This window comes from Nocardia sp. NPDC056564 (assembly GCF_042793755.1).
In the GTDB taxonomy this organism is placed as follows: domain Bacteria; phylum Actinomycetota; class Actinomycetes; order Mycobacteriales; family Mycobacteriaceae; genus Nocardia.
Genome location: NZ_JBHTUR010000022.1, coordinates 68,911 through 126,581, shown reverse-complemented (window position 1 = coordinate 126,581; position 57,671 = coordinate 68,911). Strand labels below are relative to the sequence as shown.

Here is a 57,671-nt window from a genome sequence, read left to right as displayed (position 1 = left end):
GTGCGCAGCGGCAGCCCGGTCTCGGTGTCGCAGATCAACACCCCGCCGTCGTCGCTGCCGATGGCCAGGGTGCCGCCGTCCGGGCTGTAGGCCAGCGGTTGCGGCAGCCTGCCGTGCCTGGCATGGAACCCGTGCCTGACGCCGATCGAGGCGGGGGCGAATTCGGTTCGCGCCACCGAGCCGGGCACGCACGCCGCACCACGCAGATCGGTGCCCGCCGGGGTACCGGTGACGTCGAGCAGAGCCGCGCGATCCCAGCGGCTACCGGTCGCGCGCGTCCCGGTCAGATCCGCGCGGGCCAGCCGCGCCCTGGTGAAATCGGCGTCGGTCAGGTCCGCGCCGACCAGGCTCGCCTCGTCCAGCCGCGCACCGACCAGCCGCGCGCCGCGCAGCACCGCACGGTCCAGGTTCACCCCCACCAGCCGCGCGCCGCTCAGATCCGCGCCGGTCAGATCGACCTGCTGCATATCGCGATAGGACAGGTCCTCGCCGACCAGAATCACCCCGCGCAGATCGGCGGTCGGCGCGGTCCGCAGCCGGGTGGTCAGCCGGATCGCGTTGGTGCGCGAGACCTCGTCGGCGGCCGGGTCGTCCAGCACACCCGCCGCCCAGGCGCGCGCGAGCCGGATATCGGCGAGATCGCACAGGAAGTCGATGGACAGCTGAGACAGCGGCGCGTGCGCGAGTTGCGGCGGCGCGGTGACGCCCGCGGCGAACTGTTCGGCGATGTGGTTCGCCACCAGCCATTCCGGCACCGACGAGTGGATGAACCCGAACAGATTGTCCTCGGTCCGCACCAGCAGGCTGCCGGAGCCGATGGCGTGCGCGGACTGCTGCACCGACATCCGGTTGGCCCCGGTCATCTCCACCAGACTCTGTGCCACCTCGGTCAATTCGGCCAACCGCAGGTACGGCTCGCCGGTCTCCCAGATGCGCAACGCGAATTCGGTGACCGCGAGCCACAATTCGTGCAGCCCGAGTCCGGGCAGCGACCCGGCGGTCGCCGCGGTGCGATCCGTCTCGTAGGACAGCCAGGATTCAAGGATCTCCCGATACAGTCCGGCCGCGCCGACGGCCTGCTGCGCGCCCGCCGCGGCGCGCAACCGCCGCTCGTCCAGGTCGGCGATGAAGCTGAGCATGCGCGGATTCTGGGCCAGCCCGAGCAGATCCTCGATGCCGGTGATCAGCCGCATCCTGGCGTCGGCGCGGTGCGTGTCGCCGCCGTATCGGTTGGTCAGGAAGGCATGCACCTGCGCGGGCGCGAAGTCCTCGATGGTGAGGATCTGCCGGTCCTGCAGCAGCCCGACCCGCTCCCCCAGCGCGGTCAGGACCTGCGCCCGTGACTCGAAATGCTGGGTGCGGCTGGCCACGACGATCTTCGCCTTGCCGACCGATGCCTGCAGCAGCGTTTCCAGATGGTCGGCGGCGAACTCGTAGCTGATCCGGGTGACGAGTTCGTCGAAGCCGTCGAACAGCAGCACCACCCGGCCCTCCCGGAGCATGTAGCGCAACGCCTTCAGGTCGATCCGGTCCTCACCGTGATTGGCCAGGTGCGCGGCGACCAGGGCGTCCACCGAATGGGTCTTGTCCAGCGTGCGCAGGTCGATCAGGATCGGGATCAGCACGGGCATGGTCTCGGTGATGCGCCGGGCCAGCTCGTGCAGCGCGAAGGTCTTGCCGCGCCCGAAATCACCGAGCACCAGGACGAATCGGCCGTGATCGGTGGCGACCAGGCGCAGCAGTTCGGCGACCAGATCGTCGTGCACCGCTTGGTCGCCGTGCTCGATCGCCCGGAACCGCTGCGGCACATATAGATCCGGCGGATAGCGGCGGTCCGTGCGCAACCGCTCGACCTGCTTGGCGAGATAGTCCGCCAGGTCGAGCAGGCCCTGGAATTCGGTGAAGCTGCGCACCCGCAGGCCATGGCTCGCGGCCTCGTCGCGCAGCGAACGCGGCGGCGGCGCACCGCGATAGACGAGCTCGGAGCCGTATTCCGGGTCGAGGCCGAGGAATTCCTCGACCACCCGCCTGGTCATGTCGCCGACGTGCACGCCGATCCGCCACTGCGCGGTCACGTCGTCGCGCTGATGGGTGATGAACAGGTGCGGCGGATCGGACTCGACGCGGCGAATCCTGGCCTCCGGGTACCGGGTCTCGCACACCTCGGCCACCCGTTCCAGCAGGCGGCCGTGCGGGTCGACGATGGCCGGGGTCTCGGTCACCGGATCATCGGGCTCGTCGGGGCCGGTCAGCTCGGGCACCGCGGTAGCCGCCAGTGCCGCAACCGCATTCGCCCACGGCGCGGTCAGCCGCGCGGTGGGTTCGGCGGATTGTGCCGCGGTGGCGGAGTATCGGGACAGTCCCTCGGTGGTCAGGTGGATGATCTCGTCGCGACCCGCGGCGCCCGCGGGAACGACCGGCAGCCTGCCGTCGAGCCGATCCAGGTGCGGCCCACCGGGACCCGGCCCGTGCAGCAGCAGATTCAGCCGGCCGCCGAGCAGCCGCGACAGCGTGTCCGCGTCCCGCAACAGGGCCGGATCCCGCGGCGAAGCGGCCGGGCCGGGCAGCGGATCGTGCCGGACCACACCGAGCCGCAGCCACCCGTTCTCCTCGAACGGACGCAGCCGCTCGGCGAACCAGGCGGCCTGCGGCTCGCCGAGCTGCCCGTAATCGTCGTCCGGCAGGTGGGTCGCGGCCATGGTCGAGTTCAAACCCGCGACCACCACCCGCAATTCGGGAATCGGGAACAGCGTCCACGGCTGGCCGACATCGAACACCAGATGGTCGAGGCCCTGATACAGCTCGGCGAACAGCCGCGCGTACTGCTCGAGCTTCGGGAAGTACGGTGGCTGCGGTTTCCGTTCGCGCGCTTCACAATTCAGGAAGTAGGCATGGCAGGCGACCTTGGACACGTCGTGGTTGCCCGGCACCACGATCAGCCGGTCGGGTTCGAGTCCGAGCAGCACCCGCAACCCGGTCAGGAAGGTCAGCGCCTCGTCCACCTCCCGCGGGCGACCGGATTCGGTCAGATCGCCGGTCACCACGATCAGGTCGGGTTTCGGCACGCCCTGCCCGACCAGCTGGGTGACGTTCGCGTAGATCCGCGCCTGCAACTCGCGCGCGGTGCTCGGCTCGTCGGCGGCGAACAGGCCGCGGCCGAACCGCGGCCCGGCCACGTGCAGCACGCTGACCCCCGACCGCCGCTCGTCCCGCTGCGTGCCGCCCGGAAAGGCCGGAGCCGCAACCGGAGTGCGGCGGTTCAGCGGAGACGCGACGGGCCCCGCCGCCTCCTCGTCGCCGTAGCGGTCCGGTAGCGCACCGGTCCCGAGTTCGTTCGGGAATCGCGGTTCCTGCTGCGGTTTCCCGCGGCCCGCGAGGAGGTGCCGCACCCGTTCCATGAGGATGCGCCGCGCCTGCTCATCGGTCGGCACGTCCACCAGATCGATATAGGTGAGGGTGGCGAGCAGCCCCTCCAGCGCGCAGTCGGCGATCCGGATCGGCAGCAGCTTGCCGGGATCGGTGCGGAACGCGGCCTGCCATTCCATTGTCCCGTAACGCGATTGGAGGTAGTTGTCGGAGAGCACCGCGAGCACCACGGCCGAATCGCGCACGCCGCGATCCATGAAGTCGATGAAGTTGGTGCCCGGCACGAAGTCCCAGGCCTGGATCAGGGTGCGGTAGCCCGCGCTCTCCAGCTGCCAGGCCAGCCAGGTCGCCCACCGCTCGTCCGCCGGGGAATAGCTGATGAAGAAGTCCCGTGCCTGCCCGCCCTGCTGTGTCACGCCCCCAGTATGGCCTAGGCCAATAGCATGGCAGGCGTGCCCGAACAGGTCGACTCCGCCGAACGACACTCCCCGCCGAGTGCCACCGCACCCCGCTGGGGGTTGAGTGTGCTGGACTGGGTCCGCATCGGGCTGCTGCTCGCCGGACTGCTGTGCGTGCTCACGGGGCTGCTGCCGCGCGAAGAGGCGGCCGATAACATGCGCCGGATCGGCCCGCTGCTGCTGTTCCTCGGCAGCGTGATCGTGCTGGCCGAGCTGACCCGGCAGGCCAAGGTGTTCGACGTGATCGCGCACCGGCTGGCGATTCTCGGACGGGGTTATTATCCGGCGCTGTTCGTGCTGTGCGTGGCGTTCGCCTCGGCGACCACGATCCTGTTGAACCTCGACACAACGGCCGTGCTGATCACCCCGGTCATGCTCGCGCTGGCGGTGCCGGCCCGGATTCCGCCGCTGCCGTTGGCCATGACCACCGTCTGGCTCGCCAATACAGCCAGCCTGCTGCTGCCGGTGTCGAACCTGACCAACCTGCTCGCCGCCGACCGGGTCGCACTGACCGCGACCGGGTTCGCGGCGAAAATGTGGGCGCCTCAGCTGGTTTCACTCGTGGCGACGATGCTGTGCCTCTGGGTCTGGTATTGGCGGCGCGGACGGCGCGACACCGATCGCTACCTGCCGCCTGCGCCGGTCCGGCCGGAGAACGCGAAGGAGCGGGTCCTGCTGTACACCACCGCGGCCGCCTGCCTGCTGTTCATCGTGGCTATTCCGTTCGTCGGCAACCGCATCGGCATCGCCGCGACGGTCGCCGCCGTCATCGCGGTGCTCGCGTTCGCCGTGTTCGACCGGTCGTCGCTGCGGTTCTCGCTGATCCCCTGGCGGCTGCTGGTTTTCGTCGTCGGCCTGTTCCTGGTGGTGCCCACGCTCGGCCGGCTCGGCCTCTCCGATCTGATGCACACGCTGATCGGCTCCGATTCCGATGCGGCAGGCGCGTTCCGGGCGGCGGGCGCGGGCGCCACGCTCTCGAACATCGCCAACAATCTGCCCGCCTACACCGCGGGCGAGACGGTGGTGCCGCCGGAGAACCACAACCAACTCCTGGCCTTGCTCATCGGTACCAACATCGCCCCGATCGTCACCCCGTGGGCCTCCCTCGCGACCCTGCTCTGCCTGGAGTTCTGCCGCACGCACGGCGTGCGCGTGCCGATGCTCCGCTTCGTGTCGACCGGTCTCGGACTCGCCGTGATCGGCACTACCGGCGCGGTCGCGGCGCTGCTTATCATCGGATAAGGCCGTGCGGGAGGGGAACAACAAATGAACAAGGTCGAATTCACCGTCACGAATGTGTTCGATATCAGCGGGCGGGGCGTCGTGATGGTGGCGGGCACGCTGACCTCCGGTGTCATCGAGGCAGGCGATGTCCTCTACGACTCGGTCACCGGCGAGCGAGTGACCGTGGCGGGGTTGGAATTCCACGGCGGCCGCAAACTCGATGAACACGTGCTCGTCGTGCCCGCGAACGAAGCCGGCCGGGTCCGCATCGATCAATGCCTGACCAGCGAACGACCCGATGACGGCCTGACCAGAACCCCGCGCCTGCGGCGCATTCTGGACGACGCACCCGACATAGCCAAAGCCCAGGGCCACGACTATGTCGGCGCCGAACACCTGATGCTCGCCATCCTGGCCGACCCGCACGCCGTTCCGACCCAGCATCTGCGCAAGCTGGGTCTCGACCCGGATAACATCGCCGAGACGTTGAAGGAATACGTGAACGGAATGGCCGGGCGCACCGAGCCGCCCGCGTCAGCCGGGTAGACCGGTAACGGTGACGCCGGCCGCGGATTTCACCAATAGCGTCAGGTCGGACATCATTTCGGCGCTACCGGCGATGAAATCGACTTCGCCGACGGGCAATTCGAGCCGTTCAGTCAGTGCGGTGCCGTCGAAATCCGTGATGTGCATGCCCGATTCGCGGGCGAGCAACGCGCCGGCGGGGAGGTCGACGAGACCGGCGCGGTAGCCGATGAAGCCGTCGATGTCACCGTTGCTCAGCATGACCCAGCACAGCAGGGGCGACCAGAGCTGGATCAGGCGGCGGGAGGCCGATTCCAGGGTGAGGCGCAGGGCGCGGGCGGTGGGGTCGGCGCGGGTGACCGGGTAGCCCTGGAGCCACGCGAGGACCGGTGCGGAAGCGGCGGGACGGTGCCCCGGGTGCCACAGCGGGCCGTCCGGACCGCGCGCGCCGCGGCCGCGGACGGCGGTCCAGGTGCGGTCGGCGATCGGCTCGTGTACCACCCCGATGACGGGGGTTCCGTTGTGGCACAGCGCGATACCGACCGTGCACACCGGCAGGCCGATGGCGACGTTGTTGGTGCCGTCGAGCGGATCGATGACCCAGCACCAGGTGTCGTCGGTGCTGTCCAGGACACCGGATTCCTCTGCCAGAATCCGATGGCCGGGGAAGGCTGCGCGGATGTGCCGCAGGATGATGCCCTCGGCCAGGAAGTCCAGGTCGGTGACCACGTCCCCGCTCGCGTCCTTGGCGCGCACGCTCAGCGCCCCGAGTAGCCCCGCGCGGATCGCGCGGCCCGCCTCGACCGCCGCCGCGACCGCCACCCCGGCCGCGCGGTCGAGCAGTGTGTCCGGCAATACCTGGTGCATTACGTCGCCCGCTCGCATCGGTTCTCCAGTTGCTTCGGCAGGGATAGATTCCGCAGCTGCGCGAGCACGGTGTGCGCCGCGCGCCGGGTTTCGTCGGGGGTGCAGCGGGTTCGGTGCACCCAGTGGTCGGTGGTGGCCGGCGTGCCGAGGGACAGGTCGGGGCGGCCGAGGTGGTCCTCGCCGAGGACCACGGTGGCCGCCTCGCCGCGCACGTCGGACACGTGAAAAGCGCCGTGCGGCAGGGTGTATACCTCGCCGGTGTGGAAGTTCTCGCGCGAGCGGGTCCGGTAGGTCACCAGTCGTTGCGTCGCGCGCACCAGATCGCCGTTCGCCGCACTCTGGACCTCGAATACGCGATGCGTGGGAGTCGCAGGGGCGCCGAGGATTTCGACGATCTCGTTGCCGACCGTGCCGTACAGCACGGTGCTGAGCAGGTCCCAGCTGTGCGCGTGCACCTTCGAGGTGGTCGGGTCGGCGCGCACACCGTCGGTCCACACATGCACGCAGATGCCGAGGCCGCTACCGCGCCAAGCGGGAAAACACAAGAAGCCCAGCGGATGTCGCACCGCGAGCAGGTCGGAACCACCGTCGACGACGTCGGCGAGGACGCCGCGGGCCCAGCCACGCACCGCGGCTCCGGTGTGGTCGGAGCCGATCAGCGTGCGCAGGCGGGCGTATTCGTTCACTAATACGGGTTCCTCGGTTGTAGCGCGCGCCGCACGATGTCGGCGACGTCGCGGTCGGTGAACGCGGCCGGTAGGTCCAGCGACAGGGCCTGGAACAGGCCGCGCACCTGATCGACGCTCGGTTCGTCGGACAGCGGCAGTTCTTCGCTGCGGCTCAACGGAACCTGCCGGGTCTGCTTGAAACTGGCGACGAGTTCGCGATTGAAATCGCGGTAGTAGGGCTTGTCCCGCTCGAACATCAGCGCCGGGGTGTTCGGATTGTCCTGGGTGACAATGACGCAACTCGACGACAGGTCCCAGCGGAACGTGGTCATCACCGTCGACAGGCCCACGTCGATGGTCAGGAAGGTGAACCGCTGCCGATACCAGCAGGCGGCCAGCACCGTCGCGAACGCCTCCTTGCGGGTGCGCTCGGTGGTCCACATCTCACCGGTGCGATCGGCCTCGGGCGAGAGCGAGGACCGGAACTGGGCGTAGGTCTTGCACAGCGTCTCGTTGGTCGGGTCGAGGATCTCCAATTGGATACGCAGCGGGCGTTGTTCGCGCCGCGCGTTCTCCACGCACTCGCGCAGCGTCACCGCGCGGATGTAGGTTCCGGTGCCGCCCTTGAAGATCCACTGCTCGGTGCCGCGCCGGGCGAGGGTGTGCGCGTGCCCGATCTCCGGGCCGTAGAGCAGCTGCACCGAATTCGCGTCGCGCATGGCCTTGGACGACAGGTGCCGATCGCGCAGCAGCGTCGTGGCGAGCAACGCGAGGACCAGCAGCACCGCCGCGTTCACGTTGTCGACGCTGATCACGTCCAGGACCGCGAGCAAGCCGACCACCACGGCGAGTACCAACGCGACCACACCATCGACGTTGTTACGCAACCAGATCAGCAACCGCGCCATGCGGCCCTCCCCTCTGTTCCCCCCAGGATAGAGGCAGCCGGACGGCCGAAGCGAAGGAAAACCGAACTCCTGCGCACCGGGCACAGTTCAGGACGGTGGCCCAGCCCACACCCGCGCGCCTTGACCTCGAGCGCGGTTGAGGAACCACGATGGAAACCGGCCGTCGACCAACCCACTCGACGGCAGCAACCCTTGCGCTCCCGCCGGTTCCCGTACACCCCCGGCGGGAGCGCAAGGACTCCCGCCGCACGAAGGTGTGCGGCTATGGTGCGGTCAGTTGGGGGTGGTGGGTTCCCACTCGTAGACCGTGACGTCCGAGGAGCCGGTGGTGTGCACCGGGTCGGCGAAGGCGAGTTCTTTTGCGGCGTCGAGGTTTTCGGCGGCGATGAAGTACGCGCCACCGGTGCCGTCGGCGAAGCGCGCGCTTTCGACCAGTTGGCCGCGCTGGTTCAGCTGCTGCAAGAAGTCCTTGTGCGGCTGGAGTACGGCGGTGTCGAAGTTCGGCGTGCGCATCGCCAGCACCAGGAACTTCTTCACGCGTCGGCCTCCGGGCGCGCCGCCCTGGTCGCGGCCGCGGCGGCCCTGACCTGCGGGGCGACCAGCACGACCTGGCCGAGGACGCCGTTCACGAACGACGGCGAGTCGTCGGTGGACAGCTCCTTGGCCAGTTCGACCGCCTCGTCCACCGCGACGACCGGCGGAACGTCGTTGGCGTGGAACAACTCCCACACCGCGATCCGCAGGATGGCGCGGTCGACCGCGGGCAGCCGGGACAGCTCCCAGTCCTTGAGGTAGGACTCGATGGTGCCGTCCACCCGGTCCAGGTCGTCGGCGACGCCCTCGACCAGCGTGTGCGTGTAGGCGTGCACCGGCGCGACCGCCTGATCGCGGGCGGCCAGTTCGACCCGCTCGTCGAGCAGGTCGGCCGGGTCCACGTCGCGGGCCTCTGCCTCGAAGAGCAGGTCGACCGCCCGGCGGCGGGCTTTGTGCCGCGTGCCGAGCTTCTTGAAGGACTTCTTGTCTAACGGCTGTTCAGCCACAGTCACCATTATCCCAGTCGCTGTCTCTGTTTGCGGCAGGGGCAGGCCCTGACGTGGTCACGCTGCACTACCGCCCTCCGACCCCTCATACAGTGCCCATCGGCGGCATGAGCCGGCCCTGCCTGGCCCACCTCCGGGCGGCAGGAGCCGGCCCTACGCGGTCACGCCACGGGGCAACGATCAGGCGTTGACGCGGCCGAGGTAGCTGCCGTCACGCGAATCGATGCGCAGCTTGTCGCCGGTGTTGATGAACAGCGGGACCTGCACCTCGGCGCCGGTCTCCAGGGTGGCCGGCTTGGTGCCGCCGGTGGAGCGGTCGCCCTGCAGGCCGATGTCGGTGTGCTGGACCTCCAGCTCGACGGTGACCGGGAGCTCGACGTAGAGCGGCGCGCCCTCGTGCGTGGCGACCTGCACGGTCATGTTCTCCAGCAGGAAGCGCGCGCCCGGGCCGATGGTCGACTCGGAGATGGAGATCTGGTCGAAGGTGTCGCCGTCCATGAAGACGAAGTCCGAACCGTCGTGGTACAGGTAGGTCATGTCGCGGCGGTCGACCGTCGCGGTCTCCACCTTGACGCCCGCGTTGAACGTCTTGTCGACGACCTTGCCGGACAGCACGTTCTTCAGCTTGGTCCGCACGAACGCGGGACCCTTGCCCGGCTTGACGTGCTGGAATTCGACGATCTGCTGGAGCTGACCGTCGATCTTCAGCACAAGGCCGTTCTTGAAGTCGCTGGTGTCCGCCACTGTCCTCGGATCTCCTAGTTCGTAAACAACATGTTGGTCAACCGACGTCATTCGACGACGGTCAGGTCTTTGCTGGTGTTGGTGAGCAACTCCGGGCCCCCTTCGCGCACCACGAGCGTGTCCTCGATCCGGACCCCGCCGCGGCCGGGAAAGTACACACCGGGTTCGACGGTCACCGCCACGCCAGCAAGAAGTGTACCGGTTCCGTTTTTGGCGATGCCCGGCGCTTCGTGGATCTGCAATCCGACCCCGTGGCCGAGGCCGTGCACGAAGAGTTTGCCGTGGCCGGCCGCCTCGATGACCGAGCGCGCGGCGGCGTCCACCTCGTCGACCTTGACGCCCGGCCGCAGGGCTTCCCGCCCGGCCCGCTGCGCGGCTTCGACCAGCGCGTACACCTCTCGCTGCCAGTCGCTCGGCCGCCCGAGGACGAAGGTGCGGGTCATGTCCGAGTGGTAGCCGCCGATCGTCGCGCCGAAGTCGAGTTTGACGAAGTCGCCGGCGGCGAGCACCGCGTCGGTCGGCCGGTGATGCGGGACAGCCGAATTCACGCCCGCGGCGACGATGGTCTCGAACGACACCGCGTCGGCGCCGTGTTCGAACATGGCCCATTCCAGGTCGCGGGCGACCTGCTTCTCGGTGCGGCCCGGGCGCAGCAGGCCGCGTTCGAGCAGGGTGGCGAGGCCGTCGTCGCCCGCTGTGCAGGCCGCCCGGAGCTGAGCCACCTCGTAGGCGTCCTTGACCATGCGCAGCTGTTCGACCAGGCCCGGGGTGGCGACGAACTCCAGGCCGGTCCGTTGGTCGAGGAAGCCGCGGTGCTGGTCGACGGTGACGATGTGGCTCTCGTAGCCGACCCGGCCGAGCTGCCATTCGCCGGCCAGCTCGATGATCCGGCGGGCGGTGGCCTTGGCGATCTCGGCGCGCAGGTCAGGGACCTGCTCGGCGACCTGGGTCAGGTATCGGCCGTCGGTGCCGATCACCGTGCGCTCCTCGGCATTGCGCATGTCCCAGGAGTGCACCAGTAGCGCCGCGTTGGATCCGGTGAACCCGGTGAGGTATCGGAGATTCACCAGGTCGGTGACCAGCAGGGCGTCCACCCCGTTTTCCACCAGCAGGCTCCGCAGCGCGCCACGCCGCGCGGCGTAGTCGGGGGCTTGGCCCGCGTGATCAGCACACATGGTTCAAAGCTACCGCCGACACGCCGTATAGCCGCATACAACACGTGCATCCGCGGCCGCGGGCGCGCCGAGGCGCTGCGCGCGATCTCGGCGTGGATCGCGGAATGCCGTTGGCGCTCATCGATTTCCGTACCGGACGGCATGCGGAGATCGGTTGTTCACATGTCGGAAAGCTGTCCACATTCCGGCGGAGCGGGGTTGTGCCTCGTCCCGATCGGACGAGAGTGGACGGCATGCCGATCATCGCCTTCGCCGCCCTCCTCGCGTGGTGTGTTGTGTTGAGCGTCATCGATTTTCGACAGCGGCGGTTGCCCAATCCGCTGACCGGGTGGGGTGCGGTCGCGGTGTTCGGCTATGCGCTGTCCACAGGTCGATGCACAGCCGCCGTGCTCGGTGCGGTGCTGCTCGCGGCGCCGTATCTGCTGGTACATCTGGCGCTACCCGCGGCGTTCGGTGCCGGCGACGTGAAGCTCGCGGTCGGGTTGGGCGCGGCCGCCGCGCTCGGCGGCGCACCGGTCTGGGTGTGGTCCGCGCTGGCCGCACCTTTGCTCACCGCCTGCGCCGGAGTCGCGGTGATCTGGCTACATCGAACCCGGGCCGCTCCCGAAACGCCCCGCGGAATCTCGATACCGCACGGCCCGGCCATGTGCCTGGCGACGGTGTGTGCGCTTGTCGCAGGAGGTGCCGGAGGATGATCGCCCACCCGACCCGGCGAATCTGCGTACCGCATGGTCCGCATCCCGCCGTGACGGCCGGCACGCCGGCCGTCACGGCAGCTGGATGGCCGGACCGCATCGAACCCCGGCAGCGGTCAACGCGCCCGTCGAATCTCGTGCACCGGCGAGCGGCTGCGACGGTATGCGCGCTGGTCATCGTTTGCCTGATGAGGTGCGGGTTCCGCCCTCGACACCGGCCCGGCCGCGGTTCACGGGCGGCGGCGTGCACCGCGCGCGCGAGCGGCGGTGGGCCGAACGTGCTGGCCATCACTGCGGGCCGCGTGCCTGAGCAGCCGTGCCGACATGGGAAGATGGACGACGTGTTGCGCTGGATAACTGCCGGAGAATCCCACGGTCCCGCTCTCGTCACCATCCTCGAGGGGATGGTGGCCGGTGTCGAGGTCACGTCCGACGAGATCTCCGCGCAGTTGGCGCGCCGCAGGCTCGGGTATGGCCGCGGTGCCAGGATGAAGTTCGAGGCCGACAAGGTGACCGTCGTCGGTGGTGTCCGGCACGGCCGCACCATGGGCGGCCCGGTCGCCATCGAGATCGCCAACTCCGAGTGGCCGAAGTGGACGACGGTCATGGCCGCCGACCCGGTCGACCCGAACGAGCTCGCCGAGCTGGCCCGCAACGCCCCGCTCACCCGGCCGCGCCCCGGGCACGCCGACTACTCCGGCATGCTCAAGTACGACTTCGACGACGCCCGCAACGTGCTCGAGCGGGCCAGCGCCAGGGAGACCGCGGCGCGCGTCGCCGCGGGCACCGTGGCACGCAACTTCCTGCGGCAGGCGTTCGGCGTCGAGGTGATCTCGCACGTCGTCTCGATCGGCACCGCGCAGAACACCACCGGTGTCGTGCCGTCCGCCGGCGACCTCGCCGCCATCGACGAGAGCCCGGTGCGCTCGTTCGACAAGGACGCCGAGGCGGCGATGATCGCCGAGATCGAGGCGGCCAAGAAGGACGGCGACACGCTAGGCGGCGTCGTCGAGGTGGTCATCGAGGGACTTCCGGTCGGGCTCGGCTCGTTCACCAGCGGCGAGAACCGCCTCGACTCGCGGCTCGCGGGCGCGCTCATGGGCATTCAGGCGATCAAGGGCGTCGAGGTCGGCGACGGGTTCGAGACCGCGCGCCGGCGCGGCAGCCAGGCGCACGACGAGATGCGGCCCGGCGCCGACGGCGTGCTGCGCTCCACCAACCGGGCCGGCGGCCTGGAGGGTGGCATGACCAACGGCGAGGCGCTGCGCGTGCGCGCCGCGATGAAGCCGATCTCGACGGTGCCGCGCGCGCTCGCGACCGTCGACATGACCACCGGCGAAGAGGCCGTCGCCATCCACCAGCGTTCCGACGTGTGTGCCGTGCCCGCCGCGGGCGTGGTCGCCGAATCGATGGTGGCCCTGGTGGTCGCGCAGGCCGCGCTGGAGAAGTTCGGTGGCGACTCGCTCGGCGAGACCCTGGAGAACATCACCAGCTACGTCAAGCGGATCAGCGCCCGCCCGCACAACGCGCCCGCTGACCCAAGCACGCCATGATCGTGCAGACCGATCCGCGCGCGCCGCGCGTGGTGCTGGTCGGCCCGCCGGGCGCGGGGAAGACGACGATCGGCCGCAAGCTCGCCAAGGAACTCGGTGTCGAGCTGTACGACACCGACGCGGGCATCGAGCGCGAGACCGGTCGCACCATCCCGGAGATCTTCGCCGCCGACGGCGAACCCGAATTCCGCAAGATCGAGGAGCGGGTGGTGCGCCGCGCGATCCTGGCCGAGCGCGGCGTCGTCTCGCTCGGCGGCGGGGCGGTGCTGTCCAAGGACACCAGGGCGCTGTTGCGCGGCCGTACCGTCGTCTATCTGGAAATCAGTGTGGGCGAGGGGCTTCGGCGGACCGGGGCGAGTACCAATCGGCCGTTGCTCAACGGGGCCGACCCGGCGACCAAGTATCGCGAGCTGATGCGCAAGCGGCGGCCGCTGTATCGCGAGGTCGCCACGGTACGGGTGCGCACCGACGGGCGCAGCCCGGGCCGGGTGGTGAAGATGGTGCTCGCCAAACTCGGGGTCGAGCCGGCCAATCCGGACACCGGGAAAGATGCCGGCTGCCCGGATCTGCCCGCGACCCCGAACACGCCGACCACGCCGTCCGGTGAGAACACCGGAACTCCGCAGGGCAGCAGCCGATCTCGGGCCCGCCGCCGGGCGCGAGCGCGGGCCGCCGCGCGCCGGCGAGAAGCGGCCGAAGCGGCCGGGCAGCAGACCCCGTCGGCTCCGATGGGGAAGTCCGCCGCGAACGCGGGTGGCCGAAGCTGGCGTATGCGCCGGGCCGAGGCGCACGCCGAGGAGAACCATGCGGCGAAGGACACGGCGGGTGACGCGGCCGTGACCGGCGATGCCGCGGCGACGCCGCCCGCCGATAGCGGCACTCACACCGGCCGCTGGCGCACTCGTCGGGCGGCCGCCCACGACGAGACCGACCCGCCGCCACCATCGGACAGCCCCGAAGAGGCCGGTCAGGGGCCGCGATCCAGCGGACGGGCCCGGCGCGCCCGTGCACGGCGGGCCCGCGTGCGCGCCCGCAAAAACCAAGAAGCACAAACAGAATCGGAGCAGCAGTCGTGACAGAGCCCTATCGTCTCGAAGTTCGTACCGCCGATCCGTACCCGGTGATCATCGGCCGCGGACTGCTCGGTGAGCTCGTCGAGGCGGTCAGCGGCGCGACGAGCGGCGTGCGGACGGTGGCGATCTTCCATCAGCCGCCGCTCGCCGAGACCGCCGAGGTGGTGCGGAAGGCGCTGGCCGACACCGGCATCGACGCGCACCGCATCGAGATCCCGGACGCCGAGGCGGGCAAGGAACTCGCGGTCGCCGGCTTCTGCTGGGAGGTGCTCGGTCGAATCGGCCTGACCCGCAACGATGTCGTGGTGAGCCTCGGTGGCGGCGCCGCCACCGACCTGGCCGGTTTCGTGGCCGCCACCTGGATGCGCGGCGTGCGGATCGTGCACGTGCCCACCACGCTGCTGGCCATGGTCGACGCGGCGGTCGGCGGCAAGACCGGCATCAACACCGAGGCGGGCAAGAACCTGGTCGGCTGCTTCCACGAGCCGGCCGCCGTGCTGGTCGACCTGGCCACGCTGGAAACCGTGCCGCGCAACGAGATCGTGGCCGGCATGGCCGAGATCATCAAGGCCGGTTTCATCGCCGACCCGGTCATCCTCGACCTGGTGGAACGCGACCCGCAGGCCGCCGTCGACCCCACCGGCGACGTGCTGCCCGAGCTGATCCGGCGCGCGATCCAGGTGAAGGCCGACGTCGTCGCCGCCGACCTCAAAGAGGCCAGCCTGCGCGAGATCCTCAACTACGGCCACACCCTCGGCCACGCCATCGAGCGCCGGGAGCGCTACCGCTGGCGGCACGGCGCCGCCGTCTCCGTCGGCCTGGTCTTCGCCGCCGAACTGGGCCGTCTGGCCGGCCGCCTGGACGACGCCACCGCCGACCGGCACCGTTCGATCCTGGAGAGCGTCGGCCTGCCGACGACCTACGACGCCGACGCCCTCCCCCAGCTCCTCGACACCATGCAGACGGACAAGAAGACCCGCTCCGGCGTCCTGCGCTTCGTCATCCTCGACGGCCTGGCCAAGCCCGGCCGCCTCGAAGGCCCCGACCCCACCCTCCTCGCCGCCGCCTACTCCGCCATCCTCCGCGAAGGCACCCCCAGCACCGGCATCCTGCTCTAGGACGCGAACAACGGAAGCGGCGCGCCCTGGGCTGGGCGCGCCGCTTCTTGTGCGCAGGGTTCGGCCAGTACACCGCCCTGGCCGACTTGCGCACTGTCGGTTGGTCAGCGGGTTCAGGCACGGACAAAGTCCGGAGGCTTCTCGTGCCGCGCCGAACTATCGCCGCGAGGTCAGGGCTGCGGAATCCAGTAGTCGTACCGGTCGTTGTCCCAACGCGCGACGCACACCCCGTCCCTGTTCCAGTTCGGCCCTTCCTTCTGGCAGTATCCGAGCGAAACGTTCGACACCGAGGGCAGGCAGACGTAGTTCCAGTGCGGCTGGTTCGACGCGCAGCCGTTGTCCTGCGCGACCGCCTGTCCGCCGAACACGACCGCGGACGCGGCAACCGCCATCGCGGCGGCCACACCGATTCGAATCATCATCACAATGCCCCCTCCCGTTGAAATACATTGGACAGCAACAGAATATCGATGAGACGGCGTGCAACCGAGCGAGCAGGCGCAGGTTGGCAGGGCGGATCACGAGTTGGCAGAAAGTCATCAACAATGGCAGCCCGAGTTCGCCGCGTAATCTAGTTCTCCGCCGGGCAATAGGGGCGCGGACAGCAGAAACGACGCACCCCAACGATCGGAGTGCGCCGTTTCGCGAATATCAGGCGGGCGTGTGCACCGGCGTCGACTGCTTGTCGTTCGAGCGATCGGCCAGGATCCGCCCGAGCCCCACCCCGATCAGCGCCGGAACGAAGATCAGCAGCACGATGAACGCCGCACCCGCGGTGAGTTCGAAGAGAATCCCGTTGTCGCCGAGGTCGAACTTGGGCAACCAGTCGATGATCCAGGCGGCGAGCCCGCTGCCGAGCCCGCCGGCCGCCGCGGCCCTGAGCCACAGCAGGGTCAGGTCGGTGCCGCGCTCCGGGTCGGGCTGGGCCGAGCGGTCCCTGCGTCCGTCCAGCACACCCCAGTACAGGACGGCGGCCACGATCAGGACGAGGCAGAACGCCCGCATCCAGACCCCGTGGGTCGGCCAGTTCACCATCGCGAACCCGAGCACGGCACGCAGCAGGACGACCAGCGCACCGAGCACGACGGCCCGCAACACCCAAGCATTCATGCGGACCACCATAACCCTGCGCATCGCCGAACAAAACTAGAACCGGTATCAGTTTCCGGCCGACAAGGTTCCCCCACCGCCCCTGACCGAACCGCACGCCACCCAGGAGGTCGAATCCGCCGACCCGGTCGCGCAGTCCACCGGACCGGCGCGGGCAGCACGCTCAGTCCGAATCCGCCAGCGCCGCCGCCATTTCCGCACGCGGAGCCGGACGGCCGGTGAACTGCTCCACTTGCCCGTACGCCTGATTGAGCAACATCTGCAACCCACTGACCACCGTGTGCCCGGCCCGCGACACCGCCTCGGCCAGCGGCGTCGGCCACGGGTTATAGATGGCATCGAGCACCACGGGCGCCGTCGCGACCGCGTCGGCGACGACCGCGGCCGCCTCCGCCGGAATCGTGCTGACCACGGCACCGGCCCGTTCGCACAGTCCGGCGATCGCGGCCGGATCGAAACTGGTCACCGCCGCGTTCATGCCGAGCCGCTCCGCGAGATCCAGCGCGCTACTCGCCCGCCCGGCATCGCGCGCGATCACGGTCACCGTCTTGGCCCCGAGCTCGGACAACGCGAGCAGCGCGGGGCGCGCGGTCCCACCGGCACCCAGCACCACCGCTTCGGCCACATCGGTCACCCCGCCACCGCGCAACGCACCGAGCACACCGTCCACATCGGTGCAGTCGGCCCGCCACCCACCGTCGCGCCGGACGAGCGTGTTGGCCGAACCGACCAGCACCGCCCGCTCGGTCCGTTCGTCGGCGTACGCCAGCGCGGCCTCCTTGCCCGGCATGGTCACCGACAGCCCGACCCATTCCGGCCCGAGGCCGTCGACCAGCCCGGGCAGCTGCTCCGCCGTGCATTCGATCCGCTCGTAGCTCCACTCCAGCCCGAGCGCGCGATACGCGGCCAGATGCAACTGCGGCGAGCGGGAGTGCGCGATGGGCTTACCCAGCACCGCTGCCTTGCGTTCAGCGGCCACTGTCCAGGATTCCGCTCGCCTGGGCCTGCTGGATGTAGCGCTGGTGCTGCTTGTAGTCGTCGGTGAACAGGGTGGTGCCCTGCTTGTCGACGGTCACGAAGTACAGCCACGACCCGGGTTCCGGATTCTCCATGGCGCGCAACGCGTTCAGCGACGGCGCGGAGATCGGCGTGGCGGGCAGGCCGGTCTTCGCGTAGGTGTTCCACGGGGTCTCCGCGGCGCGGTCGGCGTCGGTGGTCTGCACCTCGGTGCGGTCCAGCGCGTAGTTCACCGTCGAGTCGAATTGCAGCATCTGCGGGACCCGGAGCCGGTTCACGATCACCCGCGCGACCTTGCCCATGTCCTGCGGCTTGGCCTCGCGCTCGACCAGCGACGCGGCGATCAGCGTCTGGTACGGGGTCAGCTTGGTCTCGCCGCCGGACTGCAACAACCCGGTGGATTCATAGCTCTTGGCGCTGGCCGTCACGACCTGGCGCAGCATCTGCTCCGGCGTGCCGCTCGGGTCGAAATCCAACGTGCCCGCGGCGATCAGGCCCTCGAGCTGCCTGGTCCGGTCCGGGCAGTCCTTGACGCCCTGCGCGGCCCAGGCGGGCACGCCGAGCGCGGCCAGGTCGACGTTCGCGCCCGCGGCGTCGAGTTGTTCGTAGGTGACGCACTTCTGGGTCGGGCCGGTGCCGATGCAGCTGGCCGCGGCCATCATGCGGTAGATGCCGTCGGTGCGCCGACCGGAACCGCCGACCTCGTACTGGTCGTGCAGCAGCCGTCCCTCGGGGATGACCAGGTTGCCGACGCGCGCCTGCTTACCGAGCAACTGGGTGACCGCTTGCGCGGCGGGGATCTTGCTGGGGATCGCGTAGAAGCCCGGCTGCACCGAGTTCATGTTCGAATTCCGCACGGCCGCTTCGAAGAACGCGCCCGTGCTGGCGACCACGCCACGGTCCTTCATGGTCGCGGCGATCTGCTGCGAGGTGTCCCCGTCGTGCACCTGGACCACGACCAGCGGTCCGGGCTGGCCGGCCGCGTAGTCCTCGGGGCTGCCGAGCGACTTGATCAGCTTCATGCCCGCGAACACCGCGGCGCCCGCGAACAGCAGCACGAAGACACCGGCGACGAGCCACAGGGTGCGCCGGCGACGCTTGCGCTCCTTGGCCTTGCGCGAGGCGGCCCTGGAGCGCCTGCTGCGCTGCGGGCTCTTCGACCGGCGCCGCCGCTCGGGCTCGTCGTCGTCGACCGGCTCCCGGCGGCCGACCCGCGGGCGCGGTACGTCGCGCCGCTCCCTGGACCGCGGCGCCGGAGCGGGCGGCGGCTGGTCGTCCATGTCGTCGGTGTAGCGCGGGATGACCGTGGTGTCGTCCTCGTAGTCGTCCCAGTCGTCCTGCTCCCGGCCGACCACGCGGTTCGTCTTGCCCCGGTTGTCTCTGCTGTTCTGCCCACCCCAGGCTCGGTCGTCACGCCGGTAACGCCGATCAGCTTCCCGCTGTCGGAACCGCTCCTCGGCCCGCGCCCATCGATCCGTCATGCGTCGTCCTCGGACGACGCATGACGCACCGCTTCAACCGACCTCAACACCGCACTCCGTTCGTCCAACCATCCTTGCAGGATCGAGACGGCCGCCGCCTGATCGATCACTTGCCGCTGGCCACGCGCGCGAACTCCACTGTCCCGCAATGCACGTGCAGCTGACACCGTAGTCAAACGTTCGTCGGAAAGTCGTATAGGTACCGGCGACACGGCGGCCCGCAACTCGTCGGCGAATGCGGTGGCAATGGTAGCGGCAGTGCCCTTCTCCCCGCGCAATGTTCGGGGTAGGCCCACGATCACCTCGACTGCCTCGTACTCCCGCACAATTTCAGCAATTCTGGCGATATCGGGTGCCGGACCGACCGAGCGCTTGTTCGGCTTCGCGCGCGGCACGGTCTCTACGGGCGTGGCGAGGACACCGTCGGGGTCGCTGGAGGCAACGCCGATACGGACGCTGCCGACATCGACGGCGATTCGCCTGCCGCGGCCGGGATCTGTGTCAGGGTGGGGCCGGTCGGCGCCCTGCGACGCCGACCTCTCGGAACTATCGGAATCGCTTCGCGATGCCATCACTTCGCCAGTTCGGCCACCCGAGCACGGACTGCGGCAAGGCCGGTAGGAATGCCCGACGGATCGGATCCCGCGCCCTGCGCCATCTCCGGCTTACCGCCACCGCGACCCGCGATGCTCGGACCGAACGCGCCGACCAGATCGCCGGCCTTGAAACCGAGTTCCTGCGCACCCTTGTTCACAGTCACCACGAACGGCACCTTGCCGTCGGCATTGCCGAGCAGCACCACCACGGCGGGCAGCGTGCCGAACCGGCCGCGGATATCGGTGGCCAGCGTGCGCAGATCACCGGCGGGCACGCCCTCGGGCGCGGCCACGGCGACCAGCAGCACGCTGCCGATCCGCTCCGCCTCCTCGACGAACTTGCCCGCCGAGGACAGCACCGCGGCCATCTTGGTGCGCTCGAGTTCCTTCTCCGCCACCTTCAACCGGTCGACCAGCTGCTCGACCCGCGCGGGCACCTCGTCCGAGGGCACCTTCAGCGAGGACGCCAGGCCGGCCAGCAGCGCACGCTCCTTGGCCAGGTACTTGTACGAGTCGAGGCCGACGAACGCCTCCACGCGCCGGATGCCGGACCCGACCGACGACTCGCCGAGCACGGTGATCGGGCCGATCTGCGAGGAATGCTGCACGTGCGTACCACCGCACAGCTCCATCGAGAACGGTCCGCCGATCTCCACCACGCGCACCTCGTCGCCGTAGTTCTCGCCGAACAGCGCCATCGCGCCCATTTCCTTGGCCTTGGTCAGGTCGGTGACGAAGGTGTTCACCGGGAAGTCCGCGCCGACCGCGTCGTTGGACACGGCCTCGATCTCGGACTTCTGCTGCTCGGAGAGCTGGCCCTGCCAGTTGAAGTCGAAGCGCAGGTAGCCCGGCTTGTTCATCGAACCCGCCTGCACCGCGTTCGGGCCGAGGATCTGGCGCAGCGCGGCGTGCACCATGTGCGTGCCGGAGTGCCCCTGGGTGGCGCCCCGGCGCCAGGCCGGATCCGCTTGCGCGAGAACGACATCGCCCTCGGTGACCTGGCCCTGCTCGACCGTGGACTTGTGCACCCACACCTTCTTGGCGATCTTCTGCACGTCGTTGACCCGCAGCTTCAGCCCGTTCGCGGTGATCGAACCGCGGTCGGCGATCTGACCGCCGGACTCGGCGTAGAGCGGGCTGCGATCCAGGATCACCTCGACGTCCTGACCGACCGTGGCGACCGGCACCCGGACGCCGTCGGCGATCAGGGCGAGCACGTGCGCCTCGGAGGTCAGCTCGTCGAAACCGGTGAACTCGGTGGCGCCGCGGTCGACCAGCTCCTTGTAGACGGTCAGGTCGGCGTGCGCGTGCTTGCGCGCCTGCGCGTCGTCCTTGGCCCGCTTGCGCTGCTCGGCCATGAGCGCGCGGAAGCCGTCCTCGTCCACCGAGAGGCCCGCCTCGGCGGCCATCTCCAGGGTGAGGTCGATCGGGAAGCCGTAGGTGTCGTGCAGGGTGAACGCGTCGGTGCCGGCAATCGTGTTGCTGCCCTTGGCCTTCACCGCGGCGGCGGTGTTGTCGAACAGGGTGGATCCGGTGTTCAGCGTCTTCAGGAACGCCGTCTCCTCGCCCACCGCGACCGTCTCGATGCGCCGGAAGTCGGTGGCGAGTTCCGGATAGGACGGCGACATGAGATCGCTGACCACCTTCATGAACTCGCCCATCACCGGCTTCTCCGCGCCGAGCAGGCGGGCCGAACGCACGATCCGGCGCAGCAGGCGGCGCAGCACATAGCCCCGGCCGTCGTTGCCCGGGTTGACGCCGTCGGCGATCAGCATGGCGCCGGTGCGCGCGTGGTCGGCGATCACCCGGAACCGCACGTCGTCCTCGTGCGTGACGCCGTAGGACCGGCCGGTCAGCTCCTCGGCCTTGTCGATGATCGGGCGCAGCAGGTCGGTCTCGTAGACGTTGTCGACGCCCTGCAACAGGAACGCGACGCGCTCGACGCCCATGCCGGTGTCGATGTTCTTCTTCGGCAGCGGGCCGAGGATCTCGAAGTCGTCCTTGCTGGTGCCCGCGCCACGCTCGTTCTGCATGAACACGAGATTCCAGATCTCGATGTAGCGATCCTCGTCGGCCTCCGGGCCGCCCTCGACGCCGTATTCGGGTCCGCGGTCGTAGTAGATCTCCGAGCACGGGCCGCACGGGCCGGGGATGCCCATCGACCAGTAGTTGTCGGCCATGCCGCGGCGCTGGATCCGCTCGGCGGGCACGCCCATCGACAGCCAGATCTGCTCGGCCTCGTCGTCGTCGAGGTAGACGGTGGCCCACAGCCTTTCCGGGTCGAAGCCGTAGCCGCCGTCCTCGACGCTGCTGGTCAGCAGCGACCAGGCGAAGGTGATCGCCTCGCGCTTGAAGTAGTCGCCGAAGCTGAAGTTGCCTGCCATCTGGAAGAAGGTGTTGTGCCGGGTGGTGATGCCGACATTCTCGATGTCACCCGTGCGCACACACTTCTGCACACTCGTCGCGGTCGCATACGGAGGCGTCTGCTGACCGAGGAAGAACGGGACGAACTGGACCATGCCTGCGTTGACGAACAGCAGGTTCGGGTCGGCCAGGATCAACGAGGCACTCGGTACCTCGGTATGGCCGGCACGGACGAAATGGTCCAGGAAGCGCCGTCGAATCTCGTGGGTCTGCACAGATATCCAGCCTACCGGTGCGGTGCACATGGTTTTTCATCGAGTCGGGTGGTGTGGGACACGGGGGGATGCCGCGCCGAGTCGATCGATTGTCCAGCAGGCGGTGGTGCGGGGGTGAGCTACTTGCCGCGGATGATCCGGCGCAGTTTGTCGACTCGCGGGCCGACTTCGCGTTCGTTGCCGTGGTCGGTCGGCTGGTAGTAGTTCACGCCGACCAGTTCGTCCGGCGGGTACTGCTGGGCCAGGACCCCGTCCCGGTTGTCGTGCGGGTACTTGTAGCCCTGGGCGTTGCCGAGTTTGGCCGCGCCCGCGTAGTGGCCGTCGCGCAGATGGGGCGGGACGGCCCCGGCCTTGCCTGCCGCGACGTCGGCCATGGCGGCACCGAGCGCGGCGATCACGGCACCCGACTTCGGGGCGCTCGCGAGATGAATCGTGGCCTGGGCCAGGGCGAGCCTGGCTTCCGGGAGGCCGACCAGTTGGACCACCTGCGCGGCGGCGGTGGCGGTTTGCAGCGCCGTGGGGTCGGCCATGCCGATGTCTTCGCTCGCGTGGATCATCAGCCTGCGGGCGATGAACCGCGGGTCCTCTCCCGCGGTGAGCATCCTGGCCAGGTAGTGCAGCGCGGCGTCGACGTCGGAGCCGCGGATGGATTTGATGAACGCGCTGATCACGTCGTAGTGCTGGTCCCCGGCCCGGTCGTAGCGGACCGCGGCCTTGTCCACGCTGGCCTCGACCAGTTCGACGCCGACCGTCCCGTCCAGCGACGATTCGGCCGAGGCCTCCAACGCGGTGAGCGCGCGCCGGGCGTCGCCACCCGCGATCCGGATGATGTGATCCAGCGCCTCGTCCGAGACCGTGTACTGGTCGTCCAATCCACGTTTGTCGTGGATCGCGCGCAACAGCACCTGCCGGATGTCGTCCTCGGTCAGCGATTGCAGTTGCAGCACCAGCGACCGCGACAGCAGCGGCGACACCACGGAAAACGACGGATTCTCGGTGGTCGCCCCGACCAGCAGCACGATCCGGTTCTCCACCGCGGCGAGCAACGCGTCCTGTTGCGTCTTGGAAAACCGATGCACCTCATCGATGAACAGCACCGTCTGCTCACCGGCCGACAACCTGCGCCGCGCCACATCGATGACCGCGCGCACCTCTTTGACCCCCGCCGACAACGCCGACAGCGCCTCGAACCGCCGTCCCGTCGAGTGCGAGATCAACGAGGCGAGCGTCGTCTTCCCCGTCCCCGGCGGCCCGTACAGCAGGACCGAAGCCGCCCCCGCCCCCTCGACCAAGCGTCGCAACGGCGCCCCCGCCCCCAGCAAATGCTGCTGCCCCACCACCTCATCCAACGAAGCGGGCCGCATCCGGACCGCCAACGGCGCCCCCGCGTCCCTGCGCACCACCGTATCGATGCTGTGCTCCGCAGGCACGGAGTCTCCGGGCACATCGAACAAGCCATCGCTCACACCCGCCAACGTTACCCAGCCCCACCGACAACCCCCGCTCCCCTACACCCCGCACCCCATACCCGCCCGGTCCTCGGAGTTGGCCGGTTGGTAGTTGTGGGGCCGGTTGGGCGGAGTTCGGCGAGCCGATTTGCGCGTGGCGGGTGGATCGGATGGGATCAGTAGTCGTGACTGAAAACGTGGTCGTTTCAGATTCTTCGTTCGGGTCCTTTGCGCGGCGGACGCTGCTGAAGGGCGGGGCGGTTGCGACGGCGACGGCATTGCTGACGGCGGGTCCTGCGCGGGCGGCGGGCGGGGTGTTCCGGCATGGGGTTGCGTCGGGGGACCCGCTGCCGGACGGGTGATTCTGTGGACTCGGGTCACGGTGTCCGAGGAGGCTGCGCCGGGGTCGGGTGCTGGCGAATCAGCAAGTGTGCGGTGGGAAGTCGCCGAAGACGAGAGCTTCGGTTCGGTGGTGGCTGCCGGAAACGTCGCGGCGACAGCGGCTTCCGATCACACCGTGAAGGTGGACGTGACCGGGCTCGCACCGGCGACCGTCTACTTCTATCGGTTCACCGCGCTCGGCGAGACGTCCGCGACTGCGCGGACCCGGACCGCGCCGGCGATCTCCGACTCACCGGAGCGGCTCCGGTTCGGCATCGTGTCCTGCGCGAACTGGGAAGCGGGCTACTTCGGCGCGTACCGCCATCTGGCCGCGCGCACCGACCTCGATGCCATCGTGCACCTGGGCGACTACATCTACGAGTACGGCCGCGGCAAGTACGGCGGGCGCAACGGAACGGTCCGGCCGCACGAGCCGGCGAACGAGACGGTCACCCTGGCCGATTACCGAATTCGCCACGCGCAGTACAAGACCGACCCGGATCTGCTGGATCTGCATGCCCGCCAGCCGTTCATCTGCACCTGGGACGACCACGAATCCGCCGACAACTCCTGGTCCGGCGGCGCGAACAATCACGACCCGGCCACCGAGGGCGACTGGCAGGATCGCCGGGCCGCCTCCGCGCAGGCGTACCTGGAGTGGATGCCGGTGCGCGCGAAAGGATCCGGCGCGGAGGTGCAGATCTATCGCCGGCTTCGCTTCGGCACCCTCGCCGAACTGTCCATGCTGGATCTGCGCAGCTACCGCGATCAGGAGGCGAAGCCAGGCACCGGCTGGCGCGACGCGGACAATCCGGCGCGCACCATCACCGGCAAGGCTCAAATGGATTGGCTCACCGCCGGATTGGCGTCGGCGCCGGTGCGCTGGAAACTGGTCGGCAACTCGGTGATGATCGCGCCGCTGGTCTTCCCGCCGCTCGAACCGGCCACCACCGCGGCGATCACCACCGCCCTCGGCGTCCCGCAATCCGGCCTGACCGTCAATGGCGACCAGTGGGACGGCTACACCGCCGACCGGCAGCGCCTGTTCCGCGCGATCACCGAGCAGGAGGTCTCCGACGTGGTGTTCCTCACCGGCGACATCCACTCCTCGTGGGCCGCCGACCTGCCCGTCGACGCCGCCGACTATCCGGCCGGCGTCACCGCGGGCGCCGAGTTCGTCGTCCCGTCGATCACCTCGACCAGCATCGGCGACCTGCTGAAGCTGAACTCCGCACCGATCGCGGAGTCGATCAAGGGCGTCAACCGCCACTTCCGCTACGTCGAACTCGATTCACACGGCTACGGCGTACTCGAGGTCACCCCGGAACAAACCCAGATGGACTGGTTCTACCTGATCGACGTGACCGACCCGAATTCCGGTGTCCGCCACGCCACTTCACTCGCCGTCCGATCCGGCGGCCGCCTCGAACCGCGCCCGGCGCCGGTGAGCTGACGGGCGGGGTCGGCGGGTGCCGGCACTCTCGACGCACGCTCAGCATCCACAAACTGACGCAGCGTCCGGGGTGCCCCGCAAGCGCCAGTCGATGGACGCGGCGTTCTCGGGAGCCGGGCACGTCGAGCCTCGCCCAGCTCCCGTCAACCGACGAGCAGTTCGCTACGACCCGCCCCCGCAGCCGCCACCCCCACCACCGCAGCCCCCGCCACCGCTACAGCCGCCACCTCCGCAGCCGTGACCATGACCTCCGTGGCCGTGGCCGCCATCTCCGCCGCCGCCGAATATCCCGATGCTGCCCAAGGCCCAGCCGCCGCTTCCGCTCGAGCTGCGCTTCTTGCGGTTTCGCGGACTGCTGATCTGCGCGGTCAGCACGCCGCCGGACTGCCGAGCACGAGTCATCCGATCGACGTCCTTACGCAGCGTCCGCCGATGCAGGACGAACGCCGCCAGCACCGCAGCGACGACAACGACCCCGATGATTACCGATAGCACAACGCTCATCGTGACCACCCCTCTCCAGCCCCGTGGTCTGAACCCTCCAGCGTACTGGCGACCAACGCCGACCACTGCCCCCGATTACAGGGTCCCGTTGATTTTCCGGCGCACCCGCACATCTCCTGACATACGCACGCGGGTCAGCGCGGCCAGCCCCTGTGCGGGGAATCAAAAGATGTGCGGCAGCAACCTAGTTGAACGCAAAACCATCACCGCCGACTGTCAGCCGAACTGAAATACCTTCGGCCCACCTGAAAACCCGCCGCCGCATTTCCACCCACCGCGAACACCGCGACAGACAAAAACTTTCAGGAAACTTCAAGAGAACGAATTCGACCCACCGGCGAATTCTATTCCGACCAGCGCTCTTCCAGCATGGCGGACACATCCTCGGCGAAGTCCCCGACGATGTCGTCCCCGGTGCACCGAGCATCCTCGGCCAACGCCGCCCACCGATTGATCAGCGCCTCCGACCGAGGCACCGACAACCCGTGCTCCCGCGCCGCGGCGATGCGCGCGTGATCCGCGGGCAGGAACCAGTACGTCGACAACCAGACCCAGATCAGCCGGGCCTCGAGGATCCGCTCGGACAGCACCTCGTCATCGGCCAGCGCCGGCCACACGCCCACGACCTCGGAGCGCCACGCCTCGACCATCTGCCTGGCCCGTTCCCTGGACAGCTCGAAGTCGCACAGGCATCCGGGGAACGACACCAGCGCGTACGCGATGTCCAGGGTGGCGTCGCGGAACCCACCCCACTCGTAGTCGAGGAACCGCGCGCCCTCCTCGTTGAGAATGACGTTGTCGGGGCACAGATCCGACGGGCTGAACGCCCGGAACCGTCCGGCGGAGAACAGCCGGTTACCCCGGACGATCCGTTCGGCGATCTCGCCGGGCACCTCGATGCCGAGCTCCCGCTGCAACAGTCCGGGCACCTCGGCGATCGCCGATTCGGCCTGCTGAGCGATGCCGTCCACCCGATGCACCACATCGACGCGCCGCAGCAGCGCAACGAAATCCGCCTCGCGGCCGACGGTCGCGGCATGCATCCGGCCCAGCGCCTGGGCGAACGCCATCATGCCGTTGCGGGTGGCCGGCTCGGCGCCGGACTGCAACATCTGGGTGAGCAGCGAGTTCTCGCCGAGGTCGCTGAGGATGAGCAGGCGCTCAGGCAGACTGTGCGCGATCAGATACGCACCGGGCCGCTGTTCGCGGCTCAACGCGGTGGTGAACTGATACGACACCGCTTCACGAAGGAACGCGGAGTCGATGCTGGCGACTCCGGGTGCGAGACCGCCCGTGGTGCGGTCATGCGAGTGTCCGCGAACTTGTTTCACGATCAGGGTCCGCGGCAACGAGAAGGCGTTTTCCGCAACACGCACACGGAGAACCGTCGTTCTACCACTACCGCTGAGTTCGATCGGATCGCTCAGCTTTACCGGAGCACCCATTCGCTTTGTGAGCAACTGTTGCGCTGCGGACACGACTTCGGCGGCGCGTTCGGCCAATAGTGCGGTCATCGCCCTTCAAGTTACTCGCATCAGGTCACTTCTAGCGAGCGGATACACAACCTTTCCGCGTCGTTCGGCGTGTCTCCCTCGAGGTTACGGGACGGACGGCCGTTGCTTGACACGATTGCACCCGTCAGGTTTTCTCATCGTCAACTGCTCTGCGCCACACCGCAAACCAGTTGAGTGGAAAGGTCTATGGCATGACCGGCACACCGCCTCCCCCGCCCCACGAATCAGCTGGCGACGCTCCCGACCGCGGAGCCGACGAACGCCACCCGGCGCGGCCGGGCCAGCACGAGAGTCACCCTCCACAAGCACCGGACACAAGCACCGGACAGGGTCGCCGCGAGCCGGCCGCCTCGGCCGGATCCGCGCAGTCCGAGGGCACGGGCGCGGCGCGGTACGGCGACGAACCGATCGAGCCTCCGCCGCCGGTAGCACCCGCGCAGCAATCGGCGCAGCCGGGTTACGCGGCACAGCCCGGCAATTCGCCGCAGCCGGGTTCGCCGGCCCAGCCCGGCTCTTCACCGCAGCCGGGTTACGCGGCACAGCCCGGTACCGCGGCACAGCCGGGATACGCGCCGCAGCCGGGCACCGCGCCCCAGCCTGAATACCAGCCTCAGGCAGGAACGGCACAGCCTGGATACTCGCCTCCACCAGGTTCCACGCCGCAGCCCGGCCCCTCCGCGCAGCCTGGTTACCCAGCCCAGCCAGGTACCGCCCCGCAGCCCGGATACACCGATCAGCCCGACGCTGCCGGCCAGCCCGGATACTCGGCTCCCCCCAGCTACGGTCCGCCGGGCACCGGCCCGGGAACACCGGGATCGCTGCCCCCACAAGGAAACATGCCGTACGGTTCGGTTCCCCCACCGGGCACGATGCCCCCACCGCAGTACCCCGACCCCGGTCAACCGACCTACGGCTACCAGCAGGCCGCCACCGCCCCCGGCACCCTCGATGTCGGTCAAGCGCTCAGCTACGGCTGGGAGAAGTTCCGCCGCAACCCCGGACCGTGGATGGGCGTGATCGCCGCCGGTCTGGTCATCTATCTCGGCTTCGTCCTCGTCGTGCAACTCACCGACCCGACGACCATGCTCCCGCTGCTGCTGATCTTCCTCGCCGTACTGGCCGCCGTCTGGTTGCTACAGGCCGCGATGGTCCGCGGCGCGCTGTACGAAACCGACGGCAACAAACCGCATTTCGGCTCGTACTTCCGTTTCGTGAACGCGGGCAACGTGCTGATCACCGCCCTGCTGGCGTTCGTCCTGACCTTCCTCGGGTCGGCGGTCTGCATCGTGCCCGGACTGGTCATCGGCGTGCTGTGCATGTTCTCGCTGCACTTCGTGGTCGATCAGAACGAGGGTCCGTTCGAAGCGCTCAAATCCAGCGCCACCCTGGTGGTCACCAATGTGTGGCCGGTCCTGCTGCTCGCGCTCTCCGTCCTTTTCGTCACTGTGGTCGGAGCGCTGCTGTGCGGACTCGGACTGCTGGTCGCCGGGCCGGTCGCGGTCATGGCAGTCACCTACGCGTACCGCACGCTGACCGGAGGCCCCGTCTCGCCGATCTGACGGTCCTATTCGCCCGCGAGCGAACGCATTCCGACCCACCGCTTGAACCGCGCCACCGGCCCGGCCTCGCTGCCCGCGCGAGGCCGGAGTTCGAGCACGATCACCCCGGCCACGATGATCCCGGCCAGGTTCACCGCGAGCTGACCCACGGACATGAACGCGATATGCCACTGCCCCAAGGTGGCCGCGACAACGGCGAACCCGGCCGCGGGCACGGTCGTCACCGAGATGAACACCCCGATCAACGCCGCCGACTTCGCCGTGACCAGCGAGAGCATGCCCGCCGCGCCCGCCAGCAGCGCGACGACCAGCGAGAACGGCCCGACCTCGTAAATGAAGTCGACATTCTTGACGCTCTCCACGCCGTTCAGCGTGATCCAGCCCAACTGCTCCCACACCAACGTCGCGGCCAGCGTGACCAGCATGGCCACCGGGAACCCCACCGCCAGCGCGATCGCCGACCGCCGCGCGAGCCGAAAGTCGCGGCGCACCAACCCAACCGCGAACGCCGCCAGCGGACCGAACTCCGGGCCGACCACCATCGCGCCGACGATGGTCACCGGCGAATCGGTGGCAACCCCGATCGCGGCCAGCAGACAGGCGATCGCGAGGAACGCCAGGAACGTCGAATTGAGCGTCGACTCCTCGTGCACCTGCGCGAGCAGTTCGTCCCACACCACCGCGTCGGTCGGATCGCCGGGCGCCGCCTCGACCGCCCGGTCCCCCGCCTCGGACAGCACGGTCTCGACCGGACCGAGCGTGATGCCGCCGGTCTTGCAGATGCCGAGCGCGGTCAGCTGCTCGAGCACCTCGTTGGCCGCCTCGCGCGCGACGTCGGCCTGGATCAGATCGCCGGCGGGCGCCAGCGCGACGCCGCGAGCCAGGGTCACATGCGTGGCCCCCGGGTTCGCGGCGAGCACGGCCAGCACCGCGCCGGTCGTGTCCGGCGGGCTGATCAGGCGTAGATGCAGCAACGGATCCCCTCGTGGTCAGTGCCGCCCGGCGCGGGTCGACGGATCGGAACTGTCCGAAAGGTACCGTTCGTCCGGCTATTCGGCCGGCTTCGCCTCGCCCTTGTCGTCCTTGGCCGCCGGCTTCGGGTACAGGCCTGCTTCCTTGCGCTGCTGCTCGGTGATCGGCGCGGGCGCGTCGGTCAGCGGGTCGACGCCGCCGCCGGTCTTGGGGAACGCGATCACCTCGCGGATCGAGTCCAGCCCGGCCAGCAGCGCGACGATCCGGTCCCAGCCGAACGCGATGCCGCCGTGCGGCGGAGCGCCGAAAGCGAAGGCGTCCAACAGGAATCCGAACTTCTCCTGCGCCTCCTCCTGGCTGATCCCCATCACCTTGAACACGCGTTCCTGCACGTCGCGGCGGTGGATACGGATGCTGCCGCCGCCGATCTCGTTGCCGTTGCAGACGATGTCGTAGGCGTAGGCGAGCGCGGAACCCGGGTCGGTGTCGAACGTGTCGACCGACTCCGGCTTCGGCGAGGTGAACGCGTGATGCACCGCCGTCCACGCCGAATGACCAAGCGCCACATCGCCGCTCGCGGTCGCCTCGGCGGCGGGCTCGAACATCGGTGCGTCCACGATCCACACGAACGACCACGCGTTCTCGTCGATCAGGCCGACCTTGCGGGCGATCTCGGCGCGTGCGGCCCCGAGCAACCCGCGCTGCGCCTTCGCCGGACCGGCCGCGAAGAACACGCAGTCGCCCGGCACCGCGCCGACGTGCTTGGCCAGCCCGTCGCGCTCGGCGTCGCTCAGGTTCTTGGCGACCGGACCGCCCAGCGTGCCGTCCTCGTTGATCAGCACGTAGGCCAGCCCCTTGGCGCCGCGCTGCTTGGCCCACTCCTGCCAGGCGTCGAGCTGCCGCCGCGGCTGGCTCGCGCCACCCGGCATGACGACCGCGCCGACGTACTCGGCCTGGAACACCCGGAACGGGGTGTCCTTGAAGTACTCCGCGCACTCGGTGATCTCGACGCCGAAGCGCAGGTCCGGCTTGTCGGAACCGAAGCGGCGCATGGCTTCCGCGTAGGTCATGTGCGGGATCGGGGTCGGGATGTCGTAGCCGATCAGCTTCCACAGCCCGGTGAGGATCTGCTCCGCGAGCAGGATCACATCGTCCTGGCGGACGAAGCTCATCTCGATGTCGAGCTGAGTGAACTCGGGCTGACGGTCGGCGCGGAAGTCCTCGTCGCGGTAGCAGCGCGCGATCTGGTAGTAGCGCTCGATGCCGCCGACCATCAGCAGCTGCTTGAACAGCTGCGGGCTCTGCGGCAGCGCGTAGAAGCTGCCGGGCTGCAAGCGGGCGGGCACCAGGAAGTCGCGGGCGCCCTCCGGGGTCGAGCGGGTCAGCGTCGGCGTCTCCACCTCGACGAACTCGTGATTCGCCAGCACCGCGCGGGCCGCGGCGTTCGCCTTCGACCGCAGCCGGATCGCGTGCGCCGGGCCTTCGCGGCGCAGGTCCAGGTAGCGATACTTCAGCCGGGCTTCTTCGCCGGGCTGCTCGTCCAGCTGGAACGGCAGCGGCGCGCTCTCGTTCAGCACCTCGAGCTCGGTGACGTTCACCTCGATGGTGCCGGTCGGCAGGTCCGGGTTCTCGTTGCCGTCCGGTCGCAGCTCCACCACGCCGGTCACCCGCACGCAGTACTCCGCGCGCAGCCGGTGCGCCTGCTCGGCCGGCTCGCCCTCACGGAACACCGCCTGCGACACCCCCGACGCGTCGCGCAGATCGATGAAGATCACGCCACCGTGGTCACGCCGCCTGGCCACCCATCCGGTGAGGGTCACGGTCTGACCGGCATGCTCGCTTCGCAGCGAACCAGCCAAGTGGGTGCGCAGCACAAGGTTCCTTTCGACGACTCCGGCACCGGCGCGATATGACCAGGTGCGGTCCCATCGTAGTGAGACACATCCGTCGAGTGGAAACCGATGTCGCCACACCCGTGCGAAGCTGTAGCGGCGGGGTATGTCCGAGCCGTAGCGACAATCAGAAAGCGACGACGATGACCTTCAACGAGGGCATGCAGATCGACCCGGATGCGGTCAGTTCCGGTGGCGGTCCCGGCAGGGGTGGAAAGATCGCGTTGGGCGGCGGAGCGGGCGGACTCATCGTGCTGGTGCTGGCCTTACTGCTCGGCGGCGACCCCGGTTCCCTGATCGGTGATCTCACCGGCTCCGACAATCAGCAGTCCCAGCCCGCGGAGGGCACGCCCGCCCACTGCAAGACCGGCGCGGACGCCAACAAGTACGCCGACTGCCGTGTGGCGCTCACCACGCAAAGCCTCAACTCGGTCTGGGGAACCGAGTTCAACAAGCAGACCGGTCGCCAGTACGCCAAGCCCAAGGTGAATTTGTTCTCCGGCGCCATCGCCACCGGGTGTGGTAACGCGACCAGTGACGTCGGGCCGTTCTACTGCCCTCCCGATCGAACGGCCTACTTCGACGTCACGTTCTTCCAGGAGCTGGTGGACCGATTCGGTTCCAGCGGTGGCCCGCTGGCACAGGAATACGTGGTCGCCCATGAGATCGGCCACCACGTCCAGAACCTGCTCGGCGATATCGGTCGCGCGCAACGTGATCCGCGCGGACCCGAGTCGGGCGCCGTGCGCACCGAACTGCAGGCAGACTGCTACGCCGGCATCTGGGCCCACTTCGCGGACAAAACGCCTTCTCCCGGCGGCGGCCCGCCGTTTCTGAAGCCGCTGTCCGAGAACGACATCCGCGACGCCCTGTCCGCCGCGTCCGCGGTCGGCGACGACCGCATCCAAAAGGCGTCGCAAGGCCGGGTCAACCGGGAAGCCTGGACCCACGGCTCCTCCGAACAGCGACAGAAGTGGTTCCTCACGGGCTACCAGACCGGCCAGGTCAAGGCCTGCGACACCTACTCCGCCTCGAATCTGGACGCCCCACCCGCCCTGCGGCGCTGAACCCACCCGCGACGAATCCCGGGCTGCTACGGGACGCTTCGCCACCAAGGGCGTCTACGACGCACCGGTCGCTCGTCGATCCAGTTGGCGCACAAGGCGAACGAACTGACCCCGACTCGGTCGGCATTCGCCACGCGCGGACTTGACGCTCCGCTGACATCACTGTGCGATGTCAGCGGAGCGTTTCATTCGACAGGGAGGTTGCGATTCATGCGGCGAACGAAAACGGCACTGCTGGTTGCCATTCTGGCGGTGATGGTCGGCGGAGGGATCGCGGGTGCCGATCCGGCCGACCAGCCGGCCGCGCACGGGCCGGTCTCCTCGCCCATGGCGTTGCTGACGCTGACCACGATTCCGAACGGCTGGCAGACTCGGGTGGATCTGCGCCCGCAGCTGGAGGTGTCCGGTGACGGGCACGCGGTGAAGCTTCCCGATGCGGTTGCCGCGGAACGGAATCCGGAGAATCTGCCGAAACGGATCAACGGCCACATCCCACCCGAGGTGCTGGCCGCCGCGCTGACCGAAACCAGGGCCCTCACCACCGTCGACTTCGGCATGCCCGCCATCACCGACCAGGGCAGCCAGATCATCGACCTCATGCCCCAATCCGCCGAAGAGGACGCCCACCTGATCGTCTACGCCCCCGAGTCCACCGAGGGCCTCGCCCCCGAACAACTAGCCGCCCGCAAACGCTTCACCGACCTCTACCGCAAACTCCTCGACGCCTTCATCCAGGACATCTGACCCCGCCCCGTACCCGGCTGCGAATAGCAGACGGCCCGGCCCGAGCGAACGTTGTTGCTCAGGCCGGGCCGGACGATCCCTAGAACTGGTCCTGTTCGTAGTCGGAGGTGAGGATTTCGTCGGAGTGGGTTGCGCCGATGACGTCGGGGGTGGATTCACCGAGGGGGCCGGTGAGGTCGTCGTTACCGGTGGCGCTTTGGTAGGGCTGCACGGTGCGGGAGTGTTCGTCTTCGTTGCGGCCTTGGCCGGCCGCGGCACCCGCGCCGCCGCCCATGAAGCTGTTGCCCGCGCCGGCGGTGGTGGTGCCGGGTGCACCGGTGGTGCCGGGACCGAAACCGGTGGTGCCCGGGACGCCGCTGATCGGGCGGACCGGCATGCTGGTGCCGGGCAGGGCGGTCGTCTTGGGCACCGAGGGAATGCTCGGGGTGCCCGTGCCGGTGCGGCTCGGGGTGCCGCTGCCGGTCCGGCTCGGGCTGCCGGGCACGCCGACGGGACTGCCATGATTGGTCGTGCTCGGGCTGCCGGTGTTGTGCGCCGACGCCGTGGTGGTCGAGTTCGGCGAGGCGGTGGTCGACGAGTTGAGGCCCGCGGCCTGGGTCGCGGTGTCCTGCGCGGTCGACTGGGCCTGCTCCAGGATCGGCTGACCGACGTTCTGCGCCAGCGCCTGCGCGACCTCCTGCGGCGCGGGTCCGCCACCGGGCGCCACCAACTGCTGCACCATGCCGCTCAGCTCGCCGGTCTTGCCCGCCAGATCACCGCGGGTGGCGTTGACGATGCCGACCGCCTGACCGAGGTGCTCGGTCGCCGAGGCCATCAGCGTGGCCTGGGCGGGCGGAGTCAGGATCACCGGCGCCATCGCGGTGGCCTGGGTGGCGAACGACGAAGCGACAGTGAGCAATTGCGCGTTGCCCTGCTGCACCACGGCAGCGGCCTTCTGGGTGAGTTCGGAGATGTCGATGCCGCGCTTGCTGGTTTCCTGGCCTTCGACATTGTTCTGCTGGCTGGTCGCCTGCGCGTTGCGCGCGGCCTGGCTCTGCCACAGCTGCTCGACGGTGGTCATGCTGCCCTTGCCCACCTGCATGGCCATGTCGATGACCTTGGAGGACTGACTCAGGATGGCGGTCGGGTCGAGGGCGCCGATGACGCCGGTGCCGAAGCTGCTGAGCAGATCGAGGATCGGCTTCATCAGCAGGTCGACGCCGGGCAGCGCGGGCACCGAAATGCCCTGCATGAGCGCCGCGACCGGATCGGCGGGCAGCGCGGGCAACGAGGTCGGGATGGCCGCTTGGGCCTGGCTCACCGCGGCGGCGACCGAACTCGGCGCCGAGCCGACGGCACCGTTCAGCACCCCGGTTGCCTGGTCCAGCGCCTGGTTCACCGGCGCCGCGACGTGTTGCAGCGCGGAGTGCGTATCCCCCAGCAGCGCCGAAACATCGGACGGGACTCCGGAGATGCTCTGCGCGTCCGGCGACGGATTGCCGTTCAGGCCGGGCAGGCCCCCCGGCACACCCATCGCATTGTGCTGATCCTCGCTGAGCCGCTTGGACAACACGAACTCCGGCGGCTCGATCGGCGGCAGATCATCGGGCACCTGTCCGAGCGGCACGTCGAGCACCGCCGCGTGCTGCGTCGCGTCGAGCACGGCCTGCTGGCCGATCGCCACGTTCTGATCGGCGGAGTGCGCCATGGCGAGTTCTTCGGGCGCGATCACCCCGGTATCGAGTGGCTTCATACGGCGCCGCCGATCTGGTTGCCGATGGCATTGAGCGCGCCTGCGCCGGACCAGTCGGCCGCGTCGTAGGCAGCGGCGGCGCTGAACGCCGACTCGGAGAGCTTGTTGTACTTGGCCGATAGATCGTTGATGTCCTTGGCCTGCAGCACCTGTGCCGCGGCGAACATCGCCAGGTAATCGGCACCGATCAAACCGAACACCGGCACCAGGGCCGAGACGTTCTTGACCGCGTCGAAATTGCCTGCCCCCGCAAGATCACCGGCGATGCCCGCGTTCGTGGCGGCGAACGCCCGGACCGCGTCGGTCTCTACCGAGAGATCACTCATCGAGTTGCCCCCCAAATCGTCGTGCACATCAGTGTCGTGAACTTCTTCGTCGTCACCGTCTGCCCATTGCCGAACGGCATGACCGCTACGGATGGGCTCAATATAGCGGACCGCACCGGCAACTTTCGAGCCCAGCGCAACGTTCACAGAGGGAATACCCGAGGTTGGCAGGGGGAATGGAAAGGAACTGGAACGTGTTGCAAATTAGAACAAGTTCTATATTCTCGATGCCATGAAGGTCGCAGTGACCGGCGCAGCCGGCTACCTTGGCACGAATCTGCTCCGCCTGCTCGTCGCGCGCGGCTACGAAGTCACCGCCATCGATCGGGTGGCGCCACAGACGGTCGCCGAGCCGAATGTCACCTGGGTGAGCGGAAACGTGCTCGATCCGGCGTCGATGCGCGCGGCGCTCGACGGCGCCGAGGTCGTCTATCACCTGGTCGCGCTGATCACCCTCGCCGAAAAGCACGACCTGGCCTGGAAGGTGAACACCGAAGGCGTCCGGGTGGTGGCCGAGGCCGCGCTCGCGGTCGGCGCCCGGCGCATGGTGCACGCCAGCTCGATCCACGCGTTCAACCAGTACACCTGCGGTGGGAACATCGATGAGAGCGCTCCGCGTTCGACCGATTCCGCACTTCCCGTCTACGACCGCTCCAAGTGGGCGGGCGAGATCGAGCTGCGCAAGGTGATCGACCAGGGCCTGGACGCGGTGCTGTGCAACCCCACCGGCGTGTTCGGCCCCCTCGACTACAGCAGGCCGCTGTCCCGGATCAACCGCACGCTGAAAGACGCCGCGCAGGGTCGCATCCCGGCGATGATCGGCGGCGGTTTCGACCTGGTCGACGTGCGCGACGTCGCCCAGGGCCTGATCCTGGCCGCCGAGCGCGGCCGCACCGGCGAGAACTATCTGCTCGGCGGCGAGATGATCTCGATGCTCGATCTCTGCCGACTCGCTGCCAATCACGGCGGCAAGCGCGGCCCGCGATTCTCCATCTCCCCCAAGCTCGTGGCCGGCGTCATTCCGGTCCTCGCGCCGATCGGCAAGCTGCTCAAGTCCGACATCGTCTCCAAAGCCGCACTGGGCGCGCTGATCTCGGCTCCGGTCGTGGATCACGGCAAGGCCGAAACCGAACTCGGATACCATCCGCGCCCCACCGACGAAACCGTCCGCGACCTGGTCGCCTTCTTCGCCGACCCAACCCCGTCCACCCCGGACGCCCGGCAGATCGCCTGAGCCAACATCGACCACCAAGTGCGCGCAGGCGTTGGGAACGCGCGCAAAAGGGCAAGCCGGTCAGCGGACGTTCCGGCCGATTACCGGGTACCCGGTAAGAGGACGTCGCGGCCCTGCGCCGCGGCGCTCAGGACTGCCATCGTTGCGCGGAGGAGCCGCGCAGAGTTCTTGGGCCGCTAGCGTGTAGATGTGTCGAGGTGGCCACCAGTGCCGGGTCACTGCTTGACGCCAATTGCCTTTTGCGACAAGGGAACTTGCCCCGTTGGTGTTAGCATCTCGGGCAAGGGGTCGATCAAACATCCCCTCGGCGTAGCCCACTGCCATCCTGGGCGGACAGCCAAGCGCTGTCGGGAGAATTCCGCCATGACTGTGTGGTTTGACGGCATGAGCCTGCCTGTCGCCGACTTGGACCGCTCGATCAATTTCTATGAATCACTGGGATTCACGCTCGAAGGCCGCTCGAACAAGTTCGCGCTGCTGCGGCAGGGCGGCGGCACGATCGGCCTCCTTCGAACCCGTCCGATCGAGACCGGTGAACAGCCGGTTCAGTTCAAACAGCGTGCCCTTGTGCAACTCGAGCTTTCCACCGACGATCTGGACGGGCTCTACCAGGATCTGCTCACTCGCGGGCTGCCGGTGCGTCCACCGAAGAATCTGCCCTGGGAGCGGCAGATGCAGGTACGGGATCCAGACGGCTTCACCGTCGAGTTCAGTGAGGGCCGACGCATAGATCACGTTCGCAATGAGACAGAGCCGACTATGTGATGGGTTTTCGCAGTTCACGAATTCCGGCGCGCCGGCGATTACCACGGTTTGCAGGCTGAACAAGGTTGCGTTCTCGCCCTGCTCCGGCAGGTATTTCCGAAGCAGGGCGGCCACGTTGTTCCAGCGAGGCGCGTGCAGCGCGCCGATACAGGCTCAAGCCTTCGCCGGCTCATAGGCGGATCGCTCCCGGCGTGGTTCATAACGCCGGGAGCGATCGTCCTGCCACTCATCGACGCAGAGATTGCCAACCAGGCGAACATATGTTCGACTGATTGGGTGCGGTGGCAAACCCAGACCTTGGACGCCGACGACGGCGCGCTGCCCGGGCTCACCCGGGCGGGTTTGACGCGCACCGTGCAGACGCCGGAGTTCGAAGGCATCACCTTTCACGAGGTGCTGTGCAAGAGTGCGCTGAACAAGGTCCCGGAGAGCTCCGCCCTGCCGTTCGGTTGGACGATCAATCCGATGCGCGGCTGTTCGCATGCCTGCCGCTACTGCTTCGCCCGACCGACCCACGAGTACCTGGATCTGGACGCGGGCAAGGACTTCGATTCGCAGATCGTGGTCAAGACGAACATCGCCGCGGTGCTGCGCAAGGAACTGCACCGGCGCTCCTGGCATCGGGAACCGGTCGCACTCGGCACCAACACCGACCCCTATCAGCGCGCGGAGGGGCGATACCGGTTGATGCCGGGGATCATTCGCGCGCTGGCCGATTCGGGCACCCCGTTCTCCATCCTGACCAAAGGCACCCTGCTGCGCCGGGACCTGCCGCTGCTCACCCTGGCCGCGCGCGAAGTGCGGGTGAGCATCGCCGTGTCGATCGCGATCTTCGATATAGATCTGCATCGCAGCCTCGAAACCGGCACCCCGTCCCCGCGGGCCAGGCTGGACCTGGTGCGCGCGCTCACCGACGCGGGCTTCGACGTGAATGTCATGGTGGCGCCGGTGATTCCGTATCTCACCGACAGCAAGGCCCACCTGGACGAGCTGTTCGGCGCGATCGCCGACGCCGGCGCGCGCTCGGCCGTCGCCTTCCCGATGCACCTGCGCGGCAGCACCCGCGGCTGGTTCCTCGACTGGCTGGCCGAGCAGCATCCGGCGCTGGTCCGGCGTTATCGCCAGCTCTACGGCCGTGGCGCTTATGTGACGCCGGAGTACTCGACGTGGCTACGCGGCCGCGTCGACCCGTTGCTCGAGCGACACGCGCTGAAGCGGGAAAAACCGGCCGAACCGGAATCACCACCGGAAAGTCCCCACGCGACCGACCCTCAGCTGGCATTGTTCGGCTGACGCCTAGAGCCTCGGTTGAAACTGCATGCAGTACCGGTAAACCTCGCATATCGGGCGGACGCACCCCGCGGTGCGGAGTAGGTTGGCGAATGGCACCCCTCTCATCGACGAGGAAGTGAAGCACGCAGATGGTCTCGCACCACAACGATGCCGGTCCCGCCCAAAACGGCACCGACGCAGCGAAATTGGAAAAGGTAGTCATCCGGTTCGCCGGAGACTCCGGGGACGGCATGCAGCTGACCGGTGATCGCTTCACCCACGAAGCGGCCGCGTTCGGCAACGACCTGGCCACCCAGCCCAACTTCCCCGCCGAGATCCGGGCGCCACAGGGCACGCTGCCTGGTGTTTCGTCGTTCCAGATCCAGATCGCCGACTACGACATCCTCACCGCGGGCGATCAGCCGGACGTGCTCGTCGCGATGAATCCGGCCGCCCTCAAGGCGAATCTGGAGGATCTGCCGCGCGGCGCCACGATCATCGTGAACACCGACGAGTTCACCAAGCGCAATCTGACCAAGGTGGGCTACCCGGCCGACCCGCTCGACGACGGCACGCTGTCGGACTTCGTGCTGCACCGGGTCCCGATGACCTCGCTCACCATGGGGGCGACCGAATCCACCGGCGTCGGCAAGAAGGACGGCCAGCGGGCGAAGAACATGTTCGCGCTCGGCCTGCTGTCCTGGATGTACGGGCGGCCGATCGGCGGCACCGAGAAGTTCATGCGGGAGAAGTTCGCGGCCAAGCCGGACATCGCCGAGGCCAATGTGCTCGCGTTCCGCGCGGGCTGGAACTACGGCGAGACCACCGAAAGTTTCGCCACCACTTATGAAATCGCGCCGGCGAAACTCCCGCCGGGCACCTATCGGCAGATCACCGGGAACACCGCGCTCGCCTACGGGCTGGTCGCCGCGGGTCAGCTCGCCGGCCTGCCGGTGTTCCTCGGCACCTATCCGATCACCCCGGCCTCGGACATCCTGCACGAGCTGAGCAAGCACAAGAACTTCGGCGTCACCACGTTCCAGGCCGAGGACGAGATCGCCGGAATCGGTGCGGCGCTCGGCGCTTCGCTCGGCGGCGCGCTCGGTGTCACCAGCACCTCCGGGCCCGGTCTCGCGCTGAAGAGCGAGACCATCGGGCTCGCGGTGATGACCGAACTGCCGCTGCTGGTGATCGACGTGCAGCGCGGCGGGCCGTCCACCGGGCTGCCGACCAAGACCGAGCAGGCCGATCTGTTGCAGGCGCTGTACGGGCGCAACGGCGAGTCGCCGGTCGCCGTGCTCGCGCCGCGCTCCCCCGCCGACTGCTTCGCCACCGCGGTCGAGGCGGCCAGGATCGCGCTCACCTATCGCACGCCGGTGCTGCTGCTGTCCGATGGCTCGATCGCGAATGGTTCGGAGCCGTGGTCGATTCCGCAGGTCGCCGACCTCGCGCCGATCGAGCCCGCGTTCGAACCCGGCGGCGCGGACACCGACCCGTTCCAACCGTATGCCCGCGACCCGGAAACCCTGGCCAGACCGCTGGCCGTGCCGGGCACCGAGGGGCGCGCGCACCGCATCGGCGGGCTGGAAAAGGCCGACGGCAGCGGCAACATCTCCTATGACCCGGCAAATCACGAGCTGATGGTCCGGCTGCGGCAGGCCAAGATCGACGGAATCAGCGTGCCCGACCTCGAGGTCGACGATCCGGACGGCCGGGCCGAGCTGCTGATCATCGGCTGGGGCAGCTCGTACGGGCCGATCGGGGAGGCGTGCCGGCGTGCGCGCCGCCGCGGGGTGCCGGTCGCGCAGGCGCACCTGCGGCACCTGAATCCGTTGCCCGCCAACCTCGGTGCGGTGTTGCGCCGCTACCGCACGGTGGTCGCGCCGGAGATGAACGGCGGCCAGCTCGCGCTGCTGTTGCGCGGGAAGTATCTGGTCGATGTGCGGCCGTGGACGAAGATCGCGGGCACCGCGTTCTCCGCGCAGGAACTCGTCGGGGTGATCGACGCCGCGCTGGACGGCTCGATCGAGGAGATGGAACAGGACAAGGCCTTCGCCGCCCGAGCGCGGGCCACGTACGTCACCACTGGGGGTAACGAATGACCATCGTGGAAACCTCGCTCGTCGGCGCCGATCTCGGCCTGACCGGGCTGTCCGGAGTACCGGCCGCGACCGGGCCGCAGAAGGTGAAGGACTTCACCTCCGATCAGGAGGTGCGCTGGTGCCCCGGCTGCGGTGACTACGTGATCCTGGCGACCGTGCGCGGCTTCCTCGCCGAGCTCGGATTGCGCAGGGAGAACCTGATGTTCGTCTCCGGGATCGGCTGCTCGAGCCGGTTCCCGTACTACCTCGAGGCGTACGGCATCCACTCCATTCACGGGCGCGCGCCCGCCATCGCCACCGGGCTCGCCGTGACCCGCCCCGACCTGTCCGTCTGGGTGGTGACCGGCGACGGTGACGCGCTGTCCATCGGCGGCAACCACCTGATCCACGCGCTGCGGCGCAACGTGAACATGACGATCCTGCTGTTCAACAACCGGATCTACGGGCTCACCAAGGGGCAGTACTCGCCGACCTCGGAGGAGGGCAAGGTCACCAAGTCGACCCCGATGGGCTCGGTGGACCACCCGTTCAACACGCTGTCCATCGCGCTCGGCGCCGAAGCCACCTTCGCCGCCCGCGCGTTGGACTCCGACCGGCCCGGCCTGACCGAGGTGCTGCGCGCCGCCGCCGAACACCGCGGCACCTCGTTCGTCGAAATCCTGCAGGACTGCCCGATCTTCAACGACGGTTCGTTCGACGCCCTGCGCCGCGACAACGCCGCCGCCCATCTCGTCCCGCTGCATCACGGCCAGCCCATCCGCTTCGGCGCCGACAACGAATTCGCCGTCGTCCAAAGCGGTTTCGGGCTCGAGGTGGTCGGCGCCGACACCGTCCCCGAGTCCGCCATAGTCACCCACGACGCCCACACCGACAACCCCGAATACGCCTACGCCCTCTCCCGCCTGTCCGACCAAGCCCTGGACCACGTGGTCACCGGCATCTTCCGCAGCGTCACCCGCCCGACCTACGACGACGGCGTCCGCGACCAAACCACAACGGCCCGCGAACGCAAACCGGTCACCCAGGACTCCCTCCAATCCCTGCTCACCGGCCAAGAAACCTGGACCGTCAGCTAGACCCGGTCCCTTCGATACAACCGCCCCGACCACAAGCCGGAACACCAGGGCGACAAGCGAGCAGTGCCCAGCCACGCCCCGCTCGGCGCGAAGGTCTACGTCGAACGGGACCTGATGGCGACGAAGTGCGAGAAGACCCACCACCATGTCCCACTCGGCGATCGCGTTGACGCCTAGCGGGACATGACGGTGGCGCTACTCGTACTTTGCCGCTGTTAGGTCCCGTTCGACGTAGACGTGGATGTCGAGCCGGACTTGGTGGAGTGCGTGGGAGGCGGCGTCGTCTGCCAGGCGGCGACGGGTCAGGGGCGCTTGGCGAAGCCAAGATCTACTACGGCGTCGCGTTCTTGGGTCAGTTCGGTGAAGGCGGAGTGCGTGGCGTGGCGGCGTCTGCGAGGCGGCGACGGGGCAGGGGCGCTTGGCGAAGCCAAGATCTACTACAGCGTCGCGCTCTTGGGCCAGTTCGGTGAAGGCGGAGTGCGTGGCGTGGCGGCGTCGTCTGCGGGGCGGCGACGGGTCAGGGGCGCTTGGCGAAGCCGAGATCTATTACAGCGTCGCGCTCTTGGGTCAGTTCGGTGACGGTGGCGTCGATGCGGGTGCGGGCGAAGTCGTCGATGGAGAGGTCGGGGACGATGGTGTAGGTGCCGTTCGCGCAGGTGACGGGGAAGGAGCTGATCAGGCCCTCGGGGACGCCGTAGGAGCCGTCGGACGGAACGGCCATGGAGACCCAGTCGCCGGGGGCGGTGCCGCGGACCCAGTCGTGGATGTGGTCGAGGGCGGCGCTGGCCGCGCTGGCGGCGGAGGAGGCGCCGCGGGCCTGGATGATAGCGGTGCCGCGCTGCTGGACGGTGGGGATGAAGTCGTCGGTCAGCCACGCCGGATCATCGATGCGGTCGAGAGCCGGGCGGCCGGCGATGGTCGCGTGCGCGAGGTCCGGGTACTGGGTCGCGGAGTGGTTGCCCCAGATGGCGACTCGGGCGATGTCGGCGGCGGGCGCGCCGGTCTTCTTGGCCAGCTGCGCGATCGCGCGATTGTGGTCGAGGCGGGTCATCGCGGTGAACCGTTCGGCCGGAACGTCGGGCGCGTTGCTCATCGCGATGAACGCGTTCGTGTTGGCCGGATTGCCGACCACGAGCACCTTCACGTCATCGGCGGCACTCGCGTTGATCGCGGCGCCCTGCTCGGTGAAGATGGTGCCGTTGGCGGCCAGCAGATCCGACCGTTCCATCCCCGCCGTGCGCGGCCGCGCGCCGACCAGCACCGCGACGTTCGCCCCCGAAAACCCTTCCCACGGATCAGCACTGATGTCGATGGACTCCAGCAGCGGAAACGCCCCGTCCTCCAGTTCCATCGCCACGCCCTCCAGCGAGGCCACCGCCGCCGGAATCTCCAGCAACCGCAATCGCACCGGCGTATCCGCCCCGAGCATCGCCCCGGACGCGATCCGGAACAGCAGCCCGTAGGCGATCTGCCCGGCCCCTCCGGTCACGGCAACGGTCACGGGCGCGGTCCGAGCGGTGCTCACGACTAACTCCTCAGCAGTAGACGGGCTCTCGAACTTCACCCTAACGACTCCCCCCGCCCCCGAATCCACACGGTGAGCAACACGACAGTCACCCCCCACCCGCCCGGTCGCGTACACCCCTCCACCCGTGCACGACATCACCGCACCTCCCTGTGCGGCCAGCAACCGTGCGCGACCGGGCAATGGGGCAAGTAGCGAGAGTGCGGCGACAGCCCACACCACGCGCGGACAGCGATCGCCCGAACCTTCAAGTCGCCGCGCACCAATGCGCCTCGCGCGCAAGGGAACTGCCGCCGATTACCCGTGCAGCGACTACCTGGGTAACCCGTAGGCACTCACGATCTCGAACAGGGAGCTCGCCACCATCATCCACAACCAAACACGAAACCAGCGAACCCACCTCACCCCGAGAACCACCACCGATCGCCCTCACCCCGCGACCTCCCACACAACCCTCAGCACCCGCGACCTCGAACAAGGAGCCCACCACCATCCACAACCAAACACGAAAGCCAGCGCATTCGCCTTGCACAGGGACTTCGCCCGATTGCACGCACGACCGGTGAGAGCGTGCTGCGCGCGCCCGGCGTACAGCACCCAGCTTGCGGCGCCCGGCGTGCGGCGCACGACATCCGGCACCCGGCGTGCGTCGTGCGGCACCCAGCACCCAGCACCCAGCACCCAGCTTGCGGCACCCAGCACCCAGCTTGCGGCGCGCGGCGTGCGTCGTGCGGCACCCAGCGCCCAGCTTGCGGCACCCAGCACCCAGCTTGCGGCGCGCGGCGCGCGGCACCCAGCGCCCAGCTTGCGGCGGGCGGCGTACGGCGTGCGCGAGGTCTGAAGTGAGAGCGGACGCGCCGGAGCGGGTGCGGGGCCGGATAGTGGGGTCAGGTGAGGGCGGCTACTTCTCGGTCGGTGAGGACTACCGGGGAGACGGCGTCTTTGGTGCGGGCCATTTGGACGGCGCGGTAGAGGGGTCGGTCGGGGAGGCCGGCGTCACGGGCCTCGGCGCGGAGTTGCTGGACGAGGAGGGCGGAGACCGCGACCGCGGCGGCCAGTTGGCTGGTAGCGAGGGCGTCGGCCAGGCGGCGGAGGCCGAGTAGGTGCATTTCGCGGCCGCTGCCCGCGTCGGTGTACATGGCGAGCGGGATGATCTGGGAGATCTCGCCCGCGGTGACGCGCAGGACGATTCGGCTGAGCCGCGCGGGGAAGATCAGGACTTCGACGCCGGTCGCCGCGGACACCTCCACCTGCCGTTCACCGAACAGGCGGCGCGCGTGGATCATGGTGCCCGCCATCCACATTCGCCGACGGCGCAGGGCGAACGCGTAGCCGACGGTCGGCGCGCCGACGACCACGCCGATGGCCACCGCGATCGGCCAGCTGACCACGGTGGCGGCGAGCAGCGCCGAGCCGATCCCGATCCCGGCCGCGGCCAGCGCCAGCCTGCGCAGCATCGGCGCGTACATCTCGGGCGCGACCAGATCCAGTCCGACGGGCGGATCCATGTGCTGCTCACCAGAATTCGACACAGGCCCACCTCTCCGCGACACCAGCGCCACGCCGTGCGCGCAGTCACGTTACCCCCACACCCCCACTCCGGTACCCCCTTCGGAAACGTTGCGCCGTTCCGTCTCACCACCGCGCCCCACCGACCTCGGCCGACCGACACCCGAGTAGCGCCCCAGCACTCCCCACTGACCCCAACCAACGACCATCAACGGGACCCCACCGACCAATTCACCGAGTAGCACCCCATCACACCCCGTAAATCACAACCAACGGCCGCCCACGGGACGTCACCACGCAATCCCCACCACCAAGCCGGTTGACCAACACCCAACAACCACCAACGGGACCCCACCGAGCAACGCCACCATCAAGTCCCACCGTGCACCACCAACAGGCCACCAACGGGACACCACCGAGCGGCACCCCGAATAACGCCACCATCAAGTCCCGTTGAGCACCACCAACAACCACCAACGAGACCCCACTAAGCGACACCCCGGGTAGCGCCACCACCAGACCTCACCGATCACGACCAACAACCACCAACGAAACCTCACCGAGCAACACCCCAATGCGCCACCAGCAGGTCCCATTGACCACCACCAACGACTACCAACGGGACACCACCGAGCCACACACCGAGCAACGCCACCATCAAGTCCCGTTGAGCACCACCAACGGGACACCACCGAGCGACGCCCCGGGGTAGCGCCACCATCAGACCCCACCGATCACGACCAACAACCACCAACGGGACACCACCGAGCAACACCCCAAAGCGCCACCAGCAGGTCCCATTGACCACCACCAACGACTACCAACGGGACACCACTAAGCGACACCCCGAATAACGCCACCATCAAGTCCCGTTGAGCACCACCAACAACCACCAACGGGACACCACTAAGCGACACCCCGGGTAGCGCCACCACCAGACCTCACCGATCACGACCAACAACCACCAACGGGACCTCACCGAGCAACACCCCAAAGCGCCACCAGCAGATCCCATTGACCACCACCAACGGGACCTCACCGAGCGACACCCCGAATAACGCCACCATCAAGTCCCGTTGAGCACCACCAACAACCAGCAACGGGACCCCACCGAGCCACACACCGAGCAACGCCACCATCAAGTCCCGTTGAGCACCACCAACGGGACACCACCGAGCGACGCCCCGGGGTAGCGCCACCACCAGACCCCGCCGATCACGACCAACAGCCACCAACGGGACCTCACCGAGCAACGCCCCAAAGCGCCACCAGTAGATCCCACCACCACCAACGACTACCAACGGGACACCACCGAGCGACACGCCGAGTAACGCCACCGTCAGGTCCCGTCGACCGTGACCAGGGGCCAGCCGGGCCCAATTGGCTTGCCGCTCAAAGCGATACAGCGTCGGTCACCGTCGGCAATGCAGCCCGGCGGCTGGACCGGTCGCCATCGGAGCTACCACCGGGCAGTCGCCAACGATCCAGCCCGACGCCCAACCGCTAGACCCCGAGTGCCTCGCGAATCGCATCTACCGCTTCGGCGATCGGGATCTGGCGCTGTTCCCCGGTTGCCATTTCCTTCACACCGATGGTCTCCTCGGTGAGGTCGCGATCCCCGAGCACCAGGGTGAACTTCGCGCCGGAGCGGTCGGCCGCCTTCATCGCGCCCTTCACGCCGCGCCCGCCGTAGGCCAGATCGACGCTGATACCGGCCGCGCGCAGCTGCGCGGCGAGCAGGACGAGCCGCTGCTTGGCCGCGTCGCCCAGCGGTACGCCGAACACCTCGCAGCGCGCGGCCTCGCCCGCGGTCTTGCCTTCGGCCTGCAACGCCAGCACCGTGCGGTCGACGCCGAGCCCGAATCCGATGCCGGACAACGGTTGTCCGCCGAGCTGCGCCATCAGCCCGTCGTAACGCCCACCGCCGCCGATGCCGGATTGCGCGCCGAGCCCGTCGTGCACGAACTCGAACGTGGTCTTGGTGTAGTAGTCGAGCCCGCGCACCATCCGCGGGTTCACCACGTACGGCACGCCGAGCGCGTCCAGGTAGCCGAGCACCTGCTCGAAGTGCGTCTTGGCCGATTCGGAGAGGTGATCGATCATCAGCGGCGCGTCCGCGGTCAGTTCGCGCACCTCGGCCCGCTTGTCGTCGAGCACACGCAGCGGATTGATCTGCGCGCGCCGCTTGGTCTCCTCGTCGAGCGGCAGCTTGAACAGGAACTCCTGCAACAGTTCCCGGTACTGCGGGCGGCAGGTGTCGTCGCCGAGCGAGGTCAGCTCCAGCCGGAAACCGTCCAGCCCGAGCCCGCGGAACCCGGCGTCGGCGATCGCGATCACCTCGGCGTCCAGCGCGGGGTCGTCCACGCCGATCGCCTCGATGCCGACCTGCTGTAGCTGCCGGTACCGACCGGCCTGAGGCCGCTCGTAACGGAAGAACGGCCCGTTGTAGACCAACTTCACCGGAAGCTGCCCGCGATCGAGCCCGTGCTCGATGACGGCCCGCATCACCCCCGCGGTCCCCTCGGGGCGCAGCGTGACGCTGCGGTCGCCGCGATCGGGGAAGGTGTACATCTCCTTGCTCACCACGTCGGTCGACTCGCCGACGCCGCGGGCGAACAGCCCGGTGTCCTCGAAGACCGGCAGCTCGATATGTCCGTATCCGGCCAGTCTGGCGGCGCGGATGAGTCCGTCACGCACCGCGACGAATTCGGCCGAGCCGGGCGGGACGTAGTCCGGAACCCCCTTCGGGGCGGAAAAGCTGCTGGTCTTGGTCACGGTGGTCCAGTTTTCCCCACTACGCCCCCGCAAGTCCAACCGGTTACGCCGCGCTCCCCAGACGGGGCCGTTCCTGCCCGTTATGCGCGATTCCGGCCAGCTGTGAGGCGCACCGCTCTCAGGAAGTGCAGGGCAGTCTCAGGAATAAATGGCAGACTCTCATGCCGTAACAACCGGACACGGGAGGAACGTGGTAGTGCCGAGCAACGAACAGCGGCGAGCAGCGGCGAAACGCAAGTTGGAGCGCCAGCTCGCCAACCGGGCCGAGCGCGCACGCAGGCGCAAGCAACTCACGATCGCCGGGTCGGTGCTCGGTGTTGTCGTTTTGGTCGCGGCGATATCCGGGGTCTACTTCCTGACCAAGGGCGACGACAGCGGCTCCGACACCAAGGACGCGACGAACTCGAGCAGCGCACCGTCCGCGGCGGCCCCGCCCGCGGCAGTGGCCAAGCCCGCGCTGGTCAACTGCGTCTACAAGGACGGCCAGAAGCCGGCCGACAAGCCGGCGACCAAGCCGGCCAAGGCCGACGGCATCCCGACCACCGGCAACGACGCGAAGGTCAGCGTCAGCATGGAGACCAATCAGGGCCCGATCGGCTTGACCCTGAACAACGCCGAGTCGCCGTGCACGGTGAACAGTTTCGTCAGCCTGGCGTCGCAGAAGTTCTTCGACGGCACCAGCTGCCACCGGATGACCGCCAGCGACGGCCTGAAGGTGCTGCAGTGCGGTGACCCGACCGCGAGCGGCATGGGCGGACCGGGCTACGAGTTCGACAACGAATACCCGACCGATCAGCTCGACGCCAACGATCCGATGGCGGCGCAGAAGCCGATCGCGTACAAACGCGGCACGCTGGCCATGGCGAACGCGGGACCGGGCACCAACGGCAGCCAGTTCTTCATCGTCTACGGCGATTCGCAGCTGCCGCCGAACTACACCATCTTCGGCACGGTCGACGACAACAGCATGAGCACCCTGGACAAGATCGCGAAGAACGGCCAGGACAACTCGAACGGCCCCGGCGACGGCAAGCCGAGCCAGCCGGTCGACATCCAGTCGGTCCGGATCGACTGAGACCGCGAAAACCGTTCGGGCCCCGCATCGATCGCCGGTGCGGGGCCCGACACGTGTCGCGGCGACGAAGGGCACCCTAATCGTCCGGTAAGGGTTGGCTCACACCGGATATCCTCCGGCGAGTTACCGAGCCTGTCGGAATTGTGCGATATATGCTGATAAGCGGCACAGCCGTACGGTTGCGGCGGTGCTTTCTCGGGTAACCTCGAAACACGGAGTTCGCGTAGCGTGGCAACCCCTCTGACGGGCGACCCCCGAGCAAGGGGATACGACGACACGAGTTCTCCCGGTGTCCACGTTTGCAGCCGGGGCATCGTCGGACGGACTACAGTCCCCTGGCGGTGTCCAGACGAAGCACCACAACATCCATAGTGATCACTGCAGCATCGGGGAGCAGCCATGTCCGAGGAACTGGACGACATCGGCCGCGAGACAGCGGCCATGATGAGGACAATGTTGCAGCTTGCGACCCTGGTCGCGCTGCGGACCCGCGAGCGTGGTCAAAAGGAAGCCGAGGCGCGCGTCAAGGTCACCGAGGCCAGGATGAAAGAGGCCCGCGAGATGCAGATCCGCGAGGCCCGCGACGCCAAGGCCAAGGACCCGCGCAACACCGAGCTGGCCCGGATGATCGAGAAGCCGATCCCGGAACGCGGTGTGTCGCTGGAGAAGGACCGCTTCAGCGCCCAGGCCGAGGCGACCCGCATGGCGGGCATCGCCGCCGCCGCGCACGCCAAACCGCCGGTGCTGCAATACGACTCCCCCGAACGTCGCATGGCGATCGCCGCGCACCTGGCGAAGATGGGCGTCGCGCCCGAACTCGCCGCAGTGCGCATGTTGATCGAGGTCGGCCAGGCGCAACCCCCGATCGAGGCGGTTCGTACCCGCCCCGAGGAGGCGCCGGCCGTCACCAGGGCCCGCGAACAAGAGTCTCGCGGCCTGGAACGCACCCGCTAGCCGCAGCCCGAAGAAACGCCCGCTTATCAAGCGGGCGTTTACTTTTCGCGCTGTGCGCTACATCCGGAAGTCGCCGATGGTCGGGTCGCCGAACATCCCGTGCTGCGGCGACTTCAACGGCAGCGGGCTGAGCATGTCCTTGTGCCCGTTGCGCACGCTGCAGTACTTGAACGGCCCCTTGGGATCGAACAGCTTGGCCATGTGCGGATCCGCGTGATCGAGGAACCACACGCTCAATCCCGTTGCCCCATCGAGCCGGAAGTGCTCCCAGGCCCGCCACATCGCGTCCAGCCGGGCGATCGCCTCGGCGTGCTGCCACCACTCCGGGCACCACACCGTGTCGCTGAGATCGGTGACCTGCCGCCGATACACCAGGCTCAGGTAGTTCTCGACGAACTCCACCACGCTCGCGTAGATCATCGGTTGCTGCTGCTGCTCGGTCATGAACCCACCTCACTCAGCCGCACAACGACCAAAAGCGTTGCGTCCGAAGCTCGCTCGCTGCGCCCACTCACAGTGGCCTGACCTCCTCGATCGTCCCGTACTCCGGCGGCGGGGCGCCCTTGCTCAGCGAGGGCGTGCCCGGCATCAGGTCACCGATCTCCGTCTTGCGCTGCGGATCGTGGTGCGAGATGGACTTCGTCACCTCGGCAGCGTACTCGCCCTCCCACCAGGGAACCGTGCGAACCAGCACCGGCGGCGCGCCGGACGGGAAGACGATCACCCGTCCGCGCGGCAACTGGGCCAGCGCCTGCACGCTGAACGTCTTCGACGACCCGAGCGAACGCGAATAGCTCTTTCCGCCTGAGGATTCCGACACCGAGGCGGACACCACCTCGTAGTCGCCGATCGCCTCGGAACGCTCGCGCAGGAAGTTCGTGTCGTCCACGCCGCTGCCGAGCACCTTGATGTTCGCGGCGGCCCACAGCGCGTTCATGCCGGGCTCGCCCCAGCAGCGCACGCCCTGCGCCCAGGATTGCAGCACGGTCATCACCACGATGCCGCGCGAGCCGAAGTGGCTGTACTGCTTGGGCAGATCCTTCCAGCGCACCACGTTCGCGGCCTCGTCCAGCACGGCGAGCAGCGGGATGGGCAGCCTGCCGCCCAGCGACTGCGAGGCCTTGCGCATGGCCACGTCGATCACGGCCTCGGTGAGCGCGCTGACCAGCGGCGCGGCCGACCCGCGACCCTCCAGCGACAGGCTGTACAGGGTGCCGTTGCGTTCGATGAACTCCAGCTCGTCGAACTCCCGGCGATCCCCGCCGCGGGTGATCCACGGGTGCACGTTGGACAGCTTCAGGCAGCGGATCATCTTCTTGGCGGTGCCGAAAATGCCACTGCGGGTACGCAAGTCGGCGTTGTACTGGGAGGCCAGACCGGAGGCGGTGTAGTGGTGGCGCGCCGCGCGCAGCAGCTCGATGGGCTCGGTGTCACCGGGGTTGGTCACCCATTCCCACACCTGCACGATCGGCCGGCTGCCGTTGCGATCGCCGACGGCCGCGGCCAGGAACAGCCCGGCGAGCAGATCCTCGGCTTCCGGATCGAAGAACGCGTCGGTCTTGGCATCGGAGCCGTCGTCGCCGTCGGCGAAGTGCCCGGCCAGCCGGGCGGCCCGCATCTCACAGCCCTCGACCCGCGCGTTGACCCAGGCCAGCGGATCCCAGAACCAGGTCGCCTCCTCACCCGCGACGCCCTGCGGGTCGAAGACGAAGGTGGGACTGCCCTTGGCCTCGCGCACATCTCGGGTCGCGTCGACCACGTCGCGCTTGTTGGAGGTGGCCAGCACCGGGCCGATCGCGGTGAGGATCGCCGGGATCACCCGCGAGGTCGATTTGCCCTGCCGGGGGCCCCAGATGTCCAGGTGCAGATCCTCGTAGGAGCCGTACAGCATCTCGCCGTCGGCGATGCCGATGCCGATCGGCACGCCGGGCACGTCCTCGCTGCCGAGCCGCACCCCGAGCTGCTGCGCCTTCTCCCGCACGCCCTTCGCGGTGAGGTGCGCGATGGCACCGCCCTGGCCCATGACATCGGCCTTGTCATCGACCGGCAGCCTGCCCATCGTCTTGCGCTTGGCCAGCCGCTTGCGCACGACCACCCAGGCCACCAGCGCCAGGATCACCAGCAGCACGATCACCGTGGACGCGCGCGGCCAATGCAGTTTGCCCCGGACCAGATCCGCGACGATGGCGATCGGATTGATCGGGATGGACTGCGGGGTCACCGCCAGCATGTTGCCCAGGTGCAGCGCGATCCACAGCGTCGCCACGACCGCGATTCCGGCGTACAGCAGGATCATGGTCGTGTCCGGCCCGACCGCGGCCGGATCCTTCACCGGCTTCTTCGCCATGTCTGCCTCCTACTTTCGGTACGGGAAATGTCTCGGTGTTCAGCGGAACGCGTCGAGCCGCCAGCCGTCGGGCGTGCGCACCACGGTGGCGATCACCGTGGCCGGCGGCAACGGTTCCTTGCGGCCGTTCGGATAGACCACGGTCTGCTCGATCCCGATCTTGAACTGCTGCAGGTTCGGATCGCCGCCGGCGGGCGCCTGCTCGCCGGAGGCGAAGGTGAACGCCTGGACGTTCGCCTTGGCGGTGGCCCAGTCCGACCACTGCAACGTCGCCTTCGGCGTCTCCAGCCCGGTCGGTGCGGCGTCCAGCATGCGGATCAGGCTGGGGCCCAGCCATTTCCGGGCACGTGCCAGCGACGCGCCCTGGGTTTCGGTGGCCGGCTGCCAGGTGTAGATCTCCTTCAGCGCGGCCACCGCGACGCCGTCGGGCGTGATCGGATCGGGTGCGGGCACCCCCTCCAGCAACCGGGTCGTTGACGTGGCCGGGTGCGCCCCACCGGATCCCGCGTCCGCGCGGTCTCCGCGACCGCAGGCCGCGCCCAGCATCGCGACGCTCACCACCAGCATCACCACCAGTTTCACGCGTACCTGTACCGCATTCGAGGTGCGACGCTCGCGGGGTCCCGCTTGGGCACGCAAGCTACCGCCTCCTGGCCCGTTCGCACCGCCGTTATTCCAGGCTAGCCGCACGGACCGACACATCGGGAGTCTCTGTGTCGCGTGTTCGGAACGGGTACTCACAGAACCCTCCTCGCGCGCGCGTCGCCGGGCACCTGCACCTCACCGACACCGCCGCCGCCACGCGTGCCGGGCACCGCCTGGATCATCCGCCCGTTGCCGGAGTAGATGCCGACCTGCGCGGGCCCGCGCGGACCGAAGGCGCTGAACACCAAGTCCCCCTCCTGAATCTTGCCCATCGGCACCTCGACGCCTGCCTCCCACTGCTGTTCGGCGGTGCGCGGCAACGTCACCGAGCCGGACGAGGCGGCGAAGACCGCGGCGGAGGTCAGGCCGGGACCGTCCATGCCGCCGCCGCTGGGCCCCTGCGGTCCGCCGCCACCCCACACGTACGGCTGCCCGAGCCAGTCGTGCGCGGCCTCGACGATCTGGCTTCCGCCGCCGCCCTGCTTCGGGTCGAACCGTCCGAGCGCGCCGGGCGCGCGGTACTGCGCCTCCATCGCGAGGATGTTCGCCACGTAGGGCTGGGTCTCGGACAGATGCGCGGCAACCTGATTCGGCATGCCGCCGGACGCGAGCACCGCGCCCTCGCCCGCGTTGTACGCGGCCAGGGTCAGCGCGGTGACGTCGCCCCGTACCTTGCCCTCGGCCTCCCACTGCATGATCTTGTGCGCGATGGCGCACATATAGCGGCCCTGTCCGATGATCGCGTCGCCGTCGTCCCACAGGCTCGCGGTGCCGTTGCCGTCGGCATCGATCACGTAGGGCTGCCCGTCATCCGGGTTCACACTGACCGCGGTACTGGGCAGGAACTGCGCCAGGCCCTGCGCGCCCGCGGGCGAGGTGGCGCCGCGGCGGAAGCCGGACTCCTGCTTGCCCTGCGCGGCGAGCAGCGAGGGGGTGATCTGCGGGCACAGGGAACCCGCACGGCGGTACCAGATTTCCAGTTCCGGCGGCACCTTGCCCGCGGCCAGCGCGCCACCCGCGCTGCCGAAACCGCGGCTGCAGCGCGGGTCGTTGGAAAACGCCTGCGCGCCACCGACATCGGGGGTCGGCGCGCCGTCCAGCCAAGGCACCGGGTCGATCTGGCGGCCGCCGGTGAACCGGCCGCCGGGCACGATCTCGAAATGCAGGTGCGGGCCACTGGATTCGCCCGCGGAGCCGACCTGCGCGATCGGCTGTCCCGCGGTCACGGAATCGCCGACCCGCACGTGCACCCCGGAGTCCCACATGTGGCCGTAGACGGCGGAGTAGGCGCGGCCGTTGGTGTCCACCGAGTCGACGACCACCCAGTTGCCGAAACCCGATGCGGGACCGGCGGCTACGACGCGCCCGTCGGAGACCGAGTAGATGGTGGTGCCGTCGGTGGCGGCGAGGTCGACCCCGAGGTGGGTGCCGCCGCGCGCGCCGAAAACGTCGGACACCGTGAAGGTTCCGACCGCCAGCGGCAACGTGCGACGGATCGGGCCTGCGCCGACGGCGAGCGACGGCGTGCCGGCGCTGGTCGGATTCGCCTGCGGCCCAACCGGTGCCGCTCCCGCCGCCGGACTCGCCTTGGTGCCGAACGGGAACTCGGTCGGCGGCGCGGTAGACGTCCCGGACGGATTCGCGCGCGGATCCCCCGGCGGATAACCGCCCAGCGGCGGCAGATTCGATTGGGTGCCGAGCAGCCCCGCTCCCTCACACGGATCGTCGACCGAGGGCAACACGATAACCACCACCAGGGTCATCAACGCGAGCACCGCACCGAGCGCTCCCCACAGCAGCGCCTTTCCGGTCACCGCAGCCCCGCACCCGCCACCCGGCCGCGGGCGCCCTTCAGCCGGTCGGACCGGCCGGGGGCGTCCGGCACCCGGACAGCCCGGGGCGACCGAAGGGCACCCCGGGTCCGGTGGACCGGGTGAACGGCGTCTCGGGTCTGGCCAGGATTCACTGGCCGCGCCGGGATTCGTTGAGCGTGTCGGCCAGGGTGCGGTTCATCTCGGCGGCGGCGGCCAGCTGTTGCTGAAGCAGAGCGACTTTGCGGCGCAGTGCGGTGGCGTCCATTCGCTCCAGGCTGGGGCCCTCGGCGGCGCGCACCCAGTTGCGCACCGAGTTGGTGTGCACGCCGATCTGTTCGGCGACCACCCGGCAGGCCTCCGACTCGCTGCTCATCTGCGCGGTGAGCGCGACGACCTGCTGGACGGCGGCCTGGCGCACCTCCGGCGACACCCGGCGGTAGGAGCGGTGCGGCATCATCCGATCCACCTCCCCGCGCGGCGGTGCATCGATAACCCGCTTCTCGGCTGATCTCTCATGCGGCACTCCCGCTCGGCGAATCCGTTCCTCGGGCGGTCGATTCGGTGAACTCGCTGAACCGCTGGTTGGTGTCGTGGATGCCGCTCTCCTTCTCCGAGAGCGTGAATTCCATGTGGAACGGAATGCCCGGCCGGCGATCCTCGCCGATCTTCAGCAGGAACTTGCCGGTACCCGGCGGCGACGGGCGTTGCTGGCCCGGTTTGAGCGCCTCACCGGTCAGTGCCTGGGGCGCCGACCAGCCGGTGACCATCTGCTCCTCGGCGGAGGTGAACGGCACGATGCTGTCGAGCCGCTTGACCTCCTCACCGGGCAGCGCGCCGAAGATCTTGGCGCGCGCGCGTTCCAGGAAGCCGAGCGCCTTCGCGATGGCGGCCTCGGAACCGAGCGCCTGCAGGTCCTTGATGGTGTGGCTGATCATGATCAGCGAGGTGGCGATGCCGCGCTGCAATCGGGTCAGCTCGTCCACGCGGTCGACCATGAAATCGCCGAGGCCGAGTACCTGCCACAGCTCGTCCATCACCACCTGGAAGTAGCGCTGCGGGCCGAGGTCGGCGTCGGACAGCACGTGCGCGGCCTCGACCGAGGCGAACCCGTCGGCCCAGCAGGCCAGCATCACCGCGGCTTTGAGCTTCTTGTCCCCGGTCGGGATGTGCGAGACGTCGATGCAGACCGCGACCGCGCCGGTGTCGATCGGCACCGAGGTCTGGCCGTTGAAGATCGCGCCGAACGGGCCCTGGGTGAGCGCGCGCAGCGACCGGCGCAGGTTCTTGATCGCGTTGTTGTATTCCTCGGGATCGTCGGCGCCCGCGTCGAGCATCAATTCCTCACCGCCGGCGACGATCACCTCCAGCAGGTGCTCCATGATCGGCGGCTGGTCCGGCGTGTAGCCGCTGCCCGGCTGGTAGAGGATGCGCAGCGCGGTCGCGATGAGCGTCTCCTCGTAGTCGCGCACCCGCGCGCCGCGGACCAGCTCGACCAGGCCGGCGATCAGCGTCACCTGCCGCGCCCGCAGATCCTGCAGCACCTGAATCTGTAGTGCCGGATGGTCATCCAGCCGCGGCACCACCGCGCCGAGCACCCCGGCGGCGAGCGGGTTGAGCTTGCCGTGGCCGTAACCGAGGTCGATCACCTGGCCGCCGACCAGCTCGACCAGCTTGCGGTAGTCCGGCTTCACGTCGGCCAGGATCAGCGGCGTGATGCCCTGCGCGATGCCGCCGAGCACGATCCGGCGCACCAGCGACGACTTGCCGAAACCGTTGAGGCCGAGCACGAACAGGCTCGGCGCGGTGATGAAGCTGCCGCGCATGAACCAGTTCATCGGGTCGAAGCAGACCGGCGCGCCGGTGTGCAGATGCGAGCCGAGCGGGGTGCCGATCAGCGGCGCGCCCGCGCCGACCGACCACGGCCACAGACCGGCGACCTGCGCTGTGGTGGCCCGGTATTCGACCGGACGGCCGACCACGTTCATCCGGCCGCCGCCCTCCCCCGCGTATCCGCGATCGGTGAGCTGGGCTGTGCTGCGGTCGAATCCGTCCTCGAACACCTGCTCGGCGCGCGCGGCGTAGTTGCGCCTGCGGATGTCGTCGGTGCGAATCCGGAACTGCGCGAACGCCGCCCGCAGGCCGGTCTGCTCGCGGACGATCATCTCCAGCTTGGCCCTGGTCACCTCGTCGAGCAGCGGCGGCCCCGAGTTCTTGCGCCGGTCGGCCTTCGCCTTGGCGCGCAAGGCCGCCTTGTCCATCACCGGCGTGCCCATGGCCCGGTCGGCGGTGTAGTCGGTCTTGCTGGGACGCTGCGGATTACGGCCCGCCCGCGAACCGTTGCGGTCCTGCACGCCGCGCTCCGGCCTGCCGTTGCGGGTGGCCCGCCCGCCGCGTGGATCCGGCTGGCCCGAGCGGGACCGGTCGCCGCGCGCCGGACGCTCGCCGTCGCGCGCGCGCGCGTTGCGCGCCGCGTCGCCGCGCGCCCGGTCCGAACTGCGTTCGCCCCGGCCGTTTTCGGCACGTGACCGATCAGGGCGCGACCCGTCGGCACGGGCGCTCTCCGCCCGGGCCCGGCGTTCGGCCGCCGCCCGCGCGCGTTCCCGCTCGGACATCTCGTCCAATCCCGACCGGTCGTCGCCCGTCACCCGCGCCGCGCCCCTGCCGAATCGCCGTGCGCGCCCGGGGCGCTCGCCCCACTCGTCCTCGTCGCGCCACCGGTCGCGCCGGGC

Annotated in this window: 45 protein-coding genes and 2 pseudogenes (2 of these 47 only partly in view); 18 read left to right on the top strand and 29 right to left on the bottom strand. The window is 68.8% G+C overall.

Annotated elements, in window-relative coordinates; genetic code table 11:
* Window positions 1-3,782: the 5' portion of a TIR domain-containing protein gene (locus ACFQ9K_RS37695; RefSeq protein ID WP_378723703.1), read on the bottom strand. 1,969 nt of this gene lie to the left of the window's left edge; 3,782 of the gene's 5,751 nt are visible here — the first part of the coding sequence; its start codon is at window positions 3,780-3,782; the stop codon falls past the left edge of the window.
* 27 nt (window positions 3,783-3,809) lie between these two features.
* Here ACFQ9K_RS37695 and ACFQ9K_RS37690 point away from each other — a divergent pair, with 27 nt between their 5' ends.
* Together ACFQ9K_RS37690 and ACFQ9K_RS37685 are read left to right on the top strand one after the other, a co-directional pair.
* Window positions 3,810-5,066: an SLC13 family permease gene (locus ACFQ9K_RS37690; RefSeq protein WP_378723705.1), complete on the top strand. Its 1,257-nt coding sequence runs from the start codon at window positions 3,810-3,812 to the stop codon at window positions 5,064-5,066.
* Window positions 5,067-5,090: 24 nt separating this feature from the next.
* Window positions 5,091-5,594: a Clp protease N-terminal domain-containing protein gene (locus ACFQ9K_RS37685; RefSeq protein ID WP_378723706.1), complete on the top strand. Its 504-nt coding sequence runs from the start codon at window positions 5,091-5,093 to the stop codon at window positions 5,592-5,594.
* Here the strand turns inward: ACFQ9K_RS37685 and ACFQ9K_RS37680 are convergent.
* The 7 genes from ACFQ9K_RS37680 to ACFQ9K_RS37650 form a co-directional block, all read right to left on the bottom strand.
* A complete protein-coding gene (locus ACFQ9K_RS37680) occupies window positions 5,583-6,458 on the bottom strand; it encodes an inositol monophosphatase family protein (protein ID WP_378723708.1) in 876 nt (291 codons plus the stop codon). The two genes, ACFQ9K_RS37685 and ACFQ9K_RS37680, sit on opposite strands and share 12 nt — an antisense overlap.
* Window positions 6,440-7,126: a hypothetical protein gene (locus tag ACFQ9K_RS37675; protein WP_378723710.1), complete on the bottom strand. Its 687-nt coding sequence runs from the start codon at window positions 7,124-7,126 to the stop codon at window positions 6,440-6,442. Before ACFQ9K_RS37675 ends, ACFQ9K_RS37680 begins: the two co-directional genes overlap by 19 nt.
* The gene (locus ACFQ9K_RS37670; protein WP_378723712.1) at window positions 7,126-8,016 is read right to left on the bottom strand and encodes a hypothetical protein; all 891 of its coding nucleotides are present in this window, start codon (window positions 8,014-8,016) and stop codon (window positions 7,126-7,128) included. Before ACFQ9K_RS37670 ends, ACFQ9K_RS37675 begins: the two co-directional genes overlap by 1 nt.
* Window positions 8,017-8,289: 273 nt before the next feature.
* Window positions 8,290-8,553: a YciI family protein gene (locus tag ACFQ9K_RS37665; protein WP_378984258.1), complete on the bottom strand. Its 264-nt coding sequence runs from the start codon at window positions 8,551-8,553 to the stop codon at window positions 8,290-8,292.
* Complete coding sequence (gene nusB / locus ACFQ9K_RS37660; RefSeq protein ID WP_378984255.1) at window positions 8,550-9,056, bottom strand: transcription antitermination factor NusB; 507 nt, start codon at window positions 9,054-9,056, stop codon at window positions 8,550-8,552. Before nusB ends, ACFQ9K_RS37665 begins: the two co-directional genes overlap by 4 nt.
* Before the next feature lie 180 nt (window positions 9,057-9,236).
* Window positions 9,237-9,800, bottom strand: coding sequence for an elongation factor P (gene efp / locus ACFQ9K_RS37655; protein ID WP_378727137.1), 564 nt, complete (start codon window positions 9,798-9,800; stop codon window positions 9,237-9,239).
* A gap of 47 nt (window positions 9,801-9,847) precedes the next feature.
* On the bottom strand, window positions 9,848-10,975 hold the full coding sequence (locus ACFQ9K_RS37650; protein WP_378727139.1) for a M24 family metallopeptidase: 1,128 nt from the start codon (window positions 10,973-10,975) through the stop codon (window positions 9,848-9,850).
* Window positions 10,976-11,208: 233 nt separating this feature from the next.
* Between ACFQ9K_RS37650 and ACFQ9K_RS37645 the strand changes: the two genes are divergently transcribed.
* The 4 genes and pseudogenes from ACFQ9K_RS37645 to aroB all read left to right on the top strand — a co-directional run bounded on the left by ACFQ9K_RS37645 (window position 11,209) and on the right by aroB (window position 15,414).
* Entirely contained in the window at window positions 11,209-11,670 is a 462-nt protein-coding gene (locus ACFQ9K_RS37645; protein ID WP_378727141.1) for a prepilin peptidase, read from the top strand.
* A 341-nt stretch (window positions 11,671-12,011) separates the two neighbouring features.
* Window positions 12,012-13,223 carry a chorismate synthase gene (gene aroC, locus ACFQ9K_RS37640; protein ID WP_378727026.1) on the top strand — a complete coding sequence of 404 codons (1,212 nt, stop codon included), beginning with the start codon at window positions 12,012-12,014 and terminating at the stop codon, window positions 13,221-13,223.
* A pseudogene (locus ACFQ9K_RS37635) lies at window positions 13,220-13,724 on the top strand (shikimate kinase); the annotation flags it as partial. The gene aroC and the pseudogene ACFQ9K_RS37635, both read left to right, overlap by 4 nt.
* 571 nt (window positions 13,725-14,295) lie before the next feature.
* Complete coding sequence (gene aroB, locus ACFQ9K_RS37630) at window positions 14,296-15,414, top strand: 3-dehydroquinate synthase (protein WP_378984252.1); 1,119 nt, start codon at window positions 14,296-14,298, stop codon at window positions 15,412-15,414.
* Window positions 15,415-15,584: 170 nt separating this feature from the next.
* Here aroB and ACFQ9K_RS37625 read toward each other — a convergent pair whose 3' ends face one another.
* The 7 genes from ACFQ9K_RS37625 to ACFQ9K_RS37595 form a co-directional block, all read right to left on the bottom strand.
* Window positions 15,585-15,836, bottom strand: a complete 252-nt coding sequence (locus ACFQ9K_RS37625; protein WP_378727051.1) for a hypothetical protein — start codon at window positions 15,834-15,836, stop codon at window positions 15,585-15,587.
* A 229-nt stretch (window positions 15,837-16,065) separates the two neighbouring features.
* The gene (locus ACFQ9K_RS37620; RefSeq protein WP_378727053.1) at window positions 16,066-16,524 is read right to left on the bottom strand and encodes a B-4DMT family transporter; all 459 of its coding nucleotides are present in this window, start codon (window positions 16,522-16,524) and stop codon (window positions 16,066-16,068) included.
* Window positions 16,525-16,687: 163 nt separating this feature from the next.
* Entirely contained in the window at window positions 16,688-17,503 is an 816-nt protein-coding gene (locus ACFQ9K_RS37615; protein ID WP_378727055.1) for a shikimate dehydrogenase, read from the bottom strand.
* Entirely contained in the window at window positions 17,493-19,022 is a 1,530-nt protein-coding gene (mltG, locus tag ACFQ9K_RS37610; protein ID WP_378984249.1) for an endolytic transglycosylase MltG, read from the bottom strand. The genes ACFQ9K_RS37615 and mltG overlap by 11 nt, the downstream gene beginning before the upstream one ends.
* Window positions 19,019-19,594, bottom strand: a complete 576-nt coding sequence (ruvX, locus tag ACFQ9K_RS37605; RefSeq protein WP_378984245.1) for a Holliday junction resolvase RuvX — start codon at window positions 19,592-19,594, stop codon at window positions 19,019-19,021. Before ruvX ends, mltG begins: the two co-directional genes overlap by 4 nt.
* Window positions 19,594-22,257, bottom strand: coding sequence for an alanine--tRNA ligase (alaS, locus tag ACFQ9K_RS37600; protein ID WP_378724609.1), 2,664 nt, complete (start codon window positions 22,255-22,257; stop codon window positions 19,594-19,596). The genes ruvX and alaS overlap by 1 nt, the downstream gene beginning before the upstream one ends.
* 119 nt (window positions 22,258-22,376) lie before the next feature.
* Window positions 22,377-23,723 (bottom strand): replication-associated recombination protein A, encoded by a 1,347-nt coding sequence (locus tag ACFQ9K_RS37595; RefSeq protein WP_378984242.1) that lies wholly within the window; start codon window positions 23,721-23,723, stop codon window positions 22,377-22,379.
* 152 nt (window positions 23,724-23,875) lie between these two features.
* Between ACFQ9K_RS37595 and ACFQ9K_RS37590 the strand changes: the two are divergent.
* Both ACFQ9K_RS37590 and ACFQ9K_RS37585 read left to right on the top strand, forming a co-directional pair.
* A pseudogene (locus ACFQ9K_RS37590) lies at window positions 23,876-25,539 on the top strand (alkaline phosphatase D family protein).
* 252 nt (window positions 25,540-25,791) lie between these two features.
* Window positions 25,792-26,031 carry a hypothetical protein gene (locus ACFQ9K_RS37585; RefSeq protein ID WP_378984239.1) on the top strand — a complete coding sequence of 80 codons (240 nt, stop codon included), beginning with the start codon at window positions 25,792-25,794 and terminating at the stop codon, window positions 26,029-26,031.
* A gap of 356 nt (window positions 26,032-26,387) precedes the next feature.
* Here the strand turns inward: ACFQ9K_RS37585 and ACFQ9K_RS37580 are convergent, their stop codons facing one another.
* Entirely contained in the window at window positions 26,388-27,557 is a 1,170-nt protein-coding gene (locus ACFQ9K_RS37580; protein ID WP_378724603.1) for a phosphotransferase family protein, read from the bottom strand.
* A gap of 836 nt (window positions 27,558-28,393) precedes the next feature.
* Between ACFQ9K_RS37580 and ACFQ9K_RS37575 the strand changes: the two genes are divergently transcribed.
* The gene (locus ACFQ9K_RS37575; protein ID WP_378724601.1) at window positions 28,394-29,116 is read left to right on the top strand and encodes a hypothetical protein; all 723 of its coding nucleotides are present in this window, start codon (window positions 28,394-28,396) and stop codon (window positions 29,114-29,116) included.
* A 5-nt stretch (window positions 29,117-29,121) separates the two neighbouring features.
* Here ACFQ9K_RS37575 and ACFQ9K_RS37570 read toward each other — a convergent pair whose 3' ends face one another.
* Window positions 29,122-30,090 carry a DUF389 domain-containing protein gene (locus ACFQ9K_RS37570; RefSeq protein WP_378724599.1) on the bottom strand — a complete coding sequence of 323 codons (969 nt, stop codon included), beginning with the start codon at window positions 30,088-30,090 and terminating at the stop codon, window positions 29,122-29,124.
* Window positions 30,091-30,165: 75 nt separating this feature from the next.
* On the bottom strand, window positions 30,166-31,962 hold the full coding sequence (gene aspS, locus ACFQ9K_RS37565) for an aspartate--tRNA ligase (RefSeq protein WP_378724597.1): 1,797 nt from the start codon (window positions 31,960-31,962) through the stop codon (window positions 30,166-30,168).
* Between the two features lie 161 nt (window positions 31,963-32,123).
* Between aspS and ACFQ9K_RS37560 the strand changes: the two genes are divergently transcribed.
* Together ACFQ9K_RS37560 and ACFQ9K_RS37555 are read left to right on the top strand one after the other, a co-directional pair.
* Complete coding sequence (locus ACFQ9K_RS37560; protein ID WP_378724595.1) at window positions 32,124-33,047, top strand: neutral zinc metallopeptidase; 924 nt, start codon at window positions 32,124-32,126, stop codon at window positions 33,045-33,047.
* Between the two features lie 210 nt (window positions 33,048-33,257).
* Complete coding sequence (locus ACFQ9K_RS37555) at window positions 33,258-33,791, top strand: hypothetical protein (RefSeq protein ID WP_378984236.1); 534 nt, start codon at window positions 33,258-33,260, stop codon at window positions 33,789-33,791.
* Between the two features lie 79 nt (window positions 33,792-33,870).
* Here the strand turns inward: ACFQ9K_RS37555 and ACFQ9K_RS37550 are convergent, their stop codons facing one another.
* The gene (locus tag ACFQ9K_RS37550) at window positions 33,871-35,523 is read right to left on the bottom strand and encodes a hypothetical protein (protein WP_378726959.1); all 1,653 of its coding nucleotides are present in this window, start codon (window positions 35,521-35,523) and stop codon (window positions 33,871-33,873) included.
* Window positions 35,520-35,996 carry a type VII secretion target gene (locus ACFQ9K_RS37545; protein WP_378726957.1) on the bottom strand — a complete coding sequence of 159 codons (477 nt, stop codon included), beginning with the start codon at window positions 35,994-35,996 and terminating at the stop codon, window positions 35,520-35,522. The genes ACFQ9K_RS37550 and ACFQ9K_RS37545 overlap by 4 nt, the downstream gene beginning before the upstream one ends.
* Before the next feature lie 85 nt (window positions 35,997-36,081).
* On the opposite strand from ACFQ9K_RS37545, the gene ACFQ9K_RS37540 reads away from it, so the two are divergent.
* The 5 genes from ACFQ9K_RS37540 (at window position 36,082) to ACFQ9K_RS37520 (ending at window position 42,298) form a co-directional block, all read left to right on the top strand.
* Entirely contained in the window at window positions 36,082-37,083 is a 1,002-nt protein-coding gene (locus tag ACFQ9K_RS37540) for an NAD-dependent epimerase/dehydratase family protein (RefSeq protein ID WP_378726955.1), read from the top strand.
* Between the two features lie 363 nt (window positions 37,084-37,446).
* Complete coding sequence (locus tag ACFQ9K_RS37535) at window positions 37,447-37,848, top strand: VOC family protein (protein ID WP_378726953.1); 402 nt, start codon at window positions 37,447-37,449, stop codon at window positions 37,846-37,848.
* A gap of 276 nt (window positions 37,849-38,124) precedes the next feature.
* Window positions 38,125-39,141, top strand: coding sequence for an Rv2578c family radical SAM protein (locus ACFQ9K_RS37530; RefSeq protein WP_378722963.1), 1,017 nt, complete (start codon window positions 38,125-38,127; stop codon window positions 39,139-39,141).
* A gap of 128 nt (window positions 39,142-39,269) precedes the next feature.
* Window positions 39,270-41,222 carry a 2-oxoacid:acceptor oxidoreductase subunit alpha gene (locus ACFQ9K_RS37525; RefSeq protein ID WP_378722962.1) on the top strand — a complete coding sequence of 651 codons (1,953 nt, stop codon included), beginning with the start codon at window positions 39,270-39,272 and terminating at the stop codon, window positions 41,220-41,222.
* The gene (locus ACFQ9K_RS37520; protein WP_378722960.1) at window positions 41,219-42,298 is read left to right on the top strand and encodes a 2-oxoacid:ferredoxin oxidoreductase subunit beta; all 1,080 of its coding nucleotides are present in this window, start codon (window positions 41,219-41,221) and stop codon (window positions 42,296-42,298) included. Before ACFQ9K_RS37525 ends, ACFQ9K_RS37520 begins: the two co-directional genes overlap by 4 nt.
* 517 nt (window positions 42,299-42,815) lie before the next feature.
* On the opposite strand, the gene ACFQ9K_RS37515 is transcribed toward ACFQ9K_RS37520, so the two are convergent.
* The 3 genes from ACFQ9K_RS37515 to hisS all read right to left on the bottom strand — a co-directional run bounded on the left by ACFQ9K_RS37515 (window position 42,816) and on the right by hisS (window position 48,107).
* Window positions 42,816-43,823, bottom strand: a complete 1,008-nt coding sequence (locus ACFQ9K_RS37515; protein WP_378722959.1) for a malate dehydrogenase — start codon at window positions 43,821-43,823, stop codon at window positions 42,816-42,818.
* 887 nt (window positions 43,824-44,710) lie between these two features.
* Complete coding sequence (locus ACFQ9K_RS37510; RefSeq protein ID WP_378722958.1) at window positions 44,711-45,355, bottom strand: hypothetical protein; 645 nt, start codon at window positions 45,353-45,355, stop codon at window positions 44,711-44,713.
* A gap of 1,480 nt (window positions 45,356-46,835) precedes the next feature.
* Window positions 46,836-48,107: a histidine--tRNA ligase gene (hisS, locus tag ACFQ9K_RS37505; protein ID WP_378722957.1), complete on the bottom strand. Its 1,272-nt coding sequence runs from the start codon at window positions 48,105-48,107 to the stop codon at window positions 46,836-46,838.
* Between the two features lie 196 nt (window positions 48,108-48,303).
* Here hisS and ACFQ9K_RS37500 point away from each other — a divergent pair, with 196 nt between their 5' ends.
* The gene (locus tag ACFQ9K_RS37500; protein WP_378722956.1) at window positions 48,304-49,182 is read left to right on the top strand and encodes a peptidylprolyl isomerase; all 879 of its coding nucleotides are present in this window, start codon (window positions 48,304-48,306) and stop codon (window positions 49,180-49,182) included.
* A 399-nt stretch (window positions 49,183-49,581) separates the two neighbouring features.
* A complete protein-coding gene (locus tag ACFQ9K_RS37495) occupies window positions 49,582-50,136 on the top strand; it encodes a hypothetical protein (protein WP_378722955.1) in 555 nt (184 codons plus the stop codon).
* A gap of 57 nt (window positions 50,137-50,193) precedes the next feature.
* On the opposite strand, the gene ACFQ9K_RS37490 is transcribed toward ACFQ9K_RS37495, so the two are convergent.
* The 6 genes from ACFQ9K_RS37490 to ACFQ9K_RS37465 form a co-directional block, all read right to left on the bottom strand.
* Complete coding sequence (locus ACFQ9K_RS37490) at window positions 50,194-50,580, bottom strand: DUF4913 domain-containing protein (protein WP_223885542.1); 387 nt, start codon at window positions 50,578-50,580, stop codon at window positions 50,194-50,196.
* A 67-nt stretch (window positions 50,581-50,647) separates the two neighbouring features.
* Window positions 50,648-52,483 (bottom strand): type IV secretory system conjugative DNA transfer family protein, encoded by a 1,836-nt coding sequence (locus tag ACFQ9K_RS37485; RefSeq protein WP_378722954.1) that lies wholly within the window; start codon window positions 52,481-52,483, stop codon window positions 50,648-50,650.
* 39 nt (window positions 52,484-52,522) lie between these two features.
* Entirely contained in the window at window positions 52,523-53,065 is a 543-nt protein-coding gene (locus ACFQ9K_RS37480) for a hypothetical protein (protein WP_378722953.1), read from the bottom strand.
* Between the two features lie 155 nt (window positions 53,066-53,220).
* Window positions 53,221-54,942, bottom strand: coding sequence for a peptidoglycan DD-metalloendopeptidase family protein (locus tag ACFQ9K_RS37475; protein WP_378722952.1), 1,722 nt, complete (start codon window positions 54,940-54,942; stop codon window positions 53,221-53,223).
* 148 nt (window positions 54,943-55,090) lie between these two features.
* A complete protein-coding gene (locus ACFQ9K_RS37470; RefSeq protein ID WP_378722951.1) occupies window positions 55,091-55,399 on the bottom strand; it encodes a transposase in 309 nt (102 codons plus the stop codon).
* A 55-nt stretch (window positions 55,400-55,454) separates the two neighbouring features.
* A protein-coding gene (locus ACFQ9K_RS37465) for a hypothetical protein (RefSeq protein ID WP_378722949.1) crosses the window boundary here: on the bottom strand, window positions 55,455-57,671 show its 3' portion. 48 nt of this gene lie beyond the right edge of the window; 2,217 of the gene's 2,265 nt are visible here — the last part of the coding sequence; its start codon lies off the right edge, out of view; it ends in the stop codon at window positions 55,455-55,457.

Coding starts and splice junctions, on each gene's coding strand:
- ACFQ9K_RS37550 (WP_378726959.1), bottom strand. CDS start 35,523: ATGAAGCCACTCGATACCGGGGTGATCGCGCCCGAAGAACTCGCCATG.
- ACFQ9K_RS37690 (WP_378723705.1), top strand. CDS start 3,810: ATGGCAGGCGTGCCCGAACAGGTCGACTCCGCCGAACGACACTCCCCG.
- ACFQ9K_RS37495 (WP_378722955.1), top strand. CDS start 49,582: ATGTCCGAGGAACTGGACGACATCGGCCGCGAGACAGCGGCCATGATG.
- ACFQ9K_RS37535 (WP_378726953.1), top strand. CDS start 37,447: ATGACTGTGTGGTTTGACGGCATGAGCCTGCCTGTCGCCGACTTGGAC.
- ACFQ9K_RS37650 (WP_378727139.1), bottom strand. CDS start 10,975: ATGTGTGCTGATCACGCGGGCCAAGCCCCCGACTACGCCGCGCGGCGT.
- ACFQ9K_RS37685 (WP_378723706.1), top strand. CDS start 5,091: ATGAACAAGGTCGAATTCACCGTCACGAATGTGTTCGATATCAGCGGG.
- mltG (WP_378984249.1), bottom strand. CDS start 19,022: ATGACGGATCGATGGGCGCGGGCCGAGGAGCGGTTCCGACAGCGGGAA.
- ACFQ9K_RS37670 (WP_378723712.1), bottom strand. CDS start 8,016: ATGGCGCGGTTGCTGATCTGGTTGCGTAACAACGTCGATGGTGTGGTC.
- ACFQ9K_RS37620 (WP_378727053.1), bottom strand. CDS start 16,524: ATGAATGCTTGGGTGTTGCGGGCCGTCGTGCTCGGTGCGCTGGTCGTC.
- ACFQ9K_RS37680 (WP_378723708.1), bottom strand. CDS start 6,458: ATGCGAGCGGGCGACGTAATGCACCAGGTATTGCCGGACACACTGCTC.
- ruvX (WP_378984245.1), bottom strand. CDS start 19,594: ATGGCATCGCGAAGCGATTCCGATAGTTCCGAGAGGTCGGCGTCGCAG.
- ACFQ9K_RS37555 (WP_378984236.1), top strand. CDS start 33,258: ATGCGGCGAACGAAAACGGCACTGCTGGTTGCCATTCTGGCGGTGATG.
- ACFQ9K_RS37525 (WP_378722962.1), top strand. CDS start 39,270: ATGGTCTCGCACCACAACGATGCCGGTCCCGCCCAAAACGGCACCGAC.
- ACFQ9K_RS37645 (WP_378727141.1), top strand. CDS start 11,209: ATGCCGATCATCGCCTTCGCCGCCCTCCTCGCGTGGTGTGTTGTGTTG.
- ACFQ9K_RS37490 (WP_223885542.1), bottom strand. CDS start 50,580: ATGACCGAGCAGCAGCAGCAACCGATGATCTACGCGAGCGTGGTGGAG.
- ACFQ9K_RS37625 (WP_378727051.1), bottom strand. CDS start 15,836: ATGATGATTCGAATCGGTGTGGCCGCCGCGATGGCGGTTGCCGCGTCC.
- ACFQ9K_RS37575 (WP_378724601.1), top strand. CDS start 28,394: ATGCCGTACGGTTCGGTTCCCCCACCGGGCACGATGCCCCCACCGCAG.
- ACFQ9K_RS37470 (WP_378722951.1), bottom strand. CDS start 55,399: ATGATGCCGCACCGCTCCTACCGCCGGGTGTCGCCGGAGGTGCGCCAG.
- ACFQ9K_RS37485 (WP_378722954.1), bottom strand. CDS start 52,483: ATGGCGAAGAAGCCGGTGAAGGATCCGGCCGCGGTCGGGCCGGACACG.
- ACFQ9K_RS37540 (WP_378726955.1), top strand. CDS start 36,082: ATGAAGGTCGCAGTGACCGGCGCAGCCGGCTACCTTGGCACGAATCTG.
- ACFQ9K_RS37520 (WP_378722960.1), top strand. CDS start 41,219: ATGACCATCGTGGAAACCTCGCTCGTCGGCGCCGATCTCGGCCTGACC.
- ACFQ9K_RS37580 (WP_378724603.1), bottom strand. CDS start 27,557: ATGACCGCACTATTGGCCGAACGCGCCGCCGAAGTCGTGTCCGCAGCG.
- ACFQ9K_RS37560 (WP_378724595.1), top strand. CDS start 32,124: ATGACCTTCAACGAGGGCATGCAGATCGACCCGGATGCGGTCAGTTCC.